Annotated in this window: 48 protein-coding genes (2 of these 48 only partly in view); 23 read left to right on the top strand and 25 right to left on the bottom strand. The window is 61.3% G+C overall.

The features are described from left to right. The 8 genes from MTP16_RS23025 to MTP16_RS23060 form a co-directional block, all read right to left on the bottom strand. A protein-coding gene (locus tag MTP16_RS23025; RefSeq protein ID WP_243514527.1) for a cytochrome c oxidase subunit I crosses the window boundary here: on the bottom strand, window positions 1-961 show its 5' portion. The gene continues 923 nt to the left of window position 1, outside the view; only the first 961 of its 1884 coding nucleotides appear in the window; its start codon is at window positions 959-961; the stop codon falls past the left edge of the window. A gap of 31 nt (window positions 962-992) precedes the next feature. After that, window positions 993-2069 (bottom strand): cytochrome c oxidase subunit II, encoded by a 1077-nt coding sequence (locus tag MTP16_RS23030; protein ID WP_243514528.1) that lies wholly within the window; start codon window positions 2067-2069, stop codon window positions 993-995. Between the two features lie 97 nt (window positions 2070-2166). Beyond that, window positions 2167-3504, bottom strand: coding sequence for a quinol:cytochrome C oxidoreductase (locus MTP16_RS23035; protein ID WP_243514530.1), 1338 nt, complete (start codon window positions 3502-3504; stop codon window positions 2167-2169). 3 nt (window positions 3505-3507) lie between these two features. Next, window positions 3508-4275, bottom strand: a complete 768-nt coding sequence (locus tag MTP16_RS23040; protein ID WP_243514532.1) for a c-type cytochrome — start codon at window positions 4273-4275, stop codon at window positions 3508-3510. Continuing rightward, window positions 4275-4802: a DUF3341 domain-containing protein gene (locus MTP16_RS23045; protein ID WP_243514534.1), complete on the bottom strand. Its 528-nt coding sequence runs from the start codon at window positions 4800-4802 to the stop codon at window positions 4275-4277. Before MTP16_RS23045 ends, MTP16_RS23040 begins: the two co-directional genes overlap by 1 nt. Then, window positions 4795-6249, bottom strand: a complete 1455-nt coding sequence (gene nrfD / locus MTP16_RS23050) for an NrfD/PsrC family molybdoenzyme membrane anchor subunit (RefSeq protein WP_196286491.1) — start codon at window positions 6247-6249, stop codon at window positions 4795-4797. The genes MTP16_RS23045 and nrfD overlap by 8 nt, the downstream gene beginning before the upstream one ends. Window positions 6250-6261: 12 nt before the next feature. Continuing rightward, on the bottom strand, window positions 6262-9279 hold the full coding sequence (locus tag MTP16_RS23055) for a TAT-variant-translocated molybdopterin oxidoreductase (protein ID WP_243514536.1): 3018 nt from the start codon (window positions 9277-9279) through the stop codon (window positions 6262-6264). Between the two features lie 98 nt (window positions 9280-9377). Then, entirely contained in the window at window positions 9378-10709 is a 1332-nt protein-coding gene (locus MTP16_RS23060) for a cytochrome c3 family protein (protein WP_243514539.1), read from the bottom strand. 430 nt (window positions 10710-11139) lie between these two features. Here MTP16_RS23060 and rpsF point away from each other — a divergent pair, with 430 nt between their 5' ends. From rpsF to MTP16_RS23085, 5 genes are all read left to right on the top strand, one after another. Next, window positions 11140-11517 (top strand): 30S ribosomal protein S6, encoded by a 378-nt coding sequence (gene rpsF / locus MTP16_RS23065; protein WP_196286488.1) that lies wholly within the window; start codon window positions 11140-11142, stop codon window positions 11515-11517. A gap of 12 nt (window positions 11518-11529) precedes the next feature. Next, entirely contained in the window at window positions 11530-11805 is a 276-nt protein-coding gene (gene rpsR, locus MTP16_RS23070) for a 30S ribosomal protein S18 (RefSeq protein ID WP_241934763.1), read from the top strand. A gap of 90 nt (window positions 11806-11895) precedes the next feature. Continuing rightward, window positions 11896-12339, top strand: coding sequence for a 50S ribosomal protein L9 (gene rplI / locus MTP16_RS23075; RefSeq protein WP_243514542.1), 444 nt, complete (start codon window positions 11896-11898; stop codon window positions 12337-12339). 97 nt (window positions 12340-12436) lie between these two features. After that, a complete protein-coding gene (locus MTP16_RS23080) occupies window positions 12437-15037 on the top strand; it encodes a GSCFA domain-containing protein (protein ID WP_243514546.1) in 2601 nt (866 codons plus the stop codon). A gap of 61 nt (window positions 15038-15098) precedes the next feature. After that, complete coding sequence (locus MTP16_RS23085; protein ID WP_243514550.1) at window positions 15099-17204, top strand: thioredoxin domain-containing protein; 2106 nt, start codon at window positions 15099-15101, stop codon at window positions 17202-17204. A gap of 70 nt (window positions 17205-17274) precedes the next feature. Here the strand turns inward: MTP16_RS23085 and MTP16_RS23090 are convergent, their stop codons facing one another. After that, entirely contained in the window at window positions 17275-22266 is a 4992-nt protein-coding gene (locus MTP16_RS23090; RefSeq protein WP_243514553.1) for a fibronectin type III domain-containing protein, read from the bottom strand. Between the two features lie 321 nt (window positions 22267-22587). On the opposite strand from MTP16_RS23090, the gene priA reads away from it, so the two are divergent. Continuing rightward, window positions 22588-25131, top strand: coding sequence for a replication restart helicase PriA (priA, locus tag MTP16_RS23095; RefSeq protein WP_243514557.1), 2544 nt, complete (start codon window positions 22588-22590; stop codon window positions 25129-25131). A gap of 75 nt (window positions 25132-25206) precedes the next feature. On the opposite strand, the gene MTP16_RS23100 is transcribed toward priA, so the two are convergent. Next, on the bottom strand, window positions 25207-25833 hold the full coding sequence (locus MTP16_RS23100) for a hypothetical protein (protein WP_243514560.1): 627 nt from the start codon (window positions 25831-25833) through the stop codon (window positions 25207-25209). Window positions 25834-26042: 209 nt separating this feature from the next. Between MTP16_RS23100 and MTP16_RS23105 the strand changes: the two genes are divergently transcribed. The 3 genes from MTP16_RS23105 to MTP16_RS23115 all read left to right on the top strand — a co-directional run bounded on the left by MTP16_RS23105 (window position 26043) and on the right by MTP16_RS23115 (window position 28616). After that, window positions 26043-26843, top strand: coding sequence for a class I SAM-dependent methyltransferase (locus MTP16_RS23105; protein ID WP_243514563.1), 801 nt, complete (start codon window positions 26043-26045; stop codon window positions 26841-26843). Between the two features lie 100 nt (window positions 26844-26943). Next, entirely contained in the window at window positions 26944-28182 is a 1239-nt protein-coding gene (locus MTP16_RS23110) for an S-adenosylmethionine:tRNA ribosyltransferase-isomerase (RefSeq protein WP_243514565.1), read from the top strand. 125 nt (window positions 28183-28307) lie between these two features. Next, entirely contained in the window at window positions 28308-28616 is a 309-nt protein-coding gene (locus tag MTP16_RS23115) for a hypothetical protein (RefSeq protein ID WP_243514568.1), read from the top strand. A 91-nt stretch (window positions 28617-28707) separates the two neighbouring features. On the opposite strand, the gene MTP16_RS23120 is transcribed toward MTP16_RS23115, so the two are convergent. Beyond that, window positions 28708-28944 carry a hypothetical protein gene (locus MTP16_RS23120; protein ID WP_243514570.1) on the bottom strand — a complete coding sequence of 79 codons (237 nt, stop codon included), beginning with the start codon at window positions 28942-28944 and terminating at the stop codon, window positions 28708-28710. A gap of 137 nt (window positions 28945-29081) precedes the next feature. Here MTP16_RS23120 and MTP16_RS23125 point away from each other — a divergent pair, with 137 nt between their 5' ends. From MTP16_RS23125 to MTP16_RS23145, 5 genes are all read left to right on the top strand, one after another. After that, window positions 29082-29549, top strand: coding sequence for a hypothetical protein (locus MTP16_RS23125; RefSeq protein ID WP_243514571.1), 468 nt, complete (start codon window positions 29082-29084; stop codon window positions 29547-29549). A gap of 178 nt (window positions 29550-29727) precedes the next feature. Further along, window positions 29728-30900 (top strand): ribonuclease D, encoded by a 1173-nt coding sequence (locus MTP16_RS23130; RefSeq protein ID WP_243514572.1) that lies wholly within the window; start codon window positions 29728-29730, stop codon window positions 30898-30900. A 127-nt stretch (window positions 30901-31027) separates the two neighbouring features. Next, the gene (gene mltG, locus MTP16_RS23135) at window positions 31028-32065 is read left to right on the top strand and encodes an endolytic transglycosylase MltG (protein ID WP_243514573.1); all 1038 of its coding nucleotides are present in this window, start codon (window positions 31028-31030) and stop codon (window positions 32063-32065) included. A 169-nt stretch (window positions 32066-32234) separates the two neighbouring features. Next, on the top strand, window positions 32235-33458 hold the full coding sequence (locus MTP16_RS23140) for an OmpP1/FadL family transporter (protein ID WP_243514574.1): 1224 nt from the start codon (window positions 32235-32237) through the stop codon (window positions 33456-33458). A gap of 138 nt (window positions 33459-33596) precedes the next feature. Next, window positions 33597-35009, top strand: a complete 1413-nt coding sequence (locus MTP16_RS23145) for a hypothetical protein (RefSeq protein ID WP_243514575.1) — start codon at window positions 33597-33599, stop codon at window positions 35007-35009. A gap of 30 nt (window positions 35010-35039) precedes the next feature. Here the strand turns inward: MTP16_RS23145 and MTP16_RS23150 are convergent, their stop codons facing one another. After that, window positions 35040-36560: a hypothetical protein gene (locus MTP16_RS23150; RefSeq protein ID WP_243514579.1), complete on the bottom strand. Its 1521-nt coding sequence runs from the start codon at window positions 36558-36560 to the stop codon at window positions 35040-35042. A 69-nt stretch (window positions 36561-36629) separates the two neighbouring features. Here MTP16_RS23150 and MTP16_RS23155 point away from each other — a divergent pair, with 69 nt between their 5' ends. The 6 genes from MTP16_RS23155 to MTP16_RS23180 all read left to right on the top strand — a co-directional run bounded on the left by MTP16_RS23155 (window position 36630) and on the right by MTP16_RS23180 (window position 41545). After that, complete coding sequence (locus tag MTP16_RS23155) at window positions 36630-37304, top strand: response regulator transcription factor (protein WP_243514581.1); 675 nt, start codon at window positions 36630-36632, stop codon at window positions 37302-37304. A gap of 155 nt (window positions 37305-37459) precedes the next feature. Beyond that, window positions 37460-38827, top strand: coding sequence for a sensor histidine kinase (locus MTP16_RS23160; RefSeq protein WP_243514584.1), 1368 nt, complete (start codon window positions 37460-37462; stop codon window positions 38825-38827). 192 nt (window positions 38828-39019) lie between these two features. Next, on the top strand, window positions 39020-39958 hold the full coding sequence (locus MTP16_RS23165; protein ID WP_243514587.1) for an efflux RND transporter periplasmic adaptor subunit: 939 nt from the start codon (window positions 39020-39022) through the stop codon (window positions 39956-39958). 28 nt (window positions 39959-39986) lie between these two features. Further along, window positions 39987-40664 carry a response regulator transcription factor gene (locus tag MTP16_RS23170; protein ID WP_243514590.1) on the top strand — a complete coding sequence of 226 codons (678 nt, stop codon included), beginning with the start codon at window positions 39987-39989 and terminating at the stop codon, window positions 40662-40664. 84 nt (window positions 40665-40748) lie between these two features. Further along, on the top strand, window positions 40749-41195 hold the full coding sequence (gene dtd, locus MTP16_RS23175; protein ID WP_243514593.1) for a D-aminoacyl-tRNA deacylase: 447 nt from the start codon (window positions 40749-40751) through the stop codon (window positions 41193-41195). A gap of 23 nt (window positions 41196-41218) precedes the next feature. Next, window positions 41219-41545 (top strand): nucleotide pyrophosphohydrolase, encoded by a 327-nt coding sequence (locus tag MTP16_RS23180; RefSeq protein WP_243520116.1) that lies wholly within the window; start codon window positions 41219-41221, stop codon window positions 41543-41545. Between the two features lie 198 nt (window positions 41546-41743). Here MTP16_RS23180 and MTP16_RS23185 read toward each other — a convergent pair whose 3' ends face one another. The 9 genes from MTP16_RS23185 to MTP16_RS23225 all read right to left on the bottom strand — a co-directional run bounded on the left by MTP16_RS23185 (window position 41744) and on the right by MTP16_RS23225 (window position 51178). Then, window positions 41744-42466 carry a 2-phosphosulfolactate phosphatase gene (locus MTP16_RS23185; protein WP_243514596.1) on the bottom strand — a complete coding sequence of 241 codons (723 nt, stop codon included), beginning with the start codon at window positions 42464-42466 and terminating at the stop codon, window positions 41744-41746. Between the two features lie 149 nt (window positions 42467-42615). Further along, a complete protein-coding gene (gcvT, locus tag MTP16_RS23190) occupies window positions 42616-43719 on the bottom strand; it encodes a glycine cleavage system aminomethyltransferase GcvT (RefSeq protein ID WP_243514600.1) in 1104 nt (367 codons plus the stop codon). 209 nt (window positions 43720-43928) lie between these two features. Next, window positions 43929-44993 carry a branched-chain amino acid aminotransferase gene (locus MTP16_RS23195; RefSeq protein ID WP_243514603.1) on the bottom strand — a complete coding sequence of 355 codons (1065 nt, stop codon included), beginning with the start codon at window positions 44991-44993 and terminating at the stop codon, window positions 43929-43931. Between the two features lie 142 nt (window positions 44994-45135). Continuing rightward, window positions 45136-45684, bottom strand: a complete 549-nt coding sequence (locus tag MTP16_RS23200; RefSeq protein ID WP_243514604.1) for a cob(I)yrinic acid a,c-diamide adenosyltransferase — start codon at window positions 45682-45684, stop codon at window positions 45136-45138. 208 nt (window positions 45685-45892) lie between these two features. Next, window positions 45893-46612, bottom strand: a complete 720-nt coding sequence (locus MTP16_RS23205) for an ABC transporter ATP-binding protein (protein ID WP_243514606.1) — start codon at window positions 46610-46612, stop codon at window positions 45893-45895. A 12-nt stretch (window positions 46613-46624) separates the two neighbouring features. Further along, on the bottom strand, window positions 46625-49390 hold the full coding sequence (locus MTP16_RS23210; protein ID WP_243514608.1) for a tetratricopeptide repeat protein: 2766 nt from the start codon (window positions 49388-49390) through the stop codon (window positions 46625-46627). Beyond that, the gene (gene gatC / locus MTP16_RS23215) at window positions 49391-49678 is read right to left on the bottom strand and encodes an Asp-tRNA(Asn)/Glu-tRNA(Gln) amidotransferase subunit GatC (RefSeq protein ID WP_243514612.1); all 288 of its coding nucleotides are present in this window, start codon (window positions 49676-49678) and stop codon (window positions 49391-49393) included. Between the two features lie 42 nt (window positions 49679-49720). Next, window positions 49721-50530, bottom strand: a complete 810-nt coding sequence (locus tag MTP16_RS23220) for a lysophospholipid acyltransferase family protein (protein ID WP_243514614.1) — start codon at window positions 50528-50530, stop codon at window positions 49721-49723. Between the two features lie 63 nt (window positions 50531-50593). After that, window positions 50594-51178 (bottom strand): NUDIX domain-containing protein, encoded by a 585-nt coding sequence (locus MTP16_RS23225; RefSeq protein ID WP_243514616.1) that lies wholly within the window; start codon window positions 51176-51178, stop codon window positions 50594-50596. Between the two features lie 323 nt (window positions 51179-51501). Between MTP16_RS23225 and MTP16_RS23230 the strand changes: the two genes are divergently transcribed. Together MTP16_RS23230 and MTP16_RS23235 are read left to right on the top strand one after the other, a co-directional pair. Next, window positions 51502-51849, top strand: coding sequence for a hypothetical protein (locus tag MTP16_RS23230; RefSeq protein WP_243514619.1), 348 nt, complete (start codon window positions 51502-51504; stop codon window positions 51847-51849). An 81-nt stretch (window positions 51850-51930) separates the two neighbouring features. Further along, window positions 51931-52506 carry a ribonuclease HII gene (locus tag MTP16_RS23235; RefSeq protein WP_243514621.1) on the top strand — a complete coding sequence of 192 codons (576 nt, stop codon included), beginning with the start codon at window positions 51931-51933 and terminating at the stop codon, window positions 52504-52506. 12 nt (window positions 52507-52518) lie between these two features. Here MTP16_RS23235 and MTP16_RS23240 read toward each other — a convergent pair whose 3' ends face one another. From MTP16_RS23240 to MTP16_RS23250, 3 genes are read right to left on the bottom strand one after another with little or no spacing between them, the layout of a single operon-like run. After that, window positions 52519-52962 carry a response regulator gene (locus tag MTP16_RS23240; protein ID WP_243514623.1) on the bottom strand — a complete coding sequence of 148 codons (444 nt, stop codon included), beginning with the start codon at window positions 52960-52962 and terminating at the stop codon, window positions 52519-52521. Between the two features lie 57 nt (window positions 52963-53019). Further along, complete coding sequence (locus MTP16_RS23245; RefSeq protein ID WP_243514626.1) at window positions 53020-54576, bottom strand: sensor histidine kinase; 1557 nt, start codon at window positions 54574-54576, stop codon at window positions 53020-53022. Between the two features lie 23 nt (window positions 54577-54599). Continuing rightward, window positions 54600-54974, bottom strand: a complete 375-nt coding sequence (locus MTP16_RS23250; protein WP_243514629.1) for a CZB domain-containing protein — start codon at window positions 54972-54974, stop codon at window positions 54600-54602. Between the two features lie 229 nt (window positions 54975-55203). Between MTP16_RS23250 and prfB the strand changes: the two genes are divergently transcribed. Next, window positions 55204-56281, top strand: a protein-coding gene (prfB, locus tag MTP16_RS23255; RefSeq protein WP_243514631.1) for a peptide chain release factor 2 whose coding sequence is annotated in 2 segments (ribosomal slippage) — window positions 55204-55263 and window positions 55265-56281 — 1077 coding nt in all. Because the reading frame shifts where the segments join, the coding sequence is not laid out codon by codon here. Between the two features lie 76 nt (window positions 56282-56357). Here the strand turns inward: prfB and MTP16_RS23260 are convergent. Further along, window positions 56358-57671: the 3' portion of a SusD/RagB family nutrient-binding outer membrane lipoprotein gene (locus tag MTP16_RS23260; protein WP_243514633.1), read on the bottom strand. It continues 183 nt past the right edge of the window; the window shows 1314 of its 1497 coding nt (coding positions 184-1497); its start codon lies beyond the right edge, outside the window — the gene reads right to left on this strand; its stop codon occupies window positions 56358-56360.

Raw genomic sequence — 57671 nt, forward strand, 5'->3', positions numbered from 1 at the left:
GCATAATCACGATGTACACCTCCGGGTGACCCAGGAACCAGAATAAGTGCTGGAACAGTACCGGCGAACCACCTTGGTTGCTCAGCGCCTGCCCAGCAATATAGATATCCGACAGGAAGAACGAGGTGCCAAACGAACGGTCAAAAATCAGCAGCAGCGCGGCCGAGAACAGAACCGGGAACGACAGGATACCGAGGATAGCCGTCAGGAAGAATGCCCAAATGGTAAGGGGCATTTTGCTCATGCTCATGCCGCGGGTACGCAAGTTGATAACCGTCGTCACGTAGTTCACTCCACCCAGCAGCTGCGATACAATGAACAGTGCCATCGACATCAGCCACATGGTCATACCAGTACCGGAACCCGGAATAGCTTGCGGCAGGGCGCTCAGCGGCGGATAGATAGTCCAGCCCGCAGCGGCAGGGCCGGTTTCGATGAACAGCGACGAGAACATCACCACGCTCGACAGGAAGAAGAACCAGTACGAAAGCATGTTCATGAAACCCGAAGCCATGTCGCGCGCTCCAAGCTGCAGCGGAATCAGGAAGTTCGAGAACGTACCCGATAGACCGGCCGTGAGCACGAAGAACACCATGATAGTGCCGTGCATGGTAACTAGTGCCAAGTAGAACTCAGGATTGAGCTTACCAGCCTGAATCCAGTGGCCCAGGAAAGGCGTCAGCCACTGCAACGAACTCTCAGGCCAACCCAATTGCAAGCGGAACAAGCTGGACAGCGTACCGCCCAGAATGGCCCAGAACATACCCGTAATCAGGAATTGTTTGGCAATCTGTTTGTGGTCTTGGCTGAACACGTACTTCCACAGCCAATGTTGGTCATGGTGCTCGTGGTCATGGTCGTCGTGAAGCAGGTGGTCGCCGTGCTCGGTGCTCGGCACCGGGGCGGTACCAATGCCGCCTTTCGCTTCAACGCTAGGCGAAAGATTGGGCTTAGGTGTCATGTCTGACATAGCAGGATACCTTAAAAAGTTGTTAGTAAGAAGCGGAAGCCAGAGGAGCCGGAGCAACTTCTTTCGCTTCAGGCTCAGCGGCTACCGGCTGGGCCAATGTTTTGGCTTTCTGTTGGAAAGCAGCCAGCACATCCGGGTTTTTAGCCGAGAAAGACTGTTGCGAAGCGTACCAGTTCTGATAATCGTCAGGCTCATCTACAATCACTGTGGCTTTCATGGCGAAGTGGCTACCGCCACACAACTGATTGCAAGCTAGTTCGTAGTTAAACTTGGGGTTGCCCAGTTTGGCGCGCATCTCGTCAGTCGACAACGTAGGGGTAAACCAGAAGCGAGTCGGCATACCAGGCACGGCGTACATCTGTACGCGGAAGTTCGGCATATATACGGCGTGCAGCACGTCGCGCGAACGAATCTTAATTAGCACCGGCACGCCCTTGGGCACGTGGATTTCGTTAGTCGTGAAGTCATCGAGGGCCGACTTATCGCTCAGGTCAAAGCCCCACTCGTTCACTGCGTCAATCATGCGGTAGTTTATCACGCCCAATTTCATGTCGCGGCCTGGGTAGCGCACCAACCAGTTAAACTGTTTGCCCATTACCTCTACAACCACCGAATTCTTCGGAGCCGGACCAGTGATGCGCGTCCACGCTTTCCAACCAGCAAAAATCAGGGCGGCCATTACAATAGCCGGAATAATCGTCCAGATAACCTCGATTTTGTTGTTATGGGCGAAGAAGTATGCCCGACGGCCTTCTTTGTGCTGGTACTTATACGAGTAGCCAAACAACAATATCTGGGTGATAACAAAGGCCACACCAATTACCGCCATCGTCGTCCAGAACATGCGTTCCATTTGGTGGCCATGCACTGAGGCAATGGCCGGATTCATCTTGTCGAAGTTTTCAACAAAGGAATAAGCGAACCAAGCGCCACCGAATACAAGGAACACGATGAACAAAATAGCGTTAACGCTATTGCTCATACCTATATCACGGGTGAAAGTACCCGAGAAAATAGAAGTCAGAATCTGCAGGCGAAACAGCAGGCCGAACACGACCAACAGCAACACCAACACCAGCAAAATGGTCAGAGCAGTCATTGAGTTTTAATAGTAAGTACTGAGCAGTAAGTATTAAGAAATGTGCGAAAGCGCCGGCCGAAACCGACTACTTAATACTGTACACTAAAATCTAACCTTAGGTGGTGTGGTGAATACTTTCGTCCAAGAAGGGGTGATTCACAGGCACGAGCGAAGCCGAAGCTAAACGGCGCGTGAACAGAATCAGGAAGGCACCCAAGAAGATGGCGGCGATGCCAATTTCAATTAAGAACCCATTTTCGCCGCGCAAAGTTGCTGGCATGAACATTAAATAGAAGTCCGACCAGTGGCCTACCAAGATGGCAATGCAGACGATTTTCATGATAATCATCTGGCGCTTGGCATCACGAGTCATCAGGCCAAGGAAGGGGAATACGAAGTTGATGAGGATGTTGAAGTAGAACATACCAGTGTAACGGCCTTCGTAGCCGCCCAAGCGCTGGTTGAAGTACACAGCTTCTTCAGGCAGGTTGGCGTACCATATCAACATGAACTGCGCAAACCATACATAGGTCCAGAAGATGCTGAAGCCGAACATCAGCTTGCCCAAGTCATGAAGATGGTTGGTAGACAAAGCGCGCAGGTAGCCAGCTTGTTTCAAGAAGATGGCCGTGAGGGCGATGGCCGAGATGCCAGATACCCACCACGAAGCGAAAACGTACCAGCCGAACATCGTGCTGAACCAGTGCGTGTCAACCGACATTACCCAGTCCCAGGCCGACATTGACGACGTCACAGCGTACAACACGAGGAACAGTGCTGAGGCATTCACGCTCTTGTGGAACCAAACCGTACCGCCCAACTGGTCTTCGGCCAGCGACAGTTGACGCAGCTTATAGCTGAAGAAGGCCCAAATGGCGAGGTACACCACCATGCGAATCATGTAGAACGGCAGGTTGAGGAAACCGCTCTTGCCAGCAATGATTTCGTCGTAGCCGGGATTGGGCTTGCCGTTAATCATCTTATCCATGATGCCCTCATGGGTCCAGTGGAATATATCATGGCGGCCTACCAGAAAAACCACCAGCATAATCACCGCACCAGGAATAATCCAGGCGCTGAGAGCTTCCGCTATGCGCTTAATCATTACCGACCAACCGGCATAGGCTACGTAGTTGATAGCCATAAACACTGTGCCGATGGTCGAAACGCCGAGGAAGAACACATTGCTGTGCCACAGGCTGACGATGATGCGCTTCAGCAACACCGAGCTGCCTTCCTCGTGTCCGGCGCCATGACCGGCGGCTGCGTGGCCACCTGCTGCGTGCGCAGCAGCGGCGTGTTCTTCAGTTCCCCAGCCCATCACCTGAGCCAGAATGCCAAGAATGAGTACCAACACGCCGGCCGCGATGATGGCGAAAAAAGTTTTACGGGCGCCATCCGTAACAACGAGCTGTTCAGCCGTGGCGCTTTCGTGGTGCGTCAGAGTTGCCATAGGTTATTTGTTGCCGGGGATGTGGGTCACGCCAGAGCCGTTGGGCGCTACAGTGCCGCCTTGCCCAGGGGTTTCGGAGGCTTTATCTGCCTGCGCCTGGCCTACCGGACGCTGGTTGAGGTTGTCAGTCATTTCCGTCGAGTCGCTGGCCGTGCCTGCAGGGCCGCTAGCCACTAGCTTGCTCAGCGCATCCGGACCTTCACCACGCTGGAGCACACGCACATACATGGCGATTTTCCAACGTTCCTCCGGGTTCACGATGGAACCGTGGGGCATCATGCGGTTGCGGCCCCATTGGATGACGTGGTAAATGTGGCCGTCGTTCATCGTCTTATAAGCACCAGCCGAGTAGTTCGGCACACCTTTAAACTTAGCACCCACTGGACCTTGGCCGTCGCCAGCTTCACCGTGGCAGTGCGAGCAAATGCGCGTGTAGAGAACTTTTCCCTCTTCCAGGTTGGCTTTGGTATAGGGGAACGGGTTGCGTAGCACCCGTTCGGCAATGCCAACGCTGTCCTTCGGAATGTGGTCGTAGTAGCTCAGCTTGCCGCGCGGGATGGTGCCATTGGCGGGCGTACGCTCGTTGATGCCAAACGAATTGACGGTGTTAAAGCTGGTTTGGCGCAGAGGCTCGTACGGAATGGATTCGTACATCTCCGGGGCGTATTCCACGCCGGGGTCGTTTCCGTCGTGGGTGCAGGCCGTCGTGGCCAGCCCCAGGGATAGCAGCAGCGCCGAAACGCGCAGGCTTAGGTTCAGCGGATGCGTCATTAGTTATTAGTCATTTCTTTTTGGTTGACTTCCGAAGCGCCGTTGTCGCGCAACAGTTGAGTCAGCCGAGAAAACTGCGAGCCAGTTTCATCCAATTCGATGGCCATCACGAACTTATCGTCGGTGGCGCGCACGTCCATTACCGGCACTTTAAACCGCGGGTAAAGACCAGTAATCGTGAAGAAGGTAAGGGCCATGCCGTGACAGGTGAAGAATACCGTGAGCTCAAAGGCTACGGGCACGAAGGCCGGCAGGCTGATGTGGGGCTTGCCACCGATAATCATCGGCCAGTCGACACCCAGCATGTAAATCTGCATCCACAGTGCGAACGACAAACCCGTCAGGCCAAAAAAGAAGGCGGCGATGGGCAGGCGCGAGCGTTCGATGCCGAGGGCATCGTCGATGCCGTGCACCGGATAAGGCGAAAACACGTCGTAGATTTTCACTCCTGCCGCGCGCACGTTTTCAACGGCGTGCAGCAGCACATCTTCGTCGTCGAAGATGCCGAGGGCATATTGCTTAGTCATGCTGGTTGTGGGTTACAGGTGCCGAAGCCGGAGCCCCGTGGGTGGCCGGATGATGAGCGTGCGCAGCGTGGGCCTTGGGGTTGTAGGTGGGGCCGTTGTCGCCAGTGTACTTCAGGATGGTTTTCACTTCAGCCATGTTAATCACAGGGAAGAACTTGGCGAAGAGCAGGAACAAGGTGAAGAACAAGCCCAGCGTGCCGAGGTACAGGCCGATGTCGATGATAGAGGGCGAGAACATGGCCCAGCTCGACGGCAGGTAGTCGCGGTGCAGCGAGGTTACGATGATTACGAAGCGCTCGAACCACATCCCGATGTTCACGATGATGGACAGCACGAAGGTGAGGCCGATGCTGTAGCGCACGCGGCGCAGCCACACCAGCTGCGGCGTAATCACGTTGCAGGTCATCATCGACCAGTAGGCCCACCAGTAAGGACCGGTAGCACGGTTGATGAAGGCATAACCTTCAAACTCTACCTGCGAGTACCAGGCGATAAAGAACTCCGTGATGTAAGCCACACCCACGATGGAGCCGGTTACCATCATGATTTTGTTCATCAACGCGATGTGCTCCAGCGTGATGTAGTCTTCGAGGCGGAACACCACACGGGTAATCAGCATCAGTGTGAGTACCATGGCGAAGCCAGAGAAGATAGCACCTGCCACGAAGTAGGGCGGGAAGATGGTGGTGTGCCAACCTGGTACCACCGAGGTAGCAAAGTCCATCGACACAATGGTATGTACCGAGAGTACCAGCGGAGTCGAAACGCCGGCCAGAATCAGCGAAACGGTTTCGTAGCGCGACCAAGCTTTGGCCGAGCCTTTCCAGCCGAAGCTTAGCATGGAGTAGCTAAAGCGGGCGATGGGGCCCTTTGCGCGGTCACGAATAGAAGCGAAGTCGGGAATCAGACCGATGTACCAGAACACCAGCGACACAGTGAAGTAGGTCGAGATGGCGAATACGTCCCATAGCAGCGGCGAATTAAAGTTGGCCCACAGCGAACCGAACGTATTTTGCAGCGGGAATACCCAGAAAGCCAACCACGGGCGGCCCATGTGCAACACCGGGAACATGGCGGCGCAGATTACGGCGAAGATGGTCATAGCCTCGGCCGCGCGGTTGATGGAGCTCCGCCACTTCTGACGGAATAGCAGCAGTACCGCCGAAATCAGCGTACCGGCGTGGCCGATACCTACCCACCACACGAAGTTGGTGATGTCCCAGGCCCAGTTAACGGTTTTGTTCAGACCCCACTCGCCGATGCCGTACCACACGGTGCGGTACACCGAGTAGAAGAATACACCGAGGAAGAAGAGGGCCACGCTCAGGGCCGCCATCCAACGCAGGTTGGGTTTGGCCTCTACCTGATAGCAAATGTCCTGCGTGACGTCGTGTAACGTCTTACCGCCGGTTACGAGCGGCTCGCGTAAGGATGATACGTGCTGCATATATGGTAAGAATTAAGCGTTTTCTTTAGCGAAGAACTCCGACTCGGCGTTGCGAATCTTCGTCAGGTACGTCACGTTCGGCTGCACGTTGATGGAGTCGAGCGAGTGGAAGGCGCGTTCCCCGTCTTCACGGCTCAGCAGCTGGCTGATGCGGCTGTTGGGGTCCTTCATGTCACCAAATACGATGGCTTCGGTGGGGCAGGATTGGGCGCAGGCCGTCACAATCTCGCCGTCTTTCGGACGACGCTTTTGCTTCTTGGCTTCGAGCTTACCGAGCTGAATGCGCTGCACGCAGAACGAGCATTTCTCCATCACACCGCGGGCACGAACCGTTACGTCTGGGTTCAGCACCATACGACCGAGGTCGGTGAACATGTGGCCGTTCACAATTTCGAACTTCTCATTTGAGTAGTACGAAAACCAGTTGAAACGACGCACTTTATACGGGCAGTTGTTGGCGCAGTAGCGCGTGCCAATGCAACGGTTGTAAGTCATCTGGTTGAGACCTTCTGAACTGTGCGTGGTAGCGAGTACCGGGCACACCGTTTCGCAGGGAGCGTGGTTGCACTGCTGGCACATCATCGGCTGGTGAATCACCTGCGGGTTCTCCGAAGGGTCTTCCATAGCCGCGTAGGTATCCAGCTTGCCTTTGGTTTCGAACGAATCCTTGTGCGTGTCGGAGCTGTAGTAGCGGTCAATGCGCATCCAGTGCATCTCGCGGCGGTTAATTACCTGCTGCTTGCCTACTACGGCCACATTGTTCTCGGTCTGGCAACCAATCACGCACGAGCCGCAGCCGATGCACGAGTTGAGGTCGATGGCCATCCCCCAGTGGTGGTTGTTGTACTGGTAGTCCTGCCACAAGGAAACCTTGTTTGGAGCTTCCAGCCCATCAGGCGTAGCAATCTTTTCGTACTCGGTTACTTCCTTGGGGTTCTCTTTGTACTTAGCCAGCGTGTTTTCCTGCACCACCGGGCGGCGGTCCATCAACGTCTGGTGCGTCTGCGTCTGGGCGATGGGCGAAGTAGCGCCGGTCTTGGCCAGGGTCACCACGTTCATGTACTGAATACCGTTGCTGGTCATGGCCAGCGGAGCGGCGTTCTCCCCTACTTTATCACCAGCCTTACCGGCCAACGTGCGGCCGTAGCCGAGGGCAATGCTCACCGTGCCATTAGCCTGGCCGGGCTGAATCAGCACAGGCAGTTCGATGCTGCGGCCGTTGGCGGTTATTTTCAGTACATCGCCTTGCTCCCATTTGTTGGCATCAGCCACAGCCATGCTACGCGGCACAGCCACGTAGTTGCCCCAGGTTGCTTTCGAAACTGGGTCGGGCAATTCTTGAAGGAAGGGGTTGTTGGCATCACAGCCGGAAGTGCTCATGCCTACTTTCTCGTAGAGCGCAAGCTCAATTCCGTTCGGCTTCGGAGCGCCGCTGATTTGAGCGGCAGCAGCGGCCGGGCTCATGGCCGGCGTGATGGGGGCCGTGGCGGCGGGCAGGGCCGTACCCATCAATACGCCATCGTGCACTGCCTTATCCCAGGCAGCATCAGTTGGGGTGATGCCGCGCCAGTTAGCACGCAGGTATTTGTAGTAAGAAGTATTGTTGCCAGCCCATTTCAGCAAGCTTTCCTGCGCTTGACGCGTGGTGAAAAGTGGCGTAATTACGGGCTGAGCGAGACTGAGGTAGCCGGCTTTGGGCTCGAAGTCGTTCCACGACTCCAGCCAGTGGTTGTCGGGAGCAGCGTATTGGCAGAGGCTGCCGGTTTCGTCCAGACGGTCGTTGAGCGAGATGGTCAGCGGCACTTTAGCAATGCCTGCCTTCACCTTGTCGCCCAGCGGGTGGTTGAACACCGGGTTGGCGTTGTAGAAAATGACGGCGCCCACTGAGCCGCTGTTCATATCATTTACCAGCGCTGCCATGCGGGCATCGTCGCCCTGGCGCACGTTGCTGGCGGCGGTACCGATGGTGGTACCAGCGTTGCCCAGCGACTGGTTGATGGCGGTAACCAGCGTCTGTACGGCCGGGTCATTCGAGCCCGATACCACGAGGCCGGTGCGGCCAGCGGCTTTCAGTTCGGCAGCGGCCATGCCTAGTTTGGTTTTCGGGTCGGCGCCAGCACCGTTTACTACGGCATTGTACAGGGCCAGCGCGGTGGCACCCATTTCCGAGGGCTTCACCGGAACGCGCACATCGGCGTTGGTGCCAGTGAGCGACATATTGGTTTCGAACTGGAAGTGGCGCGACATCGTGCGCTTGCTCGAGTTCACCTTGCGGTTTACCACGTACTGCTTAGCGTACTCAACCGGCGAAATCCAGGTGCCGAGGAAGTCGGCACCGAGGCTCACAATCACCGTGGCTTGGCTAAAGTCGTAGCCGGGAACCACGCCACCGTTGGCTTGCAGCAGGGCGCTGGCCGACTGCGCATCGTACATCACGTGCGTGGTGTTAGGGTAGCGGCTGGCGAACTCGGCGATGGCCTTCTTCGTGCTGGGGCTGATAATGGTGGGCGACACGATGGCGATGCGGCCCGTGGTGCTGGCCAGCTTCGTGCGGATTTCCTGGTCTACCTGGCTCACCTCGGCCTTCTGGCCTTTGATAGCAAAGTGCTGCAGGCGGCCACCGTCGTAAAGGCTCAGCACAGCGGCTTGCGCGCGGGCCGACAAACCACCGCGGGTGATGGGCGACTCGGGGTTGCCTTCAAGCTTGATAGGACGACCTTCGCGCGACTTCACCAGTACGGAGTTGTAATCAGCCCCGGTGAAGTAAGTGGAAGCGTAGTAGTTGGCAATCGTCGGGTCAATCTCCTCGGGCTTGTTCAGGTAAGGAATGGCTTTGCGGACGGGCGTCTCGCACGAAGCCAAGGTGGCAGCAGCCACCCCAAAACCCATTAGTTTGAGGAAGTCACGACGGGGGGCCGACGTCGCATCTTTGCTTTCGTGGCTCTCCTTCACCGGCATGAACTCGGCGAACGCCGACTGCATGAACTCCGGGGTGTTGTCCAGTTCCTCAATTCCTTTCCAGTACTTCATTTGAAATGGTAATCAGTAATCAGTATTGGGTAGTCAGTAATCAGGGGCAGTAGTCTCAATACTGACTACCCAGTATTGACTACAATAGAATCAATTTATTAGTAGTGGCACTTCGAGCACTCGGTGCCGCCGTTCGACGACACAGTGAAGGGAGCACCGGCATTCTTGGTGTCGTGCAGCTTCACGAGGTTGTCGTAGTACTTGTTGTCCTTCGTGTTGAGGGGCATCTCGCGGTGGCAGTTGATGCACCAGCCCATGGTGAGAGCCGAGTACTGGTACACCACTTCCATGTTCTGGATGGGGCCGTGGCAGGTCTGGCACTGGAGGCCGGCCACCTGCGTGTGCTGCGAGTGGTTGAAGTAAGCCAAGTCGGGCAGGTTGTGCACGCGCACCCACTGGATGGGCTGCTTGCGCTCGATGGCGCGGTAGATTTTCTTGATTTCGGGCGACTCCGTCTTAATCTGCGAGTGGCAGTTCATGCAGATGTTGGCCGAAGGAATGTTGGCCGACTTGGCCTTGTACACCGACGTGTGGCAGTAGGCGCAGTTAATCTGGTGCTCGCCAGCGTGCAGCTTGTGCGAGAAAGCAATGGGCTGGGTAGGCTGGTAGCCCTGGGTCAGACCTACAGCCATCACGCTTTGCACACCTTCATAAAGTAAAACCAAGGCGAAAACGGCTCCTACAATGCCGCGCAGCACGGGCGAGCGGTACAGCTTGCCCCAGTCGAAGCGCTGCTCCAGAATCTCGATGTCGCGGCCGTCGAGGTCTTTGCGGCCACGTAGCACGTCTTTCATCAGGTTGCCAATGATAACCAGCGTCACCACCAGCACAATCAGCACCACCACGAGGACAATTAGCAGAATGTCCATGTACTTGCCAGCACCTGCTTCGGCACCAGTAGCATCAGCTTTGCCATCGGCTTGAGCAGCGTTACCAGCAGTTGCACCGCCGGTAGCAGCGGTAGCTGTGCCTTCCTGCGAAGTCACATAAGCCAGAATCGAGGTAATCTCCTTGTCCGACAGGGCGAACGAGGGCATCTGCTGCTTGTTGAACTTGTTGAAAAGGGCTACAGCGTATTCGTCGCCGCTGGCTACTACTTTGCTCGAGTTCTTAATCCACGGAATCAGCCAGGAAACGGGGCGGCGCTTGGTGATACCGGCCAAGGCGGGGCCCACTACCTGCTCGTTGACAGCGTGGCACTGAGCGCAGTTGCCTTTGAAGAGGGCATCGCCGGCGGCAACAGCTGCGGCATCACCACCGCCTGCAGCGGGGGCCGTGGCCGTAGCCGGGGTAGCAGCAGCGGTGGCGCCGGGGGCAACCCCTTCTTTTTTCACGTCGGCAGCTTGGGCCGAAGCCTGCTGAACGCCGGCAAACGTGAGCACGAGGGCCAGCAACAGATGAGGTAACGAACGTAGTCGAAGGCTATTCATACGGGAAATAGACGGTAAAACGAAACGCTAGGGGCATTTCAAGGCCACAAATGTAGGTCAGGAATCGTAGGCGGCAAAAAGCACGAAGTCATTTTTGGCCCTAGCGCGAGCTCTTAAAGCTTATTTAGAATAATGCTAAATAGCGCACTGCCGCATCTTCCTGAAATGCTTGTGGATAGTTAAATCAGCGAGGCGCTATGCTCGCGATGATACTTTTTCTTCTGCCGGACGCTGTGTATGCTGGCTTAATGCCGAATGGAGACAACCTGCGCCCGTGCTGGGGACAATGTTGGCATACCTAATATATAGAAGGGTCGGAATAAGATGCGCCGATAGCAAATACCTCCAAGGCATACTTGGCAATGTAACGGAATGTCAGTACATTTGCACCCCAATTCATTTTTTCAATTCACAATTCACCACCATCGTAATGGAAGTTAGAAATTACGAGACGGTCTTCATTGTGACTCCCGTGCTGAACGAGAGCCAAGTGCAAGAAACGGTCGAGAAGTTCACCCAGGTGCTTAAGGAAAATAGCGCCGCCATTGTATCCACCGAAGCCTGGGGCCTGCGCAAGCTGGCGTACCCAATTCAAAAGAAGAGCACCGGCTACTACTTCTGCGTCACCTTCACGGGTGAAGGCAATGTAGTAGATACCCTGGAGCTGGCATTCCGCCGCGACGAGCGGGTTATCCGCTTCCTCACGACCGTGCTCGATAAGCACGCCGTGGAGTACAACAACCGCCGCCGCAACGGCGAAATGAACCAGCAGAAGGCGGCCAAAGAAACCGAAGCCGTAGCCCAATAACCTAGCAACGACATGGCATCTCCCGCATTCAACCGCAACAACGACCGGTCGGCTAACAATAAGCCCCAGGACAACCGCAAGAAATACTGCCGCTTCAAGAAAAACGGCATTAAATACGTGGACTACAAAGACCCGAACTTCCTGCTGAAGTTTGTGAACGAGCAGGGCCGCGTGCTGCCCCGCCGCCTCACCGGCACCAGCCTGAAATTCCAGCGCAAAGTGACCCAGGCTATCGCCAAAGCCCGTCACCTCGCCCTGATGCCGTACGTAGCCGACGCCCTGAAATAAATTTTGAATGTTGAGTGTTGAGTGTTGAAGGTTGAGCGTGGATTTTCCAACTCAACCTTCAACACTCAACACTCAGAATTTCTGCAAGACATGGAAATCATCCTCAAAGACGACGTTAAGGGCCTCGGGTACAAGAACGACATCGTGACCGTGAAATCGGGCTACGGTCGTAACTTCCTGCTGCCGCAGGGCCTGGCTATGCTGGCCGACAAAACCAACAAGAAAATCACGGCCGAGAACGTGCGTCAAGCCGCTCACAAAGCCGACAAAATCAAAGGTGACGCCCAAGCCATTGCCGACCAAATCGGTGAAACCGTGCTGGAAATTCCGGCCAAGGTGGGCGAGAGCGGCAAAATCTTTGGCCGCGTGACCACCCTGCAGCTCGCTGACGCTCTGAAAGCAAAGGGCGTGGACGTTGACCGCAAGCGTTTGTCGTTCGACCAGGAGCCTACGGCTGCTGGCGACTACACCGCTACCGCCAACCTGCACAAGGAAGTGAAGCACACGGTGAAATTCCGCGTGGTGGCTGAGTAGTTTCGGCCTGCACTTTGTTTGAAAAGCCCTGCCTGCCGGCAGGGCTTTTTTTATGCTGCCCCGGCGCTATATGGGCCGGCGGGCTATTTTTGCTTTGATGTTTAGAACTGAACTTTCTATTGCCCCGGCCACTGACCAGCTTGCGCGCACGGCGCGGGTTCTGACTATGGGCTCCTGCTTTGCCGACAGCATCGGCTCACGCCTGCTGACCAACAAGGTGGAGGCGCTGGTGAATCCGTTTGGCACCGTGTTTCAGCCCTTGGCAATGGCGCAGCTGTTGCGGGCCGCCGCGGGCGAAGACGTGGACTGGCAACAGCACCTGGTGGAAGCCCGCGGCCGCTGGCAGAGCTACGACATGCATGGCAGCATCGGGGCCGAGTCTCCGGTAGAACTGCTGCAGCACATACAGGAACTGGTGCGGCGTACCGGCGAGTTTGTGCGCAGTGCCGATGTGGTGCTGCTGACGCTGGGCACGGCCTGGGCCTACCGCTTGCGTGAAACCGGCGAGCTGGTGAACAATTGTCATAAGCAGCCCGCCGACCTGTTCGTGCGGGAGCTATTGACGCCAGATGAAATCATCAACGCGCTGGCCGAGACGCACGCCTATGTGCGCCGCATCAATCCAAAAGTGCGCTTTGTGCTGACGGTGAGCCCGGTGCGGCATTTAAAAGACACGCTTCCACTGAATGCGGTGAGCAAGTCGGTACTGCGGGTAGCCACGCACATTGTGAGCGACTTGCTGCCGGGCGTGGCTTATTTTCCGGCGTATGAGCTGCTGGTGGATGATTTGCGCGACTACCGCTTTTACGCGGCCGACATGCTGCATCCATCAGAAGTGGCTGAGGATTATATCTGGGAGAAATTTGCGCGCACGTATTTCGACGCCGAATTTGGCCGGTTCCGTAAGGAATGGGCTTCGGTGCGGCAGTCGCTGGGGCACCGGCCGTTGCACGAGGGCGCGCCCGAGCACCGGCAGTTTCTGGAAAGCACACTGCAAAAGCTGGAGCAACTGAGCCTGCGCCGCGTGGAGGTGAGCGACGAGTTGCAGACTGTGCGCACGCGGCTGGCAGCTTTGCCGGAGCCGCGTCAGCCAGAGCCGGAGGAGGAAATGGACGATGACGAAGAGCGGATTGATATCGGTGAGGGCTCGAAAGTTTCGGTAGTGAGGCGCAGCGACGGCGACGCAGCGGCCGTGGCCACAGCGGCCGATGCTGCATTGGCTGACGCGGCTCAGCCGGTCGACCCGGAAAACCGTCCGCGCTTGTCGCCGGAAGAGTTTCGAGCGCAACGGGCGCAGCGCCAGGGACGCCCGGAACGGGGACGGCGCGATGGCCGCGGCCGAAACCGGCAGGGGCAGCCTGCGGAAAATGAGCAGTTTCAAGCAGCCGAATTTGCCGCTGAGCCTGCTGATGCGCTGGCCATCATGCCAGAGGCCCGGGCAGAAGCTATGGCCGCCCTCGAGGTAGACCTGACGGAGCTTGCCACCGGCCCTGTGGCTGTGGATGCAATACCTGCGGCGGATGTTGTGGACAGCCCGGAGCCGTTAAAGAAAAAGAAACGGCGCTCCCGGGGCGGAGCCAAGCGCACGGCCCGCAAGCACGCGCTTCGCTTGGCGGCAGAGGCCGAAAATCAGGTGCTGAGCGGAGCCGCACCGGTTGAAAATTCTGCCGAGCCCGACAGCCCGGCCGCCGCCGCTGCTGACGCTGCCCAAGCGGACACGGCAAAAGAGGGGAAGAAGTCCAGCGTCATCGTTAAATCAGTGCCGGTGAAGCGCGGGGGCCGCGTGCCTCGGGTGCCATCGTTTGCGGCGCCACAGGAGGCCAGCGCCGAAACTTCGGCGTCGGTTGATGCAGAGCTGCTACTGCCGCTCTCTGCTTTGCCACCGGTGGAAGCGCCGGAAGTAGTGAGCGAGGCCGCCCCTACCCCATTGGAGCCCGCAGTACCGACACGGCGCAATAACCGCAATCGGAAGAAGAATGCGCCCCAAGGGGCTGGGGTTGTTTCGGTGCCATTAACGGAAACGGCCGACGTTGCGGCTGCTGAGGTTTCGGCTCCTGCTGCAGTTATTGGTACTGCCGAACAGCTTTTAGGCACGGAGGGCACGGCATCCGCCTCGGAAGCCAACGTTCCGGCTTTGGCCGAAGAATCGGCTTCGACAGAGGCGACTGATGCACCGAGTTCGAACGTGAGCCCCACGTCTGCCCGCCGTGCGCCACGCCGGGCCAAGGCCCGGGCCGTTAGCGGGGCACGGACGGAAAAGCCGGCCGTAGACACGCCCGTGGTGCCTGTGCCCGATGAATCGCGGGTGCGGACGCAGGTCGCGGCGGGCCGAATGACGGGCTCGTCGGCTTCTTTAGTGACGCCTGCGCCCCCGGTAGAGAAGCCAGCCACCACGGCCAAAGTCAAGCCGGCGAAGGCCATGCCCAAAGCGCCAGCAGCGAAGAAACCAGCGGCCTCAAAAGTCAAAGCAGCCCTCCTGGCCCCGCTGCCGGAGGTAGTGGCCGCAACCCTGGAAATGGCGCCAGCTCCGGCTGAGCTTGCTGCTCCAGAGACTAAGCCGGTGGCGAAAGCCCAGAAGGCGACCAAAGCTCCCGCAAAAGCTCCGGCCAAGCCCAAGGCCCCTAAAAAGGGGGCCGACGCCGAGAAACCGGCCGTCAAACCAAAAGCAGCCAAAAAGCCAAATAAATCCGCTGAATAGATTGCAAACCCGGCCTTCCTGGCCGGGTTTGTCGTTTTAAGCCTCCCCTACCCTTTCTGCTATGGCCCACGCTTCGCCCTTCACCAACCGCCTTGCCCAGGAAACCAGCCCCTATCTGCAACAGCACGCCCACAACCCCGTGGACTGGTATCCCTGGGGCCCGGAGGCGCTGAATCGGGCCAAAGTTGAGCAAAAGCCCATCCTAGTGAGCATCGGCTACGCGGCCTGCCATTGGTGCCACGTGATGGAGCGCGAATCCTTTGAAAATGATGCGGTGGCGGAAGTGATGAACCGGCATTTTGTGTGCATTAAGGTAGACCGCGAGGAGCGTCCTGACGTGGACCAGGTGTACATGGACGCCTTGCACGCCATGGGCCTGCAGGGCGGCTGGCCGTTGAACGTTTTTTTGACCTCGGAAGCCAAGCCATTTTACGGGGGCACGTATTTTCCGAAGGGCAACTGGCTGAAGCTGCTGGCCAACATCGGCGAGGCCTACGCCGGAGAACACCGTGCCGAACTGGAGCAGTCGGCCGAGCGGTTTATGGAAGTCATTGGCGCCAGCGAATTGCAGAAATACGGCGTCCAAAACCTGAACGCGGCGCAGGAAGCCGACTATTCGGCGTTGCAAGCCATTGGCGTGGCACCGAAAACCGGCCCGGCGGGCGTGTCGGGCGATGAATTTAAGCTGCTGGTGTATAACCTGAGCACGCAGTTTGACCGGGAGCGCGGCGGGATGAACCGAGCGCCGAAGTTTCCAATGCCCGGCATCTGGCGGTTTTTGCTGCGGGCCTACGCCATCAGTGGCAGCCCGGCGGTGTTGAACCAAGCGGTGCTGACGCTGCGCGAAATGGCCTGGGGCGGCATTTATGACCAAGTGCACGGCGGATTTGCCCGCTACTCGGTTGATGCAGAGTGGTTGGCGCCGCACTTTGAAAAGATGCTGTACGACAATGGGCAGTTGGTGAGCCTGTACAGCGAAGCCTTTCAACTCACGCAGGAAGAGCTGTTTCGGGAAGTGGTTTACGACACCATCGAGTTTGTCCGGCTGGAATTGACCAACGCCGAGGGTGGTTTTTACTCCTCGCTCGATGCCGATAGCGAGGGCGAGGAAGGTAAGTTTTACGTCTTCACTAAAGACGAGCTACGCGAGATACTGGGCGACGAGGAGCCGCTGTTTTCGGCTTACTACAACTGCACGGCGCTGGGCAACTGGGAGCACGGGCGCAACATCCTGCACCGCCGCCAGAGCGACGCCGACTTTGCCGCAGCGCACCAAATCACGCCGGGCATGGTGCCCGAGCTGGTGGCTGGCTGGAAGCAAAAAATTATGGCCGTGCGCGCCACGCGCGTGCGCCCCGGCCTCGACGACAAGGTGCTGACCAGCTGGAACGCCCTCATGCTGCAAGGGCTGACTGACGCTTACCGGGCCTTTGGCGAGCCCGAATTCCTGGTGATGGCCGAGCACAACGCGGCGTTTATTCAGAAGAATCTGCGCAACGGCGCGGGCCTGTTTCGCACTTGCAAAAACGGTCGGGCCAGCATCAGCGGCTTTCTGGAAGATTATGCGCTGGTCATTCAGGCCTACATCAGCCTCTACGAAGTCTCTTTCACGGAAAGTTGGCTGCGGGAGGCCGAGGCCCTGACCGAATACGTGCTGGCCAACTTCTTCGACCCCACCGAAACGCAATTCTTCTACACCAACCGCCAGGCCGAAGCCCTTATTGCCCGCAAGAAGGAATTGATGGATAACGTCATTCCCGGCTCCAACTCAGTGATGGCGCACAACCTGCGCCGCTTGGGCCGCCACCTCGAAAACCTACGCTACACCGACCTGGCAGCCAACATGCTGGCTCAGGTGCGGCATGTGGTGGTGAAACAAGGCCAGCATCTGGCCAACTGGGCCTCGCTCTACGCGGCGCTACTGCGGCCCGGCGCCGAAATTGCCATCATCGGCCCCGAAGCCGAAGACTTCCGCGAAGAGCTGAGTCGGCAATTTTTATTTGATGTGATACTGGCCGGCACCGAAACCCAGTCAGAACTTCCATTGCTCAAGCTGCTGAAAACTCCTGATAGAGGTCGCACAGCCATTCACATCTGCCGCAACCAAGCCTGCCTGGCGCCGGTGTACAGTGTGGCGGAAGCCCAAAAGCTGCTCGCTGATTTTTAGGCAGTTCACTGCAGTGCACAAAAAAAGAGCCGACCACCTGGCCGGCTCTTTTTTTGTGCACTGACTGTACTTATTCCAGTACCACCTTACGAGTTAGCACTTCCTCGCCTACTACCACACGTAGCGTGTAGAGGCCCGTGGCGAGGCCATGCGTGTTGAGCATCTGCTCGGTGGTGCCGTTGGGCAGGCTTTGCTTGTACACCACCTGGCCTAAGGCGTTGAGCAAGGTGGCTTGCATGGCCCCGTGCAGGCCGCTGAGGCGCATGGTGAGCTGGCCGGTGTTGCTGGGGTTGGGGAAAACCAGCAGGCTGCCCGACTCGGCATGCACCCGCGCCGCCGTTACGGTGGCTCCGGCAATGGTGAAGGCACCCGGCGTGTCGCTGTTGGCGTAGCCGCTCACGGCCACGTAGTAGCGTTGGCCCGCCGCAAGGCCGGTCAGGTTCACCGTACCCACAGTGGTATTGGCCGCGCCGCTGCTCTGGCAGCTCACCAGCGTGAACGGCCCGCTCGAACAGCTGGGCGCGGTGAATACCCGCACCATGCCCGCCGGCGCGCCCGTAATGGTGAGGCGCACCGCCGTAATGCCCGCAGCCGGCGTCATGCTGAACCAGACGTCGCCGGGCGTGGTAGCCGGCCCACACGTTGGCAGCCCGATACCCGGTTGAACGCTGGTAGTAGCGCCCACCGTGGTGCCCGATACCGGCTGCAAAGGACTGCCCGAGGCCGACAAGGTGAGCGTAGCAGCGCCGCAGGGGTCGTCGTTGGCGGGAGCAGGCGGCGCGGTCGTTGTCTGGAAGCAGAAAGGCCCGGCGAAGGCGCTGCTGCCGGACGGGGCCGGGCAGTTTTGCCGCACGTAGAAGCAGTACTGCGTGCTAACGGTGAGGCCGGTAATGGTCAACGTAGTGCCGGTAGCCGCCACAGTGGTGCCCGTGCCCTGCGTAAAGCCCTGCGGGCCGAACTCAACCGTATAGGTAGTGCCCGCAGCGGGCGTGCCGCCCGGTTGCCAGCTCAGTACCGCCGAATTGAGGCTGCCTGCACCCGTGCCCGCGGTGGGCACTGCGCACGGCGGCGCGGCGGTCGTGAAACACGTCGGTCCTACCGGGGTGCTGCTGCCGTTGCCGCCGGGGCAATTTTGCCGCACGTAGAAGCAGTAGGTGGTGCCGGGGCTCAAGGCCGTAAGCTGGACACTGGCGCTGGTGAGGCCGCCCAGGAACGTACCCGTGCCGGGCGTGAAGCCTTGCACGCCATATTCAAGGGTGTAAGTGGTGCCCGTGGCGGGCGTGCCGCCGGGCTGCCAGCTCACCTGGGCCGTAGTGGTGGTGACATTGCTCGAAGCAGGCGCCGTGGGCACGGCGCATACTGGCGCGGCCGTGGTAAAGCAGGTGGGACCTACCAGCGTGCTGCTGCCGTTGCCGCCGGGGCAGTTCTGTCGCACATAAAAGCAATAAGTCGTGGCCGGAATCAGTGCGGTAAGCTGCGTGCTGGCGGTAGTGAGGCCCGTTAGGGTGGTGCCGGTGCCGGGCGTAAAGCCCTGCACGCCGTATTCCACCGTGTAGGTGGTGCCGTTGGCAGGCGTGCCGCCGGGCTGCCAGTTCAGTTGCGCAGCATTGTTGGTGACGTTGGTTGATGCCAAAGCCGTCGGCGCAACGCAGACCGGCGGCGTAATGGCGCAGACAGCGTAGGTACCCACGGCGTTAACATTGAATGCCCACACGCGCACGTAGAGCACTTCGCCGGGCGTGCGGCCACTGATGGTGAGCAGCGACTTGAGCGCGCCGCCTTCATCGTCGCTGCAGCCCAACAGGCTCAAATTGCTGCAAGTACCTGAGTAAATGGCCATGCCCGTGTCGCCCACATCGGTACCCGTGCTGGGTATTACGGTGCGCACGGTAACGGTGCCCGTGGCTGGCACCGTCATCTGGAACCACACGTCACGGCTCTGGTTGTTGCCGGCACAGCCGGGCGCCGGGGCACCGGTGCTTGTGGTGGCGCTGGTGTTGTCGGTGGTGGTTTGGCTGGTGCAGGTGGTGCCCACGTTCACAGGCAAGGTCAGGGCGCCGGCGCAATTGTCGTTGGCGGGCGGCGGGGGCGGCGTGGAAAGGCACAGCGTGAAACTGGCTGCCGTGCCCGTAGGCGGCGTCAGGGCAGTGGAGTAAATCCGAATGAAATAGGTTTGGCCATTCGTCAGGCCGCCCACGGGCACGGGCTGGGTTCCATTGGCGAACACCGTGTTGCACAACAGGCTGGTGGATGCCGCGCAGGTGCCCGAGCGCACGTCATACGAGAGGGTGCCCTGTGTGGGGGTAAGCAGCAGGGTGTGGGCCGAACCGCTGGCCATAAAGCTGTACCACACATCGCCGGCGCTGCCCGAGCCCGCGCCACAGCCGGCGGTAGCCGGCAACGACTGCGAGGCATTTTCTACGGTGCCGCTCACGGGGGTGCCGCAACTGGTAGTCGTCGACACCGTGATGGGCACGGCGTTGGCGCACTCATCGTTGGCCGGCGGCGGCGGGCCGGGGCTGATGCACAGCGTAAAGGTGGCACCGATGGACGTGGGCTGCGCGGTACCGGCGGCGTATACGCGCAGGAAATAAGTTTGCCCGCTCGTCAGGTTGCCCACCAGCGTGCCTACCGTAACAGTTGCTAAGGTGGTGTAGCACGTTACACTGGCGCTGGCCGCACAGGTGCCGCTACGCACTTCCACAACGGTGGCAAAGCGGGAGTTTATGGTAATTAACTGAGAGCTGCCGCTGGCCACGAAGCTATACCACACGTCCTGCGCAATCGGCGTGTTGGCATTGCCGCAGCTGGCCGGGGCCAATGACTGCGACGCTGCTTCCACGGAGCCGGTCACCGGTGAGGCGCAGGAAGCCGTCACGGGCACCGCCACGGCGCCGGTGCATTCGTCGTTGGCGGGCGGCGTGGGCGCCGGGCTCACGCATAGCGTGAAGGTGGCATTGGCCGGCAGGGGCTGCGTGGTCCCGTTGGCGTAAATGCGGATGAAGTACTGCTGGTTGGCCGTCAGCCCGCCTACCACAGTACCGCTGGCGGCATTGGCAAACACACTGGTGCAGAGCAGGCTGGTGGAGCTGGTGCAGGTGCCCGAGCGGATGTCCATCACCGCGCCGAAGCGCGTGGTGAGGGTGATGAGCTGGGTAGGCGCACTGGCCACGAAGCTATACCACACATCGGCGGCTGTGGTCACGCCCGCGCCGCAGCTGGCGGTGGGCGGCAGGCTTTGCGTGGCACTGGCCACCGTGCCGTTTGTAGAGGTGGCGCAGCCCGCCACCACGGCCACGGCCACAGCGGTGCTGCACTCATCGTTCACCGAAGGCGGCGGGCCCGCGGTGATGCACAGCGTGAAGGCCGGATTAGTCAGCTGAAAGTTGGTGTTGGCGTAAAGCCGCAGGAAATAGGCCTGCCCGTTGGTAAGTCCCGTCGCAATCACCGTTTGCCCCGAGAAGAGGGTTGAGCAGAATACGCTGGTGGAATTGGCGCAGGTGCCCGTGCGCACATCCAGCACGGCGGTAAAGTTGCCGCTGAACGCCAGGGTCTGGGAAGTACCGTTGGCGATAAAACTGTACCAGACGTCGTTGACCGTGGCCGTGGGGATGCCGCAAGTGGCCGAGGCGGGCAAGGACTGCGAAGCCCCGTTCAGCGTGCCACTAACCGGCGTGGCGCAGCTGTTGGCAATAGGCACTACCACGGCGCCTGTGCACTCGTCGTTGGCCGGCGGCGTGGGGCCGGGGTTGATGCACAGCGTGAAGGCCGGGTTGGTGGGCGTGAAGGTTCCGTTCAGATACAGGCGCAGATAGTAGGTCTGCCCGCTGGTCAGGCCGCTCACCGTCAGGGCCTGTCCGTTGAAAGCCGTGCCGCAAAACACGCTGGCGGAGCTGGCGCAGGTACCCGAGCGCACATCAACAATCGGCGTAAAACCAGCCGTCACGGTCACAAGCTGCGTGGCGCCGCTGGCCACGAAGCTGTACCACACATCGTTGGCAGTGGTGCCACCGCCGCAGTTGGCGGTGGGCGGCAGCGACTGCGTAGCGCCCTGAATGGTACCGCTCACCGGCGTGGCGCAGGCCGCGGTAACCGGTACCGACACGGCCCCGGCGCAATCGTCGTTGGACAGGGGCGGCGGCGAGGTAGCGCACACGGCAATGTTGCCGCTGCGGTTGTTGTTCCACGACCACACCCGCACGTAGAGCACCTCGCCGGGCGTGCGCCCTGTGTAGGCCAGCAACGACTTGGTGCCGCCGCCTTCGTCGTCGCTGCAGCCCAGTTGGGTGAGACTGCCGCAAGTGCCTGAGTAAATGGACATGCCCGTATCGCCTACGTCAGTACCCGTGGTCGATATCACGGTGCGCACGGTGACGCTGCCGCTGGCCGGCACCGTCACCGAAAACCACAGGTCGCGGCCGTTGTAGTTGGCGCAGGTGGGCTGGGGCACCCCGGCACTGGACGTAGCCAGCGTATTGTCGGCGCTTACCTGGGTGGTGCAGGTGCTGGTGGCGCTCACCGGTACGCTGATGGCACCGGCGCAGTCGTCGTTGGCCGGCCCGGTGCTGCCCTGCCCGATGCACAGCGCAAACGTGCTGCTGATGCCGGTGGGCGGCGTGTTGGTGGCCGGGTAGATGCGCACAAGATACGTTTGCAGGGCCACCAAGCCGCCCACCGACACCGCCGCGGTGTTGTTGTTGGCAATGGTGGTGCAGTACACGCTGCTGCTGCTGGCACAGTTGCCGCTGCGCACGTCCAGAATGGCCGCAAAGCGCGGGGCCAGCGTTATTAAATGAATGGAACTGCTGGCCGTGAAGCTATACCACACATCGGTGGCCGTGGTGAGGCCCGCGCCGCAGGCCGCCGTGGGGGCCTGGCTTTGGGTAGCGCCCGCCACGGTGCCGTTCACGGGCGTGGTGCACACGCTGGAAGTGGTCAGGGCCACGGCCCCGCTACAGTCGTCGTTGGCTACTTGCGCCAGGGCCCGGCCGCCGCTTAACGCCAGCAGGAATGTCCACACCAAAGGGAGCCGTCGAAACAGCAAGCGTATCATTTGCTTCATAAAAGAGGGGAAAAGGGTGAAAAAAGCGGTGAAGGCAAGGGAGTACCCGTCAGACCAGCGACGCGACGAATGGGTTGCCCAAGCTATCTATTTTCGCGCAAAAATCCAGCCATAACTCAAATATTTAAAATCTTCTACTTTCAAGACCTAAGCTGGCTGTATTCTTTTGGCCGTGTGGGGCTAAGGTTGTAGGTAGCTCACTAGCGGCCAGCCTGCCCGGCGGCAAGCCAAAGCGGCGGGCAACTTATGCTCGGGCTTAAGGGTTGGGCTACGGAAAGGGGCGGCTTTATCTTTACTATTCGCCCCACTCCCGCTGCTGTTTTGAATCTCGCGCTTGATTTTATTTCCCCCGCCCCGGCCCCCTCGGCCGACCGGGTGACGCTGTTTGCCGACGTCATTTTGCCTCTGCCCCTGCCCCGGCTCTATACCTACCGGGTGCCGTATGAGCTGAACGACAACGTGGTGATTGGCGGGCGCGTCATCGTGCAGTTTGGGGCCAAAAAGACACTCAGCTGCATTGTGGCGGCCGTGCACGAACAGGCGCCCAAAGAATATCAGGCCAAGTACATTCTGGAATTCATCGACGACGCGCCCGTTGTCACGCAGCCACAGCTCAAGCTCTTTCGCTGGATGGCCGATTACTACCTCTGCACCATCGGTGAGGTGATAAACGCGGCTCTGCCCTCGGCTCTGAAGCTTAGCTCCGAGTCGCGCATTCAGCTGCACCCCGGCTTTTCGGCGGAGGAAAACGAGTACCCGCTCTCGGCGCAGGAGCAGCAGATAGTGGACGCGCTGGGTACCGTGGAAGAAGGCAAGGCGCTGACGTTCACCGAAGTGGGCGAGCTGCTGGGCATCACCTCCTTCCACAAGGTTATCAAGTCCTTGATGCACAAGGACGTCATCTTCCTTTTCGAGCACACGGCCGACAAGTACGCGCCCAAGGTGGTGAAGAAGGTGCGGCTGGCGCACCATTTCGTATCGGAAGCTTCCTTGGAGCAGCTGTTTATGCAGCTCAGCACCAAGCCCAAGCAGCTCGATGTGCTGATGAAGTACCTGCAGCTGGTGCCGGTGTACCAGAACGAGCACGCCAACCAAACCGGCCTGGAAAAGCCCTACCTCACCAGCAGCCCGCACCTCTCGGCCTCGGCCGTGAACACGCTCATTAAGAACGGCGTGCTGGAGCAGTTCGACCAGATTGTGTCGCGCTTCCCGATGGAGAATGAGGGCACCATCCAGATGCCGTTCACGCTGAGCGAATCGCAGACGGCGGCGCGTGACGAAATCATGGCCCACTTCGGGCAGAAGGACATCGTGCTGCTGCACGGCGTGACGGGCGCGGGCAAGACCGAAATCTACATCGACCTGATTCGCAACGCTATGGACAGCGGTGGGCAGGTGCTGTACCTGCTGCCCGAAATCGCCCTCACGGCCCAGATTGTGACGCGCCTCATGCGCGTGTTCGGCACCCGGCTGGGCGTGTACCACTCCAAATTCTCCGACAACGAGCGGGTGGAAGTATGGAATGGTGTGCTCTCGGGCCGCTTCCAGGTGGTAATTGGGGTGCGCTCGGCGGTGTTTCTGCCGTTCGACAACCTCTCGCTCATTATTGTGGACGAGGAGCACGAGTCGAGCTACAAGCAGTACGACCCCGCCCCGCGCTACAACGCCCGCGAGGTGGCCCTGATGATGGCCAACTTCCAGGGCGCCAAAACCCTGCTGGGCTCGGCCACGCCGGCTGTCGAAACCTATTATCAGGCCAAGCAGGGCCGCTACGGCTTAGTAACGCTCAGCAAGCGTTTCGGCGAGGCCGGTATGCCGGATATTGAGCTGGTGGACACGCGCAAGGCCCGCGAGCACAAAACCATGCACAATCATTTCACCGCCGATTTGCTGGGCGAAATCGAGCGCAAGCTGGGGGCCAAGGAGCAAGTCATTCTGTTTCAGAACCGGCGCGGCTACGCGCCCGTGGTGGCTTGCCAGGACTGCGGCTGGATTCCGAAATGCACCAACTGCGCCGTGAGCCTGAGCTACCACAAGCATAGCCACGAGCTGCGCTGCCACTACTGCGGCTACCACGATTCGATGGTGACCAAGTGCCCGGCCTGCGGCTCGCGAGCAGTGAAAACCCAGGGCTTCGGCACCGAGAAGATTGAGGACGACCTCAAAATCATGCTGCCCCAGGCCAACGTGCAGCGCATGGACCTGGACACCACCCGCGCCAAAAACAGCTACCAGCAAATCATTGCCGACTTCGAAAAGCAGGCCACCAACGTGCTGGTGGGCACCCAGATGGTGACCAAAGGCCTCGACTTTGCCAACGTGAGCCTCGTGGGCATCATCAACGCCGACAGCATCATCCACTACCCCGACTTCCGGGCGCACGAGCGGGCCTACCAGATGTTTGTGCAGGTGAGCGGCCGGGCCGGGCGCAAGGGCAAGAAAGGCAAGGTCATCATCCAGACGTCGGACCCCACGCAGGTGATTTTCGACAAGGTGATTCGCAACGATTACGTGGAGTTCTACAACTACGAAATCGTGCAGCGCCACGAGCACGGCTACCCGCCCTTCATGCGCGTCATCAAAATGACGGTGAAGCACATCGACCAGGACGTGGGCCAAGCCGCGGCCATTTTGCTGACGCAGGAACTGGTGGAACGGCTGGGCCAAGCGGCCGTGCTGGGGCCCGAGGCGCCCTATATCTTCCGCATCCGCAACTTCTTTTTACAGGAAATCACCATCAAGCTCGACCGCGCCCACACCGTGCTTAAGCACGCCAAGCAGCAGATTCTGGAGGCCATGGACGTGGTGCGCGACCAGAAAGAGTTCAAGCAGGCCCGCCTCGTGGCCGACGTGGACCCGATGTAATGCGCTTGGTTGCGCAATAAAAAAGCCCCACTCAGTTAATGAGCGGGGCTTTTTTGGTGGAGAGGGTGGGCTGGTTTATGCCTGGTCGAGCACCCAGAGGAGCAGGAAGAGCACGCCCACGATGAAGATGATGAGGCCCAGCACGCGGAACAACCCGGGCAACAGCGCAATCAGCGCGCCGATAACCATGAGGATGATGCCCAGGCGCAGGTTGCCGCTAACACCACCCTTAGCAGTGTCAGCCGTGTTCAGGTGCTGGCGGGCAGCAACTTTTTGCACCATTTTATCAACCTTTTTCGTCACCTTGTTCAGCGCCAAGCGCTGGATGCCGTTCAGCTTGCGGGCGGGCGCGGCATCGGTACTGGCCGTGGTGGAGGCGTTGATTTCCGCGGGCGTAGTGCTCGGCTGAGCCGCGGGCGCTGGCACAGTAGAGGTAGCATTGGCCGGCGCTGGCGCCGGTTGGGCAGCCACTACAGTAGCCTCCGAGATGGCAGCGGACGTCACGGGAGCCGCTACCGGTTCAGCCACGGGGGCAGCCACAGCCTCAGCTTTGGCGGGCACGGGCGTGGCGGCGCGCGTCACGCCGTGGTAGGAAGCGCCTTTGGGCAGCATGGCGTATTCGGCGCGGTTGCAGCTACCAAAGGTGAGGGCGCACAGGGCTACGGCCGCAGCTTTGGCGAAAGAGGGAAACAGGTTTTTCATAACCAAAAAAAGAGAATGGGTAAGCGGAATGCCCATACTACGGCGAAAGACGAAATCAGGTGACTCCCCGCACTCATTTTCCCGGTTTAATTAATTCTCATCTTTCTTTTCAACCGTGCGGCTAGATGGCGCTTCCGGGCTTGATAATTGCTGAACGTACCTCCGGGAAATGCTGTTGACTGCCTTGGATGTGCTTACTTGCGAACCGTATGAAGTATTGTTTTTCATCTTGGCAACGGGCTTTTAGTGCGGTGGGCACCAGCGGCAGCGCGGGCCTGCTGCTGTGGGGCTGCACGCAGCTGCCCGCCGAAACGCGGCCGTCGGCTTATGCCGCGCAGCGCCTGCAGGCCACCGTGCAAACTGATACCAGCGGCTACGAAACCGCCCCGCCCCGCGACCCCAACGGCATCGGCACCTATTACATGGGCCGCCAGATTGCCCACGTCATGGGCCACGAAGGCGCCAGCTGGCTGGAGCGCACCGGCCGCCGCCAAGAAGAAGGCACCGATTTGCTGGTGAAAGAGCTCAAGCTCAAACCCACCGACGTAGTGGCCGACATTGGCGCGGGCACGGGCTTCTTTTCCTTCCAGCTGGCCAAAAAAGTACCCAAAGGCGAAGTGCTGGCCGTTGACATTCAGCCCGAAATGATAACGTCGCTGCAAGCCAACAAGCGCACGCTGAAAGTCACCAATGTGCGCCCGGTGCTGGGCACCACCACCAACCCCGCCCTGCCCGCCGACAGCGTGGACCTGGTGCTCATCGTGGATGCTTACCACGAATTTGACCACCCGCGCGAAATGGGCCGCGCCATCCGGCGGGCGCTGAAGCCCGGAACCGGCCGCCTGGCGCTGGTGGAGTACCGGGCCGAGGACGCCAACGTGCCCATCAAGCGCATTCACAAGATGAGCGTGGAGCAGGCCCGCAAGGAAATGGCCGCCGTGGGCCTCGAATTCATCGAAACCGTGGAAACCCTGCCGCAGCAGCACCTGCTGCTATTTAGGAGAAAGTAGAACTTGTACCCCGAAGCTCCGCTTCGGCCCGCGCCTGCATCGTTCTGGCGGGCCGAAGCACAGCTTCGGGGTACAAGTTCTGTCCCGACCTTTGCGGGCTATGACGACCCCTGACCCGCGCCAGCTTTCCATCCACGACTTTACCTACCCGCTGCCGCCCGAGCGCATTGCGCCCGAGCCCCTCCCCGACCGCGCCGCCAGCCGCCTATTGTTAAGCCGTCACGGCCAGATTTCCGATAAGCATTTCCGCGACTTGCCCGGCGAGTTGCCGCCCGGCGCGCTGCTTGTTTTCAACGATACGCGGGTGGTGCGGGCGCGGCTGCTGGCCCGACGCCCCACCGGCGGACAAGTGGAGCTGTTTTGCCTGGAGCCGGTGGCGCCACACCGCAGCCTGGAGTTGGCCCTGCAGCAAACCGGCCACGCCACCTGGCGCTGCCTGGTGGGCAACGGCCGCCGCTGGAAAGAAGGCCCCGTGACGCTGGAATTCACCACCTCCGACGGGCAGACGGCCACCCTCACCGCCGTGCGCCAAACCCAGGAAGCCGGCACCGCCCTCATCGATTTCCGCTGGGAACCGGCCGGGCTGCCCTTTGCCGAGGTGTTGCGGGCTGCCGGCCACCTGCCCCTGCCGCCCTACATCGACCGGCCCGACACGGCCACCGACGCTGTGCGCTACCAAACCGTGTACGCGGCCACCGAGGGGGCCGTGGCTGCCCCCACCGCCGGCCTCCACTTCACCCCGGAAATATTGGCCGAGCTGCTGGAAAAAGGCTTCGAAATCGGCCACGTCACGCTGCACGTGGGCGCAGGCACCTTCCAGCCCGTGAAGGCCGAACGCATGGCCGAGCACCCCATGCACACCGAACCCATTCTGGTAACAGCCGCACTGCTGCGGCAGCTGCTGGCGCACCGCCCGCGCCCCGTCATTGCCGTGGGCACTACCAGCCTGCGCACGCTGGAAACCTTGTATTGGTTGGGGGTAGGGCTGCTGCAAAACCCGGCCGGCCAGGGCGAGTTGCTGGTTACGCAATGGCAACCTTACGAATGGGCCGAAACGGCCGCGGGCATCGGCGCCGAAGTGGCCTTGACGGCCCTGCTGCAACACCTGGAGCAACAGGGCACCGACACGCTGGAAGCCCGCACGCAGTTGCTCATCGCACCGGGCTATCGCTTCCGACTGATTGACGGGCTGATTACCAACTTTCATCAGCCCGAAAGCACCTTGCTGCTGCTGGTAGCCGCTTTGCTGGGCCCCGAATGGCGCCGGGTGTATGAGCACGCCTTGGCCAACGGCTACCGTTTTTTAAGCTATGGCGACAGCTCGCTGCTGCTGCCGTAGCGCCTGAAAGCCAAACTCAAACCACGGCTGTTGCGGGAGTAACTAATTGCGGCACGGCTCTTGTCAGAACCTTTGAAAACCGGGGCCGTACAACGCCCCACTTACCCTTAATTCAACTTCCGACCATGAAAAAAGTAACCTTGCTGCTCGCCCTCTGCGCCTTCGCAACCGCCAGCTTCGCCCAAACCACGCCGACCACCGAAGTAAAAACGCGTGACAATGGCACCACCAAAGTGGTAACCAAAACCGGCAAAACCAACGCCGGCCAAGCCCTCGACAATACCAAGGATGCCGCCGGCAACGTAGCCAAAAAAACCGGCAGCGCCATCAAGCGCGGCGCTAAGAAAACCGGCCACGCCGTGAAACGCGGTGCCAACAAAGTAAGCGGCAAAGCCGCCGAAGGCTCGGCCAAAATGGAAGCCAAAACCGAATAGTTTCGGCTAGCCCAAGCTCAAACTTTGGCATTTTCTAAAAGCCCCGGCCTGCACAGGCCGGGGCTTTTTCTGTTTTAGCAAGTAGGCCGCGTTAGGCCTGCTCTGGCTTCTCGCGCACCTCGTGGAGCACCCGCTCCACCACGCCCTGTCCAAACAGGCTGACGCCGGCATTGAAAACGGCGAGCGCAGCCGTGCCGGCCAGCACCCAGGTTTTGGTGGGCGCGCCTTTGTCTTTGAGGTGGCCGGCCCAGTGCACCAGGCAGGCACCAGCGCCAATGGTGACCAGGCCCAGCGGGGAAAACAAGAGCCATTTCGATTTGTGTGTCATGGGAAAGGAGGTGGTGAAAGGAGGGTTTGGTGATTAAGTGCCGCAGGTGGGAAGCAACTAGCGGGGCGTCTGCGCGTAACTTTCGGCTTTTAGCTTACGCACCGAAGGGGGCTGTGTTACGGCCCCTGCCCTTTCTTATGTCGCCCTACGAACAGCTGCTGCACCTCGCCTTCACCGCGCCCAACGATGTGCGCTACTACCTCACGCCCACGGCCCGGCAGGCTTACGACCAGCTGCGCACCGCTCCGCCGGCCCAGCTGCCTTTCCGCTTCGAGCAAGTGCGCCTGGGCCTGGCCATGAGCCTGCTCAAGCTGGTGAGCGAGCTGGGCGACCACGACGCCAGCCGCCAAGTGCTCGACGTGCTGCACCGCGCCCTGAACGAAGCCCGCTCGCCCGAGGACATCGACCGCATTGTAGGCCGCGAGGCAAAGCTCTTCGACCGCCTCTACGAGAACCTGTACGTGAACGAGGAAGGCGAGGAGCTGCTCAACCTCTTCGGGCGCACGCTCGATGCCGACGCGCCCGAGTTGCTGGAAGAAGTGGCGCAGGAAGGCGTGGACCTGGCCCGTACGCTCGATTTCGAGCGCGACGAGGACGAAGAATAAGGTTACTACAAAGCAAAGTAGGGCCCGATGCCGGGTGCGGGCTCGCCGGGGCGCAAACCAATTGGCCCCCGCCAGCTGTTGGCAGTGCGGCCGTTCGTGTAGTTTGCCTGCCGCAGATGCCTACCTTTACCGCGCCAGCCGGCCCGGTGCCGGCCCGCCGACCTGCTTCCCGTTTTCAATGCCCACCATTCATTACCTGACCACTGCCGACGCCGTTGCCACTGCGGCCGCGCATTTTGCCACCCTGCCACGCATCGGCATCGACCTGGAGTTTGACGACATGCGCCACCGCTACGGGCGGCACCTGGCGCTCATTCAGGTGTTTGACGGGCGCGAGGTGTACCTCATCGACCCGCTGCCGCTTACCGACATGGCCGCCGGGCTGGAGCCGCTCTTTGCCGTGCTGCGCAGCCCGGCCGTGGCCAAGGTGTTCCACTCCTGCAAGTCCGACATTTTGCTGCTCGACGAGTTGTTCGGCGTGCACTGCCGCAACATCGTGGACACCAGCGTGCAGTTCACCCTGCTCGCGGCCGAGGACAACAACATTTCGCTGGGCCGCCTCATTCAGGCCGAGCTGGGCTTTGAGGTAGACAAGGGCGAGCAGAAGTCGAACTGGCTGAAGCGCCCGCTCACCGAGGCCCAGAAGGAGTACGCCGCCAACGACGTGCTGTACCTGTTTGAACTCACCGACCGCCTAAGCGCGCGCTTGGAGGAGCTGGGCCGCGCCGACTGGGCCGCCCAGGAAAACCTGGCCCTCGAGGCCGTGCGCTACGGCCGCGACGACCCGCGCCCGTGGTCACGCAATGCGGCCAAATACAAAATATCGCCGCAGGAAATGCCCATTTTCCGGGAGCTGTACTTGCTGCGCGACGCCGTGGCCCGGCAGCTCGACCGCCCGCCCTACCACGTGCTCAGCAACGACAAGCTGGCCGAGCTCACGCGCAACCCCATCGAAACTTCCCTGCAGCTGCGCACCGCCAACGGCCTGCACCCCGAGCTGAAACGCGCGCCCTACGCCGAGCAGTTGCTGGCCATCGGCACCACCGACCTGGCCCCCGATGCCCCGCTGCCGGCCGACCAGCGCAAGTTTCCGTTCCGGCGGCGCCTGAGCGGCCCCGCCGCCACCCGCGCCGAAGCCCGCGAAACCCTGCTCAACGCCCTGAAAGGCCACCTCGCCGCCGACCACGGCAGCACCATGGCCAACATGGTGCTCAGCAACCGCCTTATTGCCGACATCATTGAGCTAGGCGCCGACACCGCCTTGCGGCCCTGGCAGCAGCAGCTGCTGCGCGAGTCGGCCGAGCGCCACGGCGAAAGCTATGAGCAGATTGCCGCACCGTTTCAGTCTTAATAGCAGCCAGCTTTGTTAATTTTGAGAACGTCATGCTGCGCGCAGCATGACGTTCTTTTTTCATTGAAATAGCCACTCCCCCTTTGCGTAAGGTCTTCCTCCCTTCTTTTCCCCCATCCCTTTCCTAATGCGGCGCGGCTGGCTCATTGGCGGCGCGTTGCTCCTCGCTCTGCTGTTGGCGGGCGCCTACGCGACGTGGCGGGTGCTGTACCGGCCCAATGTGCGGGCCTTTGTCGAAGGACCGGCCTACCTCTACATCCACACCGGTACCGGCTACGCCGCGGTGCTGGACTCGCTGCAAAAGCACGACCTGCTGCTGGAGCCCGGCACCTTTGAATGGGTGGCCGAAACCCGTGACTACCCGGCGCACGTGCAGCCCGGCCGCTACCGCCTCGACCCCGGCCTGGGCAACGCGGACCTGCTGCGCCGGCTGCTGGCGGGCCAGCAAGACACGGTGAAGTTTGAGTTGAACTCGTTTCATTACCTCGACCACCTGCCGCGGCAGGTAACGCGCCAGCTCGAAGCCGATTCCTTCAAGCTGGAGCTGCTGCTCGGCGACAACGCCGGCCTCCAGCGACGCTACGGCCTCGACACCTGCACCATTCGCACGATGTTCATCCCGGGCACCTACCGGCACTTGTGGAACACCAGCGCCCAAGGCTTCCTCGATTCGACAGCCGCCCGCTACCGCCGCTTCTGGACGGCGCAGCGCCGGGCCCGGGCCGACTCCTTGAAACTGAGCCGCACCCAGGTGAGCGTGCTGGCCAGCATTGTGCAGCGCGAAACCGCCCAGCCCACCGACAAGCCCCTCATTGCCGCCGTATACCTCAACCGCCTGCGCAACGGTCAGCCCCTGCAGGCCGACCCCACCCTGCTGTGGCCCCTGCACGGCCTGGGCACCCGCAAGCGCGTGCTGAACGTGGACAAAAAAGTAGATTCGCCCTACAACACCTACCGCCATAAGGGCCTGCCGCCCGGCCCCATCACCACGCCCCGCCCGTCGAGCCTGGACGCGGTGCTGAAACCGGCCCACAACAAAAACCTGTTTTTCTGCGCCCGGCCCGACGGCAGCGGCTTCTCCAATTTTGCCGAAACCTATGCCCAGCACTTGCGCAACGCCCGCCGCTACCAGCGCCGGCTCGATAGCCTGGGCGTGAAGCGTTGAAGAGGAACCGTAATTATTTCATAACCGGCAAATAAGGCCTGTGGGCCTACGCTCAGGCGCTTTGGGAATTTTATGGGCACCGAAACGGTGGGCTGCTAGCGCCGGGCTGCGTACTTTTGTGGTCCCAATTTTCCGTCAAACCGTCCGTATGCGTGCACGTCTTCTTTTTTTGCTTCCTCTCTTCTCGGGCCTGACGGCAATGGCCAGTGGCTTCGACTCCGGCCCCCAGGGCGCCCGGGTGCTGGGCCTGGGCGGCGCCAGCACGGCCTACATCGGCAGCATTGCCGGCCTGAGCGTGAACCCCGGCCTGCTGGGGCAGTGGGGCGACTCGCTCACCCGCCTCAGCTTTGGTGGCTTTGGTCAAATTCGGCGCTCCTCTTTTGTGGGCCAGGATACCTACCGGCGTACCGACCAAGACCTAACCCTGCTGCCCGGCGGCTATTTCTACGCCACCCGGGCCGTGAGCAAGCGCGTGAGCCTGGGCCTGGCCCTTACCTCGCCCTACGGCTACCACACCAAGTGGCCCGACACTTGGGAAGGCCGCTCCGTGATTCAGGAAAGCCGGCTCAACACTTACTTCGCCCAGCCCACCGTGGGCTTTAAGCTAAACGACAACTTCAGCGCCGGTGTGGGCTTTGTGTACGCCTACGGCAAGTACAGCCAGCGCCGCGCCCTCGGCCAGTACGACGACGCCAATGCCAGCTACAGCCTGAGCAGCAGCGGCTCGGGCTACGGCGTGAACGTGGGCCTCTACGGCCGCTCCGGCGACAACCTGGCCTTCGGCATCAGCTACCGCAGCGGCGTGCGGCTGAAAATGAACAACGGCACCCTCAACACCAGCGGGGTGCCCGCTCGCGACGCGGCGCTGTACCCCGCCTCGGCCGACTTCAAAACCCAGATTAACCTGCCCAGTACGCTGTCGGTGGGCCTGGCCGACCGCATCACCAAGAACCTGCTGCTCACCTTCGACTTCACCCTCAGCGGCTGGAGCAGCCTCGATTCGCTGAAGCTCGACGTGGCCGCCAGCGGCGGGGCCCCGGCCCGGCGCCTCAACACGGCCCGCCGCTACGAAGACGCCCTGGCCTTCCGCGTGGGCGCCGAGTACCAGGCCAGCCCCAAGCTCACGCTGCTCGGCGGCCTGAACTACGACGAGTCGCCAATTCGTGATGAGTACATCAACCCTGAATTCATCGACGCCAACCGCCTCGGGGCCTCGGCCGGGCTGAGCTACCAGCTCACGCCGCGCTTCGCGCTGGAAGCCGCCTACGCCTTCAGCTACGGCCAGCAGCGCCTGGCCCGCGCCAACCCCCTGAATTTCACAGTATCGAATGTGGGCGGCGCCTACCGCACGGCCACCAACACGGCTTCCATCGGCCTAGCGGTGGCCTTCTAGGTAGCAAGTAACAGGTAGTAAGTAATAAGTAGCACGTAGTAAGACAACTGACCGTTTTTCTGCAGTCTCCAATCTTGCTACTTACTACTTGATTCTTATTACTGCTTTCAACTTCTCTTGCCGATTTCGTTTTTTGCGATGAAGAATTTTTGCCTGAATTCGTGGAGCCGTGCGGGCTTGGCCGCCGCTACTGCTCTGGTGCTGAATGCCTGTGCTCCGGGCCAGGACGCGCCTTCGCCCACGGTGGCTTCCCTCAACGTGAGCCGCTACCTGGCCGTGGGCGACAGCTACACCGCCGGGCTGAGCGCCGGCGGCCTCACGCTGGCCAGCCAGCAATACTCCTACCCCAACCTGCTGGCCCAGCAGCTCCGGGGCGCCCAACCCAATGCCACCTTCAGCCAGCCGCTGCTGGCGGCCGGGGCCGGCACGGGCTACTTCGATTTGGCGGGCTACACGGCGCAGGGCTTCCCGCGCACGCGCCGCGTGCCGGGGCCAGCCGTGCGGCGCCTCGTCATCAATCCGGCGGCCTGTGGCGGCGCCGACACCGTGCGCCTGCTCACCCGCACCGATGCCCCCGGCACCCTGCCCCAGAACCTGGGCGTGGCCGGCCTGCGCCTGACCCAGGCGCAGGTTACCAACCTGGGCAACGAATCCAATGCTACGCCTACGGGCGCTTTCAACCCCTACTTCGAGCGCATTCTGCCAGCCGCTAATCCCCGCAGCTATTTGCAGGTGGTGACGGAGGCTGCCGCTTCGGCCACGTTCTTCACGTATTTCCTGGGCCTCGACGACCTGATGCCCTACGTGCGCAGCGGTGGCCAGTGCGGCACGGCGCCCGGCACGTCGCTCTCCAATCAATTGCGTACCAACGCCCAAGCGGTGCTGGGCGTGCTCACGGCCGGCGGCCGACCGGGCATCATCGCCAGCCTGCCCGAGCTGAATACGCTGCCGCTGTTGCGCCTCGGCCGCGGCTTCACCCTGCAAAAACGCTTGCAGGACAGCTACGGCGACAACGCCCTGCTGTACATCGAAGACCCCTTCGGCAGCGGCGTGGGCCAAGCCATTACCAACGACGACTACGTGCTGGCCACCACGCTGCCGCGCATTGGCCAGTTCACGTCCGTGGTGGTAGGCGGCACTACCCTGATGCTGCCCTACGGCCGCGATGTGCGCAACCCACTGCGCGACGCCGACGTGATGGACTACGACGAAATGAACCGCGTGACCGGGGCGGTGAGCAGCTACAACAATGAATTGAACCGCTTGGCCCGCGACGTGTACAAAATGCCGGCCCTGAACACCAGCGCCTTGCCCTACCTGCTGGATACAAGCGGCGTGATGCCCGGCTACGCCAGCGAAGCGCTTTCGGTGAGTGGCGTGCAATACTCGGCCGAGCCGGTGCGCGGAAACTTCTTCTCGCTGGACTACTACACCCTCACGCCCCGGGGCAATGCCTTGCTGGCCAATGCCTTCATCGCAGCCCTCAACCAAGCCTATAAAACCAAAATTCCGGCCATCGACGCCAACGCACTGCCTTCCGTGGCCCAGTAGTTCGGGTCGCATCCAGAAACCGGGAGCCTCCTAGCGCAGCCGGTAGAGCCGTAAGGGCAGCGAGTCGGCTGCCGCGGTTCTACCGGCTGCCAGCGTTTCGGCGTAGCCATGGCCGGTATATTCGGAGTGCTCCAGGAACAGCAGCGGCTGTTGCAGCTGCGGCGCAGGCCAGGCCGCCACGGGTGCTTGCCGGCGCAGGGAGTCGAAGCGGGCCACACCGGCCACGCGCCAGTAGCCGTCGAGCAGCACGTAGTCGTAGCCCTTCCGGCGCAGCCCGGGTAGCACCTGCTCGTCATTGATGACGGTTAAGTGCTCGTTCTCATTTAAATACGGGGCCAGACCCAGCCCTACGGTACTGGCCACCTGGTGGGCGCTGTGCTGCCGCAGCCACGCCGCCACCTGCGCATAGGGCGTAGGCAACGGCTTGTAGAGGGTTTGCTGAATGCGATACAGGTTCAGCCCCACCGCCGCCGCCAACAGGCCCAGCAGCACCGCCCCTGGCAGCACCCGCCGCCCCGCCAGCACGGCTAGGGCCGATAACGGCAAGTAGGCAAACAACAGCCCGCGCGGGGCTTTCAGCAGCAGCGACATGCCCGCCAGCAGGCACACGGCCCAAAAAAACAGGTAGGGCAGCAGCGGCCACGGGCCGTTGGCGGGGCGCCATTTGTCGCGCCACAGCCGCCACACCAGCCACCCCGCCAGCCCCAGGCCCAGCAGCAGTAGCGGCGACTCAAACTCGGCTAGGTAGCGTAGGTAATAACCAAAATCGGGTTTGAGGGTGGCCTGGCGCCCGGCGGCATTGGCCGAGGCGGGCACCACGGTGCGCGCGTAAAATGCTAGCCATCGATACCACGGCAGCCCAGCGGCCACCCCAATGGCACCAAACAACACGTAGGGAGCGGCCAGCACCGCCAGCACGCGCCCCCACACATGGCGCTGCCTCCACAAGCCATCGGCCCGCAGCACTTCCAGCACCAGCAAAATGGGCAGCGCAAACAGAAACTTGTAGCTAAAGCTCAGCCCCAGCGCCAGCCAGATGGCCACGCGCACCAGAGCCGCCGCACTGGGCCGCGCCAGCCGGGCGTAGTGGCTTTGCAGCAGCCCCGCGCACAGCAGCAGGCTGATGGAGTTAGGGGTGAAATCGCGCCCGGCAAAAGTGAGCAGCAGGCTGCTGCCGCCCAGCAGCGTCAGGCCAGCCGCTTCGGGGCCAGTCAGGCGGGCCGTGCGGCTGACCCAGGCCGCAAAGAAGCCCAGGCCGGCCACGCCCAGCAGCGCGTTGATGGTTTGGAACACCAAAAAGCTGCGCATGAAAAGCGCCACCAGTGCATAGGAGAGCAAAAATGCCGGGCAGCCGGGTACAAACAGCCGCGTGAAATCGCCGTGCGCCAGGGACTGCACCGCTTGCCAGTTGCGCACCGAGTCGTAGTCGGGCGCGCCGGCTTCGGGCAGGCGCCAGAGGCGGAGCACGGCCACTGCGAGCAAGGCCGCCAGCAGCCACAGGCGGCGGCTTGGCGGGCTGTGTTCGTTATTTGTGGCGGCGGTGGGAGACATAACCGGGGGAAGCGCGGGCGCGAAGGTCGGCACCTCCCGGCGAACATCCCTCCCCTGCCCCGCCTCCCCATGAACATTCTGCTGGTAGAAGACGACCCTCGCCTTGCGGCCCTCATCCGCCGGGGTCTGGAAGAAGAGCAACTGACCGTGCAGGTAGCGTCCGACGGCCAAACGGGCCAGGAGCTGGCCCTCACGCAGCCCTTCGACCTCATCATTCTCGACGTGCTCCTGCCCCAGCGCAGCGGCCTGGAGGTGTTGGCCGCCATTCGCCAGCAAAACCCGGAGGTACCCGTGCTCATGCTCACGGCCCTCAGCACCACCACCGACAAGCTCAACGGCTTCGGCGGCGGGGCCGACGACTACCTCGTGAAGCCCTTCGACTTTGCTGAGCTGGTGGCCCGGGTGCGAGCCCTCATGCGCCGCGGCAACCCTAACCCAAAGGGCTCGCGCCTCACCTTTGCCGACGTGGTGCTCGACATCCCGAGCCGCACCGTGACGCGGGCCGGGCAGGTGCTGCGCCTCACCACCCGCGAATTCAACCTACTGGAACTGCTGATGCGCCACCCCGGCCGCGTGCTCAGCCGCAGCCAGATTGCCGAGCACGGCTGGGACGAAGCCTTCGATGCTGGCAGCAATGTCATCGACGTGTACGTGAGCTACTTGCGCAAAAAAGTAGACCACGGCTTCGCCACCAAGCTCATTCATACGGTGACGGGCACGGGCTACGTGCTGCGGCAGGAGTAATGGGTTATTGTGAAGTTTTTCTCAACGTTTGTTATCCTGAGCACAGCGAAGGACCTTCTCACCACTGAACAGTTTGCAGTGAACTAAGCGGCGCAACCGTGAGAAGGTTCTTCGCTGTGCTCAGGATGACAAACTTCAAAAGTTTCCCCCCGCCCATGACCATTCGTAATCGCCTCATCTGGTTGTTTGTGGGACTGGTGGCGTTCATTCTGCTGGTGGTGCTGGGCACGGCTTTCCTCCTGCAGCACGACTACAGCCAGCGCGAGTTTCGGCAGCGCCTGCGCGACCGGGCCGAGGTGGCGGCCTACATTTTCTTGGAAAAAGACGAACTGCGCAGCTCCGTTTTTCAGGAATTTCAGAAGCGCTACCAGCGCACGCTCACCGAGGAAATCATTCAGATTTATGATGTGAAGGGCGAGGTGCACTTCGTGCGCCAAGACGCTCGCCTCGAGGTGCCACCGGCGGTGCTGGCGCGCATTGTGGCCGGGCACGAAGAGTATTTCACCGACGGTTCGCGGCAGGCTGTGGGCATTTTCTACCGCGACAACCAAGGCTCGTTTGTGGTGGTGGCGGGCGCCGAAAACCTGTATGGGCAGGCCCGACTCCGCTACTTAGCCACCATTCTGGTTTCGCTGTTTGTGCTGAACTTGCTGCTGATTTACGTGGTGGGGCGCGTGTTTGCAGAGCGGGCGCTGGCCCCCATTGCCGCCATGAACAACCAGATGGAGCGCATTACCGCTCACGACCTGCACCTGCGCGTGGCCGAAGGCATGCCCGTTCGGCAGCAGGACGAGCTGGCGCGCCTGGCCCACACCTTCAACCGCCTGCTCGACCGCCTCGAAGGAAGCTTTGAGGCCCAGCGCTCCTTTGTGCGCTACGCCTCGCACGAGCTGCGCACGCCGCTGGCGGCCAGCATTGGCGAGGCGCAGCTGGCTCTGGCCCGCGAGCGAGAGCCCGCCGCCTACCGGGCCGCCCTGCGCAACCTGCTCACCGACCTCACCCAACTCAACGCCTTGCTCAACCACCTGCTGGAGCTGGCCCAAGCCGACGTGCAGTTGCCCGAGCACGACGCCTGCATTCGCGTCGACGAGCTGCTGGCTGAGGCCTGCGCAGCCGTGGAGCCCGGCCAGCGCCTCCGCCTGCAGGTGCACACCGGCCACCTGCCCGCCGAGCCCGAGCAGCTGGAGCTCACCGGCAACCGGGCCCTGCTGGTGCGCGCCCTCAGCAACCTGCTGGAAAACGCGCTGAAGTACTCGGCGCCCCAACCAGTGCAGGTGGCGCTGGCCTACGCGCCGGGCGAGGTGCAGCTGCGCATCCGCGACGAGGGCATAGGCATTGCCCCGGCCGACCTGCCGCAGGTGTTTCAGCCATTTTACCGAGCGGCCAATGCGCGGCCCGTGGCCGGGCATGGCGTGGGTCTGGCGCTGGCCCGCAAAATTATTGAGCAGCACGGCGGGCAGCTGCAGCTGCGTTCCGAGCTGGGGCGGGGCACCACCGCGCTGGTGCAACTGCCCACGGCCTAAGCAGCTGTCTGAACGACGTCGGGTGGGGTCGTACGCGCCCAGCCGCTACATCGATTTCGTCCACCGACGGGCGGGGACAAGCCCCGCCCCTACACAGCTCAAAAGTCAAAAAAACGTGCACATTTAAGTTTTTCTAATCAGATTCTAATACCTCGCCAGTAGTCTTGCGGCTGTCATCAACGCCGCAACACTATGAGAAAGCCTAATCTACTGCCGGGGTTTGCCCGGCACCCAAGCCTGCAAAATGCGGGCTGGCGCGGGCTGCTACTAGGCGCTTTGGCCTTGGGCGCCTGCTCCTCGCCGCAATCCGAAGCGGCCGAAGAAATCACCCCGGCCCTGCCGGTATCGCAACGCCAGGGGGCTGCACCGGCTACTGACCTAGCCACCCCGGTGGAGCTGGTGCTCAGCGGCGAGATAGCCGCCGACGCCGACCATACGGCCCGCGTGTTTCCGCGCGTGGGCGGCGAAGTACTGCGCATGGGCGTGGACCTGGGCGACGAAGTACGCCAGGGCCAGGTGCTGGCCGTGCTGAAAAGCAGCGAAATAGCCGACTTCCAGAACCAGCACACCACCGCCCGGGCCGACCTGGCCGTGGCCACCAAGAACCTGGCCGTAACCGAGGAGCTGCACCAGGCCGGCCTCAGCGCCGGCCAGGACGTGTACAAAGCCCGCAAGGAAATGGAGCGCGCCGCCAGCACGGCCGCCAACAGCCGGCAGCAGTTGCGCACCTACGGCGTGGCCCCCGGTGCCACCTATAGCCTTAAGGCGCCATTGGGAGGCTTCATTATTGAGAAGAAGCTTAGCGCAGGCATGCGCTTCAACGCCTCCGACATGGACGCGGCCTTCACCGTGGCCAACCTTGACCAGGTGTGGGTGCTGGCCAACGTGTTCGAGTCGGACCTGAGCCGGGTGCACGAGGACCAAGCCGTCGAAATCACCACCCTGAGCTACCCCGACGCCCCGCTGCGGGCCCGCATTGACCGGGTGTACCACGTGCTCGACCACGAAAGCAAGGTCATGAAAGTGCGCTGCGTGCTGGCCAACCCCGGCCACCGGCTCAAGCCCGGTATGCACGCCCAGGTGCGAGTGCTGCCCGAGGCCACCACGGTGGCCGCCGCAGCGGCCCTGTAGCCCTATCTGTCAACCAAACCCTTTTGCAATGGAAGTCCTTCTAGTTGAAGCAGACTTGCGGCCGCGGCAGCAGCTGCACCGTTTTCTGCAACGCGCCCAATACCGAGTCGACGTGGCCACTACCCTGGCCGAAGCCACCGCCTGCCTCGACCGCCGCCCCTACGATTTTGTGCTGCTGGCCGAGGACCTGCCTGATGGCGACGGAATGAACCTCATCCGCTTGGCCACCCGCCACGAAGCCCACCCTACGTCGTGCATCGTTTTCACGGCCACGCCCGACGTGGAGCCCCGCTTGCGCGGCTTCGCCCTGGGCGCCGACGAATGCCTGGCCAAGCCCGTTTCGGTGGCCGAGCTGGAGCGCCGCATGCGCGTCATCATCAGGCAGCGGGTGGGGCGGAAACGGCCCGCCATTCACTTCGGTCCCGGCTTTGTGCTCGATTTGGCCGCCCGCCGGCTGTGCCATGATGGGCGGAATGTGCACCTCAGCCGCATGCAGTTCGACGTGCTGCACCACTTGCTTTCGCACCGCGGGCAGGTGCTCACGCGCGAGCAGCTGGGCGCCCACATCAGCCGCCGCTCGGCAGCGGCGCTGGAATCGTCGAACTTCATCGACGTGCACATCATGAACGTGCGCCGCGCGCTGGCCCCGTATGCGCCCACCGATTTCCTGGAAACCGTGAACGGCGTGGGCTACCGGGCGGCTTAGCCCGGTTTCGAAATGCGCCAAACGGACCGTGGGCGCCGTAGCTTCGCGGGCAATTGCCCCCATTGGCTATTCACGTCCACCCTTATGCGTCTCGTTATTCAGCGCGTCCGCAGCGCCCAGGTCACCGTCGATGCCCAGGTTACCGGCCAGATTGGGCCGGGCCTGCTGGTGCTGGCCGGCTTCGCCCCCACCGATACCACTGCGGCCCTCGCCTGGATGTGCCGCAAGCTGGTGCAGCTGCGCATTTTCGGCGATGAAAACGGGCAAATGAATCGTAGCGTGCAGGACGTGGGCGGGCAGGTGCTGGTGGTGAGCCAGTTCACACTGCTGGCCGATGCGCGCAAGGGCAACCGCCCCAGCTACATCGGGGCCGCCCCGCCGCCCATTGCCGAGCCGCTGTATGAGCAGTTTGTGGGCATGGTGGCCGCCGAATTGGGCCAGCCCGTGCCCACCGGCATCTTCGGGGCCGACATGCAGGTCAGTCTGGTCAACGATGGTCCGGTGACCATTGTGCTCGACTCGCCGGCTTAATCCACCACATGAACCCCCTTCTCATGACCATCGAAGAAGCCCAGCAAACCGTTGACAACTGGATAAAGACCACCGGCGTACGCTATTTCAATGAGCTCACCAACATGGCCATGCTCACCGAGGAGGTGGGCGAAGTAGCCCGCATCATCGCCCGGCAGTACGGCGAGCAGTCGTTTAAGGACTCCGACAAAGGCAAAGACCTCGGCGACGAGCTGGCCGACGTGCTGTTCGTCCTCATCTGCCTGGCCAACCAAACCGGCGTGGACCTCACCGAGGCCCTGGCCCGCAACCTAGCCAAGAAAACCCAGCGCGACAGCCAGCGCCACCACGACAACGAAAAGCTGAGGTAACCAAAGCCTGTCATTGCGAGCGCAGCAAAGCAATCCGTTCTGTTCTCAGCAACCAGCCTTCAAATGTGGTTAATTCTTACTAGAAAGCCCCGGCGCCATTGCGGTACCGGGGCTTTCTAGTAAAAGAGCGTGTCTGGTTCTAACAGGACGGATTGCCACGGCCTGCGGCCTCGCAATGACAAACGATTCTCAGCTCACCTAAGCAAGCGTCACCAATCTATCCCCTTTCCACACGGGCAATACCGCGGCGTAAGCATCCACTCGCAGACAGAACTCAAAATCCTTGCTGGCCTCCAGCGAATTGAGCCGGCGCACGTGCGCTGATTGCAGCAAATAAGCCGACAAGTCCTCTTTTCCTTGCTGCCACATGTGTAAAGCCGCCAGCGTGGCATCGGAGCTGCGCACGTCAAACTCGGCGGCCAGCCGCTCGGCCAGGGCACCGCCGAACACCGTGTCTTCGAGGCAGAACTGGCCTTTCCAGCCGGCGCACACCACCAGCACATCGCGCTGCTGCTGCCGGGCAAACGCCGCCACGGCTTCCAGGTTCAGGAAAGCCCCGACTACCAAGGCCTCAGCCGCCAGGGAGCGGCGCAGCGCCGCCGTGCCGTTGGTGGTGCTGATGGTGAGGGCCCGACCACGCACCGGCCGGGCTTCATCCAGAAAACCAAAAGGCGAGTTGCCCAAGTCGAAACCGGGCGCGGGCAGGCCGTCGCGCTCGGCGGCGGTGAGGCAGCCGTGCTCCTGGCCGTAGGCGGTGCACTCATCCAGCGAGGCCACGGGGAAAACGTGCGTCACCCCCTCTCCCAGCGCCGTGACGATGGTGCTGGAGGCCCGCAGAATGTCGACAATGACGGCAATTTTGCCGCGCAGGTCATAGAGGTGAAGCAGTTCGGGCGAGAAGCAAATATCTACTTTGGGCACTTCTTCAATCAGGTTAAAAGTCAGGTGTCAAAAAGAACGTCATGCCGAGCGGAGCCGAGGCATCTCGCGTGCAGCAGTAACCCTAACGTCAGAATTACTACCACACGCGAAATGCCTCGGCTCCGCTCGGCATGACGTTCTTTTTGACACTATTCCTCCGTGCCCTTCGTGAGCGGCAGCTTGCTCACCGTGGCGGGCAGGTTTTTGCCACGAATCTGGACGAAAATCTGGGTGCCGGGGGCGGCATGTTCCGTCTTCACGTAGCCCAGGCCGATGCCTTTGCCTAACGAGGGCGACTGCGTGCCGCTGGTCACGTCGCCGATTTTCTGGCCGTCGGCGTCCACCAGCTCGTAGTGGCCGCGCGGGATGCCGGGGCCGTCCATCACGAAGCCCACCAGCTTTTTGGTCACCCCGACCTCTTTCTGCTTTTTGAGGTTGTCGGAGTTGGTGAAGTCCTTGGTGAACTTGGTAATCCAGCCGAGACCGGCCTCCAGCGGCGAGGTGGTGTCGTCGATGTCGTTGCCGTAGAGGCAGTAGCCCATTTCGAGCCGCAGCGTGTCGCGCGCGCCCAGGCCAATGGGCTTGATGCCGTAGGGCTGGCCGGCCAGCATGATTTGCTCCCACACCTGCGCCGCGCTTTCGTTCGGGATGTACAGTTCGAAGCCGCCCGCGCCGGTGTAGCCGGTGGCCGAGATGATGACGTCGGGCGCGCCGGCAAAAGTGCCTTGCACGAAAGAGTAGTATGGAATGCTGCTCAGGTCCACATCGGTCAGCGTTTGGAGGGCGGTGGCGGCTTTCGGGCCTTGCACGGCGAAGAGGCTGGTGCGGTCGGAAATGTCTTCCATTTCCACACCTTTGGTGTTGTGGTGCTGAATCCAGTTCCAGTCTTTTTCGATGTTGGAGGCATTCACCACCAGCAGGTAGTCCTCGTCGGCCAGCTTGTACACCAGCAGGTCGTCCACGATGCCGCCGTCGTGGTTGGGCAGACAGGAGTACTGGGCCTTGCCGTCGGCAAGCTTGCTGGCGTCGTTGCTGGTCACGCGCTGAATGAGGTCGAGCGCCTGCGGCCCGCGCAACCGGAACTCGCCCATGTGCGATACGTCGAAAATACCCACCGCCCGGCGCACCGTGTGGTGCTCATCGAGGTCGGAGGAGTAGCGCACCGGCATGTCGTAGCCGGCAAAAGGCACCATTTTGGCACCCAGCGCGCGGTGCGTGTCGTTGAGGGTAACGGTTTTCAGGGAAACGGTCATGAGTGGCGGGGTGATGGATTGGCGGGTTGGTGGGATTGTGGTGCAAAGGTGGGGCAAAAAAGAAAAGCCGCTTCGTGGGAAGCGGCTTTTTCTATTAACGCCTGTCATCCTGAGCGCAGCGAAGGACCTTATTACGGCTGAACCTTCTGAATCACCGCCAATCGTTCTTCGGTAATAAGGTCCTTCGCTGCGCTCAGGATGACAGTTGGCTACACCCGCACCATCCAGTTGTGCACGTCGGCACCTTCGCCGGTGCGAATGGCATCCAGGGCCGCGGCCACGCGCTTCGAGAAGGCGGTGGGGCCGGTGGTGGGCAGGTCGTAGTCGTGACCCTCATAGCCGATGGTGGCAATGGGCGCAATGGTAGCGGCCGTGCCTACGCCAAAGGCTTCCTCAAGCTTGCCAGCGGCCAGGGCGTCCATCACCTCGCGGCTGCCCACTTTGCGCTCTTCCACGGTCAGGCCCATGTCGCGGGCCAGTTCCAGCACGCTGCGGCGCGTGATGCCGTCGAGAATGCTCGTGCTCAGGGCGGGCGTCACCACCTTGCCGTCTATCACGAAAATGGCGTTCATGGTGCCCGACTCTTCCACGTACTGGTGCTGCGAGGCATCGGTCCAGATAAGCTGGTTGTAGCCTTCGTTCTGAGCTACTTTGGTAGGGTACATGGCCGCGCCGTAGTTGCCGGCGTTCTTGGCATAGCCCGCGCCGCCCTCAGCCGAGCGCACGTACTTCTGCTCGAAGCGCACGCGCAGCGGCTTGCTGAAGTACAGGCCCACCGGGCAGGTAATTATCATGAAGCGGTACGTATCCGAGGGACGCACACCCAGCAGGCCATCGGTACCAAACATGAAGGGACGGATGTAGAGAGCTGAGCCCGCATCAGTGGGCACCCAAGGCGTGTCCAGCTTAATCAACTCGCGCAGCCCCTGCATGAACAGTTCTTCCGGCACGGTGGGCATGCACATGCGCTCGGCCGAGGCGTTGAAACGGGCCCAGTTGTCGAGGGGGCGGAACAGGGACACGCTGCCGTCGGCTTGGTGGTAGGCCTTCATGCCCTCAAAAATGGCCTGGCCGTAGTGCAGGGCCGAGTTGGCCGGGCTCACAGCCATGTCGCCGTAGGGCACTATCTGGGGCTCCTGCCATTCGCCGTTGATGAAATCAACAACGAACATGTGGTCGGAAAAAACTTTGCCGAATTCCAGCTGCGAGAGGTTGACCTGCGACAGTCGCGAAGCTGTGGTGGTCTGGGTCCGAATCGGAAGAATGTCAATCATGAGCGAATGCGTTCAGGAAACAATGATTGGGTGGGATTTGAGGGAGGGTGGAGAGGCGCTACCAGGCGCCAGAAGATTATACGCAGATTTTCGGGAGACGCCCGAAGCCTGCCGGCTGGTTATCAGCCAGACACCGTTTGGGTCAAAGTCGTGCCTGCCAGGTCACTTCTTCTACGCCCAACTCGTGGGCCATGGCCCGGCTCAGCACAAACAGGAAATCGGACAGGCGGTTTAAATACACGACCACTAATTCGGCCACGAAGGACTCCTCCCCCAAGTGAATGGCCAGGCGCTCCGCCCGGCGGCATACGCAGCGGGCCACGTGCGCGTGGCTCACGGCCGGGTGCCCGCCCGGCAGAATGAAGGCGCGCAGCTCGGGCAAAGCGAGGTTCATTTGGTCCATTTCGGCTTCCAGCAGCTCCACGTCGGCGGCGTGCAGGTCGGGCAGCTTCATGCGTGACTTTTCCGGGTCGGCGGCCAGGGCCGAGCCGATGGTGAACAGCCGGTCCTGAATTTCCTTGAGCAGGGGCCGGCGGGCTGCGTTCACCTCCTGGTCGCGCACCAGACCAATGTGGGCGTTCAGCTCGTCCACAGTGCCGTAGCTCTCGATGCGCAGGCTGCTCTTGGGCACCCGCGTGCCCCCAATGAGCGAGGTGAGGCCCTTGTCGCCGGTTTTAGTGTAGATTTTCATGCGGTGAGAAGTTAGGCGATACTCCCCTCCTTACCAAGGAGGGGACGTTTCCGCAAAGCGGAAACTTAGGTGGTTGCGTCGTTGGACGACTGGCACCGAAGCCGTTGGGTTGACTGTTCGGTTATCGTTCAACGGCTTCAACCACCCCCGTCCGAGCCTGCGGCTCGATCATTCCCTCCTCATCTGAGGAGGGGAGTTTGACGTTCTGCTACTGCCCAGCCACGGCGTGGCGGGTGATTTCGTGGTTCACCTCGTCGGTTTCAATCAGGCCGTCGCGCAGGCGCACGATGCGATGGGCGTAGCGGGCAATGTCCTCCTCGTGCGTCACCATGATGATGGTGTTGCCTTTGGAATAGAGTGCCTCAAACAAGTCCATGATTTCGTGGCTGGTTTTCGAGTCGAGGGCGCCGGTGGGTTCGTCGGCCAGCAGCACGCTGGGGTTGTTGACGAGGGCGCGGGCAATGGCCACGCGCTGGCGCTGCCCGCCCGACAGCTCATTGGGCCGGTGCGAGGCGCGCTCGGCCAGGCCCACGGAGCGGAGCGATTCCATGGCACGCTCGTTGCGCTCCTTCTTGCTCAGGCCGGCGTAGATGAGCGGCAGGGCCACATTGTCGAGGGCCGAGGCGCGGGGCAGCAGGTTAAAGCTCTGGAACACGAAGCCGATTTCCTTGTTGCGCACCTCCGCCAGCTGGTTGTCGCTCATGCGGCTCACATCCTGGCCGTTGAGGATGTACTGCCCTTTGCTGGGCGTATCGAGGCAGCCCACGATGTTCATCAGCGTGGACTTGCCCGAGCCCGACGGTCCCATGAACGCCACGTACTCGCCGCGCGGAATCTGGATGCTGACCGAACGCAGGGCGTGAATTTCCTCGGCGCCCATGACGTATTTTTTGGCGATGTCCGTGGTTTCGATGACGTTGGAATTCATGGCGCGAAGAACTTATTGCAGAGAAGGAACGGTGGGAGCAACAGAGAAGGCATCGGAAGCTGCGGCCCGGGCCAACCGGTGCGCCGCGTATTCCGTTGCTAAAGTAGCATAGGCGGCCGCTGGCAGCCGACGTTGCAGCTGCGCCAAAGCATCGGTCGCGTATTCGGTCAGGCCCGCGTCGGCAGCGGCCAGCACGTACGCTCTCAACAATGGTACCGAGGCGGGGTTTTCATCGAGCCCGGCTCGTAATGCCTCGTAGGCAGCCGTGAAGTTGTGTTGGCCCGTGAAGTAGCGCCCCGCCGCCAGAATGGCCGCTTCGTTGAAGGGTGCCTCGTGCACAATGCGCTGGTAGCTCTTGCTGGCAGCAGCCGGGTTGCGCGCTTGCTCAGCCTGCTGCGCCTGCGTTAGCCAGTTGTTACCAATTCGCTTAGCAGGCGGGTCGGCCAGAGTTAGCTTACCGCTGGTTAGCTGCGCCTGCAGGCGACGCCCGGTTTGTTGAGAGGCCGTGTCAGCGGCGCTAGCCAAACGGCCCGCTACGGCCTGGGCAGAGTCTAACTGCCCGCTCATGGCCAGCGCGTAGGCACGTGCCTCTGCTGCTAGGCCGGCCCCGTTTGTAGTGGCCAACGCCAGTTGGTCAGCGGCCGTGGCGTACTGGCCTTGCTGCAGCTGCCACAGCCCCAGCAGCTGCTGAAAGTAGCTCGCTGTGCCCGAGGTGCCCGCCGCCAGTGGTAGCAGCAACTGCCGCGCCGCCACCTCCTGCCCCAGCGCGTGCCGCCCCAGCGCCTGCAGAAACTGGAGCTGCTCGGCATAAGGCGCGTTGGCTTCGGCGGCAGCCAGCTTGGCTAGCTGCGGCAGTACTTGCCGGATGTTGGACTGGTTGCGAAGACGGATGCTAGTGAGCGTTTGGTGGTAAAGCTGCGCAAAGGAGGCATCATTCAGCACCGCGGGAGACGGCGCGCCAGGTACGTCCGCAGGTTTCGTGAGCAGCCCGAGCAACAGTTGATTCGCGGCGAGGGCCGGCTCTTCTTTCGAATTGCTGCCTGTTTTCTGCTTTTGCGCCACTTCCAGCAGGTTTTGGCTTATTAGAAAACCTAGCTGATTGGTGCGGCTGACGTAGCTGCCCGGCGCGAGGCGCTCGGCTTGGTCGAGGTAGAAGCCAATGGAGTCGTTGAGGGCGGTCTGGGTAAACAGCTGGGCCAAATCGCCAGCCAGGGCGGCGCTGTGCGGCTGGGCTTTCAGTCCGCGGCGCAGGATATCGAGGCCGTTGAATAAATCTTCGGGCGCACTGTTGAGAGCCGCCAGGCGTAGCGACACTTTCTCGTTTGGTCCCCGCTGCAAGGCCCGATTCAAGGCCACCATCTCATTGCCGCGCTGCTGCCGGAAGCGGTAGAGCGCCGCCCGGCCAAACTGGGCATGCAGGTTGGAACGATAGAGCACGTCGCCGCTTTCGGCGTAGTAGCGCTCGGCCAGGCCAGCCAGGCCCAACTGGTCGGGCTCAGCCTCGCTTTGCTGGCGCGCCAGGTCGCCGAGGTTGTTGTATTGGCCGGCCTGCACCTGGTCGGGCAGCGGGTAACCCATGCGCAGCTGGATGACTATCAGCCCGCCAATGCCCAATACATACACTGTATACAGCGGCAGTCGGCGCGGCTCAAACGCCACCCGGAACACCTGCAGCCGCTTTTCGATAAGCGGCATGAAATTAATCAGCACATACAGCCAGAACACCGCCCCCAGCAGCAACAGCGCCTGCCCGCTAAAGCTGCGAGCTGCCGCTAGCAGCGGCGTGTTGTCGGTAGCAAAAGCATAAGCCAGCGCGCCGGCCGCCCCGGCCACAGCCAGGACGTAAAGCACGCGGGCATTGGCATAGGGCACCCAACCCGCGTAGCTGGGCGCGCGCAGGCGCAGCCCCAGCCCACCGGCCAGCACGGCCGGGAGCAGCAGCGTCAGCGGGTCTAGCTCCAGCCCAAACAGCAGGGGCACACTCCCATTCCACACGTACAGCAGCAGCACGCCCAGGTACAGCAAACTCACGGCCGCAAAGGGCCAGAACCCAAACCGTCCGCCGGGCTGCTCGGCTTGGGTGTTGAACCACAGCAAGGCCCGGATATTTTCCACGCCCACCCATAGCACCACCAGCGCCACCAGCACCGCACCGCCCGGCGTGGCATAGGCCGCCAGCTGCAGCACCGTATCGGAAGCCGAAAGCTGACTTTGCGAGAACAACAAGCCGCCCACAATGGCCACCAGAATAGCCATTACGGACACCCGCCGACCCAAGCGCATGTTCTCGGCAAAGGCGTGCAGCACGTAAGCCCCCCCTCCTATCAGGGCTAGCATCACGTACAGAAAGTACCGCTCGCTGGTATTGAAAATGCCCAGCGACTCGGTGTTGAGCGAGAGCAGCAGGAAAATGACCGGCACCATGCCCGCCACAAAGGGCAGGCGCGCCAGCGCGCTCGCCGCCGCCGTCCAGCCCACCAGCGTCACCGCCAGCAGCACCAGGAAAAGCGTCGCCGCCACCGGCTGCGTAAACGGCCCGGCCACGTCGTGCGTCAAACTCACCGCATAGCCGCTCACCTGCACGGGCAGCTGGGCCGGACCGGCCACCACCTGTTCCAGCGTGAGCGGCACGGACTGCAGGTGCGGCACCAGTTGCACGGGCAATGTGCTGTCGGCCCCCGTGAAATAATAAAAAACCGCCAGCCCTACGGCCAGCGTGGCTAGCACGCCCAGCCAACTGGGCCGCCAGGCGTGCGTCGAAGCAAGTTTCGGATTCAACTATTCCAGCACTTTGGGCACCCGGAAGTAGTCCGAATCCTTGCGCGGGGCATTGCGCAGGCCCTCGGCGTGGCTCACGGTGTTGCGGGCCTCGTCGTCGCGCAGCACGTTCACTTCCTGCGAGAGGTGCACCAGCGGCTCCACGCCGGTTGTGTCGAGGCCTTCGAGCTGGGCCACGAAGTCAAGGATGTTGTTCAGGTCGCCGAGCATCTGCTGCTCGCGGGTGGCGTCAAATTCGAGGCGGGCCAGGTGGGCCAGGCCGCGCAGGGTGCCAAGGTCGGTGCTCATATTGAATTAAGAGTTATGAGTTAAAAGTTAAGAGTTGGCGGCTTAGGCTGTTTCTTCGGCCACAACGTTGGCCGGGTCCCGCCAAGTACTTGGGCCGGGCTTCACGGCGCCTTCGGGCAGGAAATCGCCGGTGAGCAGAGCCGCTACCCGCTCCTTCAGCGCCGGAATATCGGCCAGGGTGAGGCCGGTGGTGGGGATGGGCTTGTGGAAAACAATTTTGAGGCGGTGATAGCGCACCCGCAGGCTGCCCTTCACATCAGGCATGAACATATGGTTCAGCGGCTGGCCTACCGGCACAATGGGCACGCCAGCCTCAATGGCCATTTGGAAAGCGCCATCCAGCAGCGGCAGCAGCTCCTTGCCGGGCAGAGGCGAAATGCGGCCTTCGGCGAAAATGGCAATGCTTTTGCCCGCCGCCAGGCTGCGCCGGGCCTGCACCATGGCCTTGCCCCTGCTCACGGCGCTGGCCCGGTCCACGGTGATGTAGACGCGGCCGAAGATAGGGCCCCACACCGGCGTTTTGGCCAGCGAGGCCTTGCCCATCATGTTCAAGAACCCCGGGATGTACTTGAACAGCATCATGATATCAATGTAGGAGCCGTGGTTCGACACGTACACGCAGGGCTGCGGGTTCGGCGCCGTGGTTTCGCGCACTACCTCTACCGGTACCCCCCACATCGTGATGGACAGCCACGACCACCAGCGGTTGATGGCGTGCACCACGTATTCGCCCCCGGGCCGGCGGCTGTAAAACCACTGCAGCGGAAACGTGAGCACAAACGGCAGCACAAACCAGAACGTGGCCCACGTGGTGTAGAGGCGCTGGCCGATATAACGAAGCAGATGGCGCATGGCCGCAAAGGTAGGTTATGGAGAAAAAGGACACCGCGCCAAACGGAACGTCATGCTGAGCGACTACTTTGCGAGCCGCGCTGCCAGTACCCGCTCGGCCTTGAGCAGGCCCGCCACGCTGATGCCATCGGTAATGCGGTCGTCCATGCACATGCGCACGGCTTCGGCCAGCGGCAGCTTCCACAGGCGGAGGTCTTCGGTTTCTTCGGGCTCCACGTCGCCTTGGGTCAGGTCTTCGGCCAAGAAAACAAAGCCCTCCTCGTCGGTCACCGAATTGGAAGTATGGATGCGGGCAATGCGCGTCCAGCGGCGAGCCAGCAGGCCGGTTTCTTCCTTTAGCTCGCGCTGGGCCGACTCCAGCACATCGCGCTCCACGGGGCCACCGCCCATGGGAATCTCCCAGCTGTATTCGTTCAGCGCGTAGCGGTACTGCCCCACCAGCCAGGTGTTGCCCTCCGCATCGAGCGGAATAATGCCGATGGCCTTGTTTTTCATACTCACCACGCCGTAGATGCCCCGGCCGCCGCTTGGGTTCAGCACCTGGTCTTCGCGCACCGAAATCCAGGGGTTGTGGTACTTCACCTCCGAGCTAAGGGTCTGCCAGGGATTGTGGTTTTCGTCGACGACGAGCGCAGGAGAAAGCGACATAGGGAAAAATCGATAAAAAGGAGCTGTAAAATTACGTTAGTTAGTGCCGGAGCCACTTGACAATCGTCGGCTGGATGCCGCCATCCGCCGTGTAAGAGCTCGCGTTGAACGACGAATCGTTGTCATTAATCCAAAAAATATTGCGCCCGGCCCTCCCAGCCTAGTATCTTTGACCCATAAGTACCCCCGCACGGGCTGGAAATGTGGAAAGGAAGGACCTCTCGTGCGGCGGCGCTCTGGCTGAAAAGGTGGGGTAGACACCTCTAAGCCAGACCCGCCACTTTAAGGCCGTCGCACATGTGCGACGGCCTTTTTTGTTGCTTTTGGCCAGCCTGCACGGCCGGGCTTTCAACCCGAACCGGGCTGCCGCCGTACCAACACATACTCCGGCCGCCCACATCCCGGCCGGCACCTACCCACCCATGGCCCAGTCCAATTCGAAGCCCAACCAGAATTCCAAGCAAGACGAGCACGACCCGCTGTTCAACCTCAAGCACGCCCAGGCCGAAGCCGACTTGGCCCAGAACACCAACGGCCTCGGCCCCGTCACCAACGAATACGTGACCACCGACGAAGACTCGGAAATTGACGAAGGCCCGCGCGACAGCCAGGGCCAGCGCCGCGGCGAAACCGACCCCTCGGACGAAGGCAGCACCGCCGGCCGCCATTAGGCCGCCCGACACGAAAAGCGCGGAGCGCAAATCCGGCCTTTACTTTGAGCCGGATTTGCGCTCCGCGCTTTTTTTATTCTGATGCTACTCCCCAATTATTCCGGTTTCGCCCTCGAAGCCGGCCTCGACGAAGCCGGGCGCGGCTGCCTGGCGGGCCCGGTTTTCGCCGCCGCCGTTATTCTGCCTGCCGATTTCAATCCACGCTTCCTCAACGACTCCAAACAGCTCAGCGCCAAGCGGCGCGAGGCCTTGCGGCCCGAAATCTGTGCCGAGGCCGTGGCCTGGGCCGTCGGCCAGGCTTCCGAAGCGGAAATTGGCAGCCTCAACATTGCGCAAGCCAGCTACCTGGCCATGCACCGCGCCGTGGCAGCCCTCAGCATTCGCCCCGAACATTTGCTGGTAGACGGCAACCGTTTCCGACCGCTGCCTGGTTACGAACATACCTGTATCGTTGGAGGCGACGGCCTGTACCGCAACATTGCCGCGGCATCGGTGCTGGCCAAAACCTTCCGTGATGAATACATGACCGCGCTGGCGGCTGAATTTCCGGAGTACGGCTGGGCGCAGAACGCGGGCTACCCCACGGCGCAACACCGCCAAGCCATTCGGACGCACGGGCCAAGCCCGCACCATCGCATGGGCTTCCGGCTGCTTTAGCAACGCGAAAAACTAGTTCTTCAGCCTGAGCAAATCCAGAAAGAGGCTGAAACCGTCGACACTGGTACCACCTTCGCCAAACTTATCGAAGCTTAGGGGCTTGATGATGTAGCCGCTCACGGCCAGTTCCTGGGCTTTCAGGCGGTCCGATTCCAGGTCTGACGTCGTCATGATGAACACGTTCAGGCCCACAAACTCGGGGTCGGAGCGCAGCACTTCGAGCAATTCCAGCCCGTTCATGCGGGGCATGTTGATGTCGAGCATCACCAAGCTGGGGCGGGCAATTTTGGTCTCACCGCCTTCGCCGCGCAGCATTTTGAGCGCGTCGCGGCCATTGCGGGCGTGGATGAGGGGTACATCAATATTCTGGCGGCGCAATTCGCGCTGCACGTTCATGACGTCCATCTGGTCGTCTTCCACGAGCAAAATGCTGGGCGTGGGATAATCGGCGGACATAAGCTAAACACTAATCTACGGCGGGAATATGCCCGCAAAAACGGTCGCGCGCGGCCGTCAGGTGGTCACTGATACGGAAGAACCAGTCGCAGTGGCCACCATTGCCGCGGTTTTTTTGGCTTTGGGTGGCACCTTGGGCCAGGTAAAGATGAACTTAGCCCCCTGGCCTTCCGCCGATTTCACGCCGATGCGCCCGCCCTGGCGCTCCACAATTTTCTTGACAATGGCCAAGCCCACGCCCGTGCTTTCCACAGTATCGCGCTCGGTAAGAGTCTGAAAGATGACGAAAATACGGTCGTGGTATTCCGGGTCTATGCCCGGGCCGTCGTCGGCTACCGAGAAAAGATAGAAGTCGCCGGCATCATCGCAGCTGATGTGCACAGTTCCCGTTTCGGGGTGGTCGTGGTACTTGATGGCGTTGCTGATGAGGTTGGTGAACACCTGCTGCAGCTGCACGGCATTGGTGGTGAGCGTGGGCAGGAAAAACGGCAGCTCGACCTTGAAGCCACGCGGCGGGTTCAGCGTGTCGACGACTTCGCGCAGCAGGATGCGCACAAACACGGTTTCGTCGGCTTGGGCCACGCGGCCGATGCGGGCCAGGTCCAGAATGCCGGTAATAAGCTTTTCCATGCGGTGCACACGCTGCCGCATCAGGCCCAAAAACTCACGAATGTGGGGCGGCAGCTGCTCGGTGCCCATGTCCTCCTCAATCCACCGCGAGGCACTTTCAATGCCGCGCAGGGGCGCCTTCAAGTCGTGCGATACCACGTAGGCAAACTGGTCGAGTTCCTGGTTGCGGCTTTCGAGCTGGCTGATGTTGGCTCCCACGGTGCGGGCCATCACGTTCAGCGCCGAGGTCAGCTCGCTCACCTCGTCCTGCTCGGTGTCCACAATCTGGCTGGTGTAATCGCCGTCGGCCATGCGCCGGGCCAGGTCGAGCATGCTGCGCAGGCGGCGGCCAAATATTCGCACAATGTAAATGGCCCACAGCAGCCCCAGCACCAGCGCCGCAATGGCCAAGCCCGCCGATAGCCACTCGGCCCGCACAATGCTGTCGTCCAGTTCCTGCCGCAGCCGCGCGCGCGTATCCGATTCGCGTTTTTCAAAGGCTGCCAGGCGCTCCCGGATGTTGTCCATCACCTGCTTGCCGCTCAGGCCCTCGGTGAGCCGGCGGTGGGCCAGGCCTTCTAGGCCTGTCTGACCCGGCAGGCGGCGGCGGGCCTCGCGTTTCTCGGCCACCATCAGGTGGCTGTAGCCCGACCATTGCTGAAACAGCCGCTGCGTCTGGTCAATCAGCTTGATTTGCTCGGGCGAATCCTCCACCAGGTCGCGCAGCTCTGAAAAACGCCCGATGAGCTGGCGCTCGCCGTCGTAATAGGGCTCCAGGGTTTGCTCGTTGCCAATGAGCAGGTAGCCCCGGAAGCCGGTTTCCATGTCGATGATGTTGCGCAGCAGGTTCGATGCCCGGTTCGTTACCTTCTGCGAAGCTTCCACTCGCTGCGAATTACGCAGCACCTGCCCGGCCAACTGATAGTAAAACACAACCACCACCGCAAAAAGCGCCAGCAGCAGCACGAATCCCGCGAAGAGCTTGGTGGTAAGCGTAATTTTCATGCAAGTGCGTCAGGGCGCGTGGTTCAGGCCTGCCTACGCATCTTATCCTCCATGGTTTGCAGCAAGGCCTGCATTTCGTCGGCAATGGCCTGTACCGCGCCAAGGCCGGCGCTGGCTTCGTCGGTGCGGCCCGCCGCGTGCAGGTCCATCATGCGATTGGATTCTTGGTGCATGCGCACGTGCTGACGGTCAAATTGCCGGGCTTCCGGTAGGTGCGCGTAGGCGCCGCGGCCGCGGAGGCGGTCGGCAATCCAGTGGCCCAGACTGCAGGCTTCTGGGTCGCGCAAGGGCGCTTCCTCGCCCCCGTTGCCAAACAAGTACGAGCGCAGCCGGCTCTTGAAATGGACGTGTCGGATGCGCGCCGAATCAAAATCCTGCTTTAATTCTTCAACTGTCATATACAAAGGTAGGCAGCGCACTCGCTGGTCCTGGTTACTATGGGGTTGAACTGGCTTCATCCTCGAGCCCGCCTTTGGCATCACTTGCTGGACTTGCTACACCATCACGGCGTTTGCACCACCTCCCGGCGCAGAAATAGGTACTTTTGCGCTTCACCATTTTGCTCAGCGTCGGCAGTGGCGCCTTGTGCGCCCAGCGCCGCGCCGTGCTTTTCACATTTTCCCACCCATGACCCAAGACCAGATTAAGGACTTGAAGGGCCGCGCCGAGGCCCTGAGGAGGTATCTTTGACTACGATGCCCGCAAAGAACAATTAGCCGCCTACGAGGCCAAAACCACTGCCCCTGGCTTCTGGGACGACTCAAAAGCCGCTGAGGCCACCCTCCGCGAAATAAAGCCCATTAAGACCTGGACCGACGACTTTGAGGCCGTGCAGCAAACGCTGGCCGACACCGAAGTGCTCTACGACTTCTACAAGGAAGGCGAGGTGACCGAGGCCGAAATGCAGGCCGACTATGACGCCACGGTACAGAAAGTGGAGGCCCTGGAGTTCAAGCGCATGCTGAGCGACGAGGAAGACCAGCTTGCGGCCATCATCGAAATCAACCCCGGCGCCGGCGGCACCGAAAGCCAGGACTGGGCCGAGATGCTCATGCGCATGTACATCATGTGGGCCGAAGGCCACGGCTTTGGGGTAAAGCAACTCAGCTACCAGCCCGGCGAAGGGGCCGGCATTAAGTCCGCCTCGCTCGAGATTGACGGTGATTTTGCTTACGGTTATCTTAAGAGCGAAATCGGCGTGCACCGCCTCGTGCGCATGTCGCCCTTCGACAGCAGTGGCCGGCGGCATACCTCGTTCGCTTCCGTATTTGCCTACCCGGTGATTGATGACACCATCAACATCGAAATCAACCCGGCCGACATCTCCTGGGATACCTTCCGGGCCGGCGGCGCGGGCGGGCAGAACGTGAACAAGGTGGAAACCGCCGTGCGCCTCACGCACGCGCCCTCGGGCATCATCATCGCCGTGCAGATTGAGCGCAGCCAGCTCATGAACAAGGAGCACGCCCTGCGCATGCTCAAATCGCGTCTCTACCAGATTGAGATGGACAAGCGCCACGCCGAGCGCGACAAAGTAGAAGCCTCCAAAAAGCGCATCGACTTCGGCTCGCAGATTCGCAACTACGTGCTGCACCCCTACAAGCTCATCAAAGACCTCCGTACGGGCATTGAGCGCACTGACGTGCAAAACGTGCTGGACGGCGACCTCGACGAGTTCATCAAAGGTTTTCTAATGCAGAGTTAATCCTGTTTTTTTCAGCTTCGGACAATAAAAAAGGGCTGCCCAACTGGGCAGCCCTTCTCGTTTAGCTTTCTGGAACTTAGAATTTATCCCAGAACAGCTTGGTCTCCACTTTGTCGCCGCCAATAGCGGAGGCAGCTTGGGCATAGTTCTCACCGTTTATGTTCTGCTCCACTACCGGATAGAGCAAACGAACCGGAATACCCGATATAGCCGTGTTGGGAGCCGTGAGCACGGGGTAATCCAGGCGTCTCCACTCCGTCCAGGCTTCTACAGGCTGGTTGTAGAGGGCCACCCACTTCTGGTAGCCAATCTTTTGCTTGTACGTAGCGCCCGGGCCGCCAGCAGTGGCGTACGCAACCGTTGGCTCAGCCAAATACGCAGCGGCTTCGGCGGCAGTACCGCCCCATTGTGGCTCCGTTATCGAAGCGGTTACGGCAGCGTTGTAGTGCGATTCGGGAGTACCGCCCACCGCAAAACCTCTTTCCCGTGCTTCGGCAAGCATAAACTCAACCTGAGCGTACGACATCAACACGCCGGGCAAAGTCTGGCCGCGCAGTTTGGTGCCGGGCAGGGACGTCAGCGACTTGCTATTGCCCGAGCCGTATGTACCACCCGTGAAGGTACCCGCAGGCTGCGTGGTAGAAGTTACCGGATTGAAGTAGTCATTCAGGCGCGGGTCTACCACCCCGGTTACGGGGCCGGCAGTGCCCTTGAGGCGGTTGATGAAGAAGCTGGTGCCAGCAAAGTCAGTACGCGCGCTTCTCACCAAATCCTCATACAGGGGGTTGGTGTTGGGGAAGGTACCGTTGAAGGCCAGGTCAATAACGTCTGCATTCGATGCGAGCACCTTGCCGGTGGTGGCAGCGGCCATCGTGGCGGCTTTGGCGGGGTCCACATCCGCAATGATGAGTGCCATGCGCAGCTTCAACGAGTTTGCGAACTTCAGCCACAAAGCGGTGCTGTTATTATTCAGCAGGTCCGCAGAGGCAGTAGTTGTGAAGAAACCCGTATTGGCAGCCGGATTGAATTTGCTAATGGCAACATCCAGACGCGCAATCAAATCGGTGTAAATCCGGGCCTGGTCATCGTACGCCGGGCGAGCCGTGTTGAAGTCGAGCGCCTGGGTGTACGGAACGTTGCCATAGGTTTCTACCAGCGTAGCCCACGTGTAGATTTCCAATACCTCGGTGGCCGCCAAGGCGTTGTCCTTGCTTTCGGCCGGAATGGTGATGTCGGAAGGGATATTTGCTTTTGCTTCGCGCAAATCACGCAAGCAGTCACGGTAGAGAGCATTCCAGAAGCCCGTCGGGATACTCCGGGTGTTCAGGTCGTACCGGCTTTCGTTCGGATAGTCGGTAGCGGCCCAGTACTGCACGTAGAACCGGAAAGG

Source organism: Hymenobacter monticola (genome assembly GCF_022811645.1).
In the GTDB taxonomy this organism is placed as follows: domain Bacteria; phylum Bacteroidota; class Bacteroidia; order Cytophagales; family Hymenobacteraceae; genus Hymenobacter; species Hymenobacter monticola.

Coding starts and splice junctions, on each gene's coding strand:
- MTP16_RS23030 (WP_243514528.1), bottom strand. CDS start 2,069: ATGACTGCTCTGACCATTTTGCTGGTGTTGGTGTTGCTGTTGGTCGTG.
- MTP16_RS23035 (WP_243514530.1), bottom strand. CDS start 3,504: ATGGCAACTCTGACGCACCACGAAAGCGCCACGGCTGAACAGCTCGTT.
- MTP16_RS23040 (WP_243514532.1), bottom strand. CDS start 4,275: ATGACGCATCCGCTGAACCTAAGCCTGCGCGTTTCGGCGCTGCTGCTA.
- MTP16_RS23045 (WP_243514534.1), bottom strand. CDS start 4,802: ATGACTAAGCAATATGCCCTCGGCATCTTCGACGACGAAGATGTGCTG.
- nrfD (WP_196286491.1), bottom strand. CDS start 6,249: ATGCAGCACGTATCATCCTTACGCGAGCCGCTCGTAACCGGCGGTAAG.
- MTP16_RS23055 (WP_243514536.1), bottom strand. CDS start 9,279: ATGAAGTACTGGAAAGGAATTGAGGAACTGGACAACACCCCGGAGTTC.
- MTP16_RS23060 (WP_243514539.1), bottom strand. CDS start 10,709: ATGAATAGCCTTCGACTACGTTCGTTACCTCATCTGTTGCTGGCCCTC.
- rpsF (WP_196286488.1), top strand. CDS start 11,140: ATGGAAGTTAGAAATTACGAGACGGTCTTCATTGTGACTCCCGTGCTG.
- rpsR (WP_241934763.1), top strand. CDS start 11,530: ATGGCATCTCCCGCATTCAACCGCAACAACGACCGGTCGGCTAACAAT.
- rplI (WP_243514542.1), top strand. CDS start 11,896: ATGGAAATCATCCTCAAAGACGACGTTAAGGGCCTCGGGTACAAGAAC.
- MTP16_RS23080 (WP_243514546.1), top strand. CDS start 12,437: ATGTTTAGAACTGAACTTTCTATTGCCCCGGCCACTGACCAGCTTGCG.
- MTP16_RS23085 (WP_243514550.1), top strand. CDS start 15,099: ATGGCCCACGCTTCGCCCTTCACCAACCGCCTTGCCCAGGAAACCAGC.
- MTP16_RS23090 (WP_243514553.1), bottom strand. CDS start 22,266: ATGAAGCAAATGATACGCTTGCTGTTTCGACGGCTCCCTTTGGTGTGG.
- MTP16_RS23100 (WP_243514560.1), bottom strand. CDS start 25,833: ATGAAAAACCTGTTTCCCTCTTTCGCCAAAGCTGCGGCCGTAGCCCTG.
- MTP16_RS23105 (WP_243514563.1), top strand. CDS start 26,043: ATGAAGTATTGTTTTTCATCTTGGCAACGGGCTTTTAGTGCGGTGGGC.
- MTP16_RS23110 (WP_243514565.1), top strand. CDS start 26,944: ATGACGACCCCTGACCCGCGCCAGCTTTCCATCCACGACTTTACCTAC.
- MTP16_RS23115 (WP_243514568.1), top strand. CDS start 28,308: ATGAAAAAAGTAACCTTGCTGCTCGCCCTCTGCGCCTTCGCAACCGCC.
- MTP16_RS23120 (WP_243514570.1), bottom strand. CDS start 28,944: ATGACACACAAATCGAAATGGCTCTTGTTTTCCCCGCTGGGCCTGGTC.
- MTP16_RS23125 (WP_243514571.1), top strand. CDS start 29,082: ATGTCGCCCTACGAACAGCTGCTGCACCTCGCCTTCACCGCGCCCAAC.
- MTP16_RS23130 (WP_243514572.1), top strand. CDS start 29,728: ATGCCCACCATTCATTACCTGACCACTGCCGACGCCGTTGCCACTGCG.
- mltG (WP_243514573.1), top strand. CDS start 31,028: ATGCGGCGCGGCTGGCTCATTGGCGGCGCGTTGCTCCTCGCTCTGCTG.
- MTP16_RS23145 (WP_243514575.1), top strand. CDS start 33,597: ATGAAGAATTTTTGCCTGAATTCGTGGAGCCGTGCGGGCTTGGCCGCC.
- MTP16_RS23150 (WP_243514579.1), bottom strand. CDS start 36,560: ATGTCTCCCACCGCCGCCACAAATAACGAACACAGCCCGCCAAGCCGC.
- MTP16_RS23155 (WP_243514581.1), top strand. CDS start 36,630: ATGAACATTCTGCTGGTAGAAGACGACCCTCGCCTTGCGGCCCTCATC.
- MTP16_RS23160 (WP_243514584.1), top strand. CDS start 37,460: ATGACCATTCGTAATCGCCTCATCTGGTTGTTTGTGGGACTGGTGGCG.
- MTP16_RS23165 (WP_243514587.1), top strand. CDS start 39,020: ATGAGAAAGCCTAATCTACTGCCGGGGTTTGCCCGGCACCCAAGCCTG.
- MTP16_RS23170 (WP_243514590.1), top strand. CDS start 39,987: ATGGAAGTCCTTCTAGTTGAAGCAGACTTGCGGCCGCGGCAGCAGCTG.
- dtd (WP_243514593.1), top strand. CDS start 40,749: ATGCGTCTCGTTATTCAGCGCGTCCGCAGCGCCCAGGTCACCGTCGAT.
- MTP16_RS23180 (WP_243520116.1), top strand. CDS start 41,219: ATGACCATCGAAGAAGCCCAGCAAACCGTTGACAACTGGATAAAGACC.
- gcvT (WP_243514600.1), bottom strand. CDS start 43,719: ATGACCGTTTCCCTGAAAACCGTTACCCTCAACGACACGCACCGCGCG.
- MTP16_RS23195 (WP_243514603.1), bottom strand. CDS start 44,993: ATGATTGACATTCTTCCGATTCGGACCCAGACCACCACAGCTTCGCGA.
- MTP16_RS23200 (WP_243514604.1), bottom strand. CDS start 45,684: ATGAAAATCTACACTAAAACCGGCGACAAGGGCCTCACCTCGCTCATT.
- MTP16_RS23205 (WP_243514606.1), bottom strand. CDS start 46,612: ATGAATTCCAACGTCATCGAAACCACGGACATCGCCAAAAAATACGTC.
- gatC (WP_243514612.1), bottom strand. CDS start 49,678: ATGAGCACCGACCTTGGCACCCTGCGCGGCCTGGCCCACCTGGCCCGC.
- MTP16_RS23220 (WP_243514614.1), bottom strand. CDS start 50,530: ATGCGCCATCTGCTTCGTTATATCGGCCAGCGCCTCTACACCACGTGG.
- MTP16_RS23225 (WP_243514616.1), bottom strand. CDS start 51,178: ATGTCGCTTTCTCCTGCGCTCGTCGTCGACGAAAACCACAATCCCTGG.
- MTP16_RS23235 (WP_243514621.1), top strand. CDS start 51,931: ATGCTACTCCCCAATTATTCCGGTTTCGCCCTCGAAGCCGGCCTCGAC.
- MTP16_RS23240 (WP_243514623.1), bottom strand. CDS start 52,962: ATGTCCGCCGATTATCCCACGCCCAGCATTTTGCTCGTGGAAGACGAC.
- MTP16_RS23245 (WP_243514626.1), bottom strand. CDS start 54,576: ATGAAAATTACGCTTACCACCAAGCTCTTCGCGGGATTCGTGCTGCTG.
- MTP16_RS23250 (WP_243514629.1), bottom strand. CDS start 54,974: ATGACAGTTGAAGAATTAAAGCAGGATTTTGATTCGGCGCGCATCCGA.